40 protein-coding genes and 1 riboswitch (2 of these 41 only partly in view) are annotated in these 57,671 nt (G+C 34.4%); of the genes, 25 read left to right on the top strand and 15 right to left on the bottom strand.

The features are described from left to right. The 7 genes in view from speB to rimK are tightly spaced (at most 11 nt apart) and all read left to right on the top strand, a layout consistent with a single transcriptional unit that may run on beyond the window. Positions 1–682: the 3' portion of an agmatinase gene (gene speB / locus HHX25_RS00840; RefSeq protein ID WP_169669111.1), read on the top strand. Its footprint begins 257 nt before the window's first position; 682 of the gene's 939 nt are visible here — the last part of the coding sequence; its start codon lies off the left edge, out of view; it ends in the stop codon at positions 680–682. Next, positions 672–1,646 (top strand): deoxyhypusine synthase family protein, encoded by a 975-nt coding sequence (locus tag HHX25_RS00835; protein WP_169669109.1) that lies wholly within the window; start codon positions 672–674, stop codon positions 1,644–1,646. The genes speB and HHX25_RS00835 overlap by 11 nt, the downstream gene beginning before the upstream one ends. 11 nt (positions 1,647–1,657) lie before the next feature. Then, on the top strand, positions 1,658–1,936 hold the full coding sequence (locus HHX25_RS00830) for a hypothetical protein (RefSeq protein ID WP_169669107.1): 279 nt from the start codon (positions 1,658–1,660) through the stop codon (positions 1,934–1,936). Positions 1,937–1,938: 2 nt separating this feature from the next. Continuing rightward, a complete protein-coding gene (locus tag HHX25_RS00825) occupies positions 1,939–2,352 on the top strand; it encodes an NUDIX hydrolase (protein ID WP_169669104.1) in 414 nt (137 codons plus the stop codon). Between the two features lie 10 nt (positions 2,353–2,362). Continuing rightward, positions 2,363–2,776 (top strand): VOC family protein, encoded by a 414-nt coding sequence (locus tag HHX25_RS00820; RefSeq protein WP_169669102.1) that lies wholly within the window; start codon positions 2,363–2,365, stop codon positions 2,774–2,776. A 4-nt stretch (positions 2,777–2,780) separates the two neighbouring features. Further along, a complete protein-coding gene (locus HHX25_RS00815) occupies positions 2,781–3,569 on the top strand; it encodes an RMD1 family protein (RefSeq protein ID WP_169669100.1) in 789 nt (262 codons plus the stop codon). Between the two features lie 5 nt (positions 3,570–3,574). After that, complete coding sequence (gene rimK / locus HHX25_RS00810) at positions 3,575–4,945, top strand: 30S ribosomal protein S6--L-glutamate ligase (protein WP_169669098.1); 1,371 nt, start codon at positions 3,575–3,577, stop codon at positions 4,943–4,945. A gap of 530 nt (positions 4,946–5,475) precedes the next feature. Here the strand turns inward: rimK and HHX25_RS21510 are convergent. Next, entirely contained in the window at positions 5,476–5,682 is a 207-nt protein-coding gene (locus HHX25_RS21510; RefSeq protein ID WP_394352851.1) for a BfmA/BtgA family mobilization protein, read from the bottom strand. A gap of 177 nt (positions 5,683–5,859) precedes the next feature. Between HHX25_RS21510 and HHX25_RS00805 the strand changes: the two genes are divergently transcribed. From HHX25_RS00805 to HHX25_RS00790, 4 genes are all read left to right on the top strand, one after another. Continuing rightward, entirely contained in the window at positions 5,860–6,279 is a 420-nt protein-coding gene (locus HHX25_RS00805; RefSeq protein ID WP_169669096.1) for a hypothetical protein, read from the top strand. Between the two features lie 335 nt (positions 6,280–6,614). Continuing rightward, a complete protein-coding gene (locus tag HHX25_RS00800) occupies positions 6,615–9,059 on the top strand; it encodes a DUF4982 domain-containing protein (protein ID WP_394352850.1) in 2,445 nt (814 codons plus the stop codon). Between the two features lie 314 nt (positions 9,060–9,373). Beyond that, positions 9,374–11,839, top strand: a complete 2,466-nt coding sequence (gene galB / locus HHX25_RS00795; protein WP_169669093.1) for a beta-galactosidase GalB — start codon at positions 9,374–9,376, stop codon at positions 11,837–11,839. 55 nt (positions 11,840–11,894) lie between these two features. After that, positions 11,895–14,057 (top strand): glycoside hydrolase family 3 C-terminal domain-containing protein, encoded by a 2,163-nt coding sequence (locus HHX25_RS00790; RefSeq protein ID WP_240964193.1) that lies wholly within the window; start codon positions 11,895–11,897, stop codon positions 14,055–14,057. Between the two features lie 111 nt (positions 14,058–14,168). On the opposite strand, the gene HHX25_RS00785 is transcribed toward HHX25_RS00790, so the two are convergent. Continuing rightward, a complete protein-coding gene (locus HHX25_RS00785; RefSeq protein WP_169669089.1) occupies positions 14,169–15,665 on the bottom strand; it encodes a sulfatase-like hydrolase/transferase in 1,497 nt (498 codons plus the stop codon). Positions 15,666–16,182: 517 nt separating this feature from the next. Here HHX25_RS00785 and HHX25_RS00780 point away from each other — a divergent pair. Together HHX25_RS00780 and HHX25_RS00775 are read left to right on the top strand one after the other, a co-directional pair. Further along, positions 16,183–19,272, top strand: a complete 3,090-nt coding sequence (locus HHX25_RS00780) for a SusC/RagA family TonB-linked outer membrane protein (RefSeq protein WP_169669087.1) — start codon at positions 16,183–16,185, stop codon at positions 19,270–19,272. 16 nt (positions 19,273–19,288) lie between these two features. Further along, positions 19,289–20,800, top strand: a complete 1,512-nt coding sequence (locus HHX25_RS00775; RefSeq protein WP_169669085.1) for a RagB/SusD family nutrient uptake outer membrane protein — start codon at positions 19,289–19,291, stop codon at positions 20,798–20,800. Positions 20,801–21,201: 401 nt separating this feature from the next. Here the strand turns inward: HHX25_RS00775 and HHX25_RS00770 are convergent, their stop codons facing one another. The 5 genes from HHX25_RS00770 to HHX25_RS00750 form a co-directional block, all read right to left on the bottom strand. Continuing rightward, entirely contained in the window at positions 21,202–25,470 is a 4,269-nt protein-coding gene (locus HHX25_RS00770) for a hybrid sensor histidine kinase/response regulator transcription factor (RefSeq protein WP_169669083.1), read from the bottom strand. A gap of 185 nt (positions 25,471–25,655) precedes the next feature. Next, positions 25,656–27,041, bottom strand: a complete 1,386-nt coding sequence (locus tag HHX25_RS00765; protein WP_169669081.1) for a DUF2231 domain-containing protein — start codon at positions 27,039–27,041, stop codon at positions 25,656–25,658. 19 nt (positions 27,042–27,060) lie between these two features. Beyond that, positions 27,061–28,170 carry a twin-arginine translocation signal domain-containing protein gene (locus HHX25_RS00760; RefSeq protein WP_205957965.1) on the bottom strand — a complete coding sequence of 370 codons (1,110 nt, stop codon included), beginning with the start codon at positions 28,168–28,170 and terminating at the stop codon, positions 27,061–27,063. Between the two features lie 11 nt (positions 28,171–28,181). Beyond that, entirely contained in the window at positions 28,182–29,693 is a 1,512-nt protein-coding gene (locus HHX25_RS00755) for a DUF1501 domain-containing protein (RefSeq protein ID WP_169669079.1), read from the bottom strand. A 25-nt stretch (positions 29,694–29,718) separates the two neighbouring features. After that, positions 29,719–32,958, bottom strand: a complete 3,240-nt coding sequence (locus HHX25_RS00750) for a DUF1553 domain-containing protein (RefSeq protein ID WP_169669077.1) — start codon at positions 32,956–32,958, stop codon at positions 29,719–29,721. A gap of 180 nt (positions 32,959–33,138) precedes the next feature. Between HHX25_RS00750 and HHX25_RS00745 the strand changes: the two genes are divergently transcribed. From HHX25_RS00745 to HHX25_RS00725, 5 genes are all read left to right on the top strand, one after another. Beyond that, the gene (locus tag HHX25_RS00745; RefSeq protein ID WP_169669075.1) at positions 33,139–34,002 is read left to right on the top strand and encodes a helix-turn-helix domain-containing protein; all 864 of its coding nucleotides are present in this window, start codon (positions 33,139–33,141) and stop codon (positions 34,000–34,002) included. A 4-nt stretch (positions 34,003–34,006) separates the two neighbouring features. Beyond that, positions 34,007–34,870, top strand: coding sequence for a helix-turn-helix domain-containing protein (locus HHX25_RS00740; RefSeq protein ID WP_169669073.1), 864 nt, complete (start codon positions 34,007–34,009; stop codon positions 34,868–34,870). A 696-nt stretch (positions 34,871–35,566) separates the two neighbouring features. Beyond that, the gene (locus HHX25_RS00735; protein ID WP_240964192.1) at positions 35,567–38,947 is read left to right on the top strand and encodes a SusC/RagA family TonB-linked outer membrane protein; all 3,381 of its coding nucleotides are present in this window, start codon (positions 35,567–35,569) and stop codon (positions 38,945–38,947) included. Positions 38,948–38,957: 10 nt separating this feature from the next. After that, on the top strand, positions 38,958–40,883 hold the full coding sequence (locus HHX25_RS00730; protein WP_169669071.1) for a RagB/SusD family nutrient uptake outer membrane protein: 1,926 nt from the start codon (positions 38,958–38,960) through the stop codon (positions 40,881–40,883). A 12-nt stretch (positions 40,884–40,895) separates the two neighbouring features. Further along, positions 40,896–42,557, top strand: coding sequence for a hypothetical protein (locus HHX25_RS00725; protein ID WP_169669069.1), 1,662 nt, complete (start codon positions 40,896–40,898; stop codon positions 42,555–42,557). A gap of 159 nt (positions 42,558–42,716) precedes the next feature. Here HHX25_RS00725 and HHX25_RS00720 read toward each other — a convergent pair whose 3' ends face one another. After that, positions 42,717–43,754 carry a LacI family DNA-binding transcriptional regulator gene (locus HHX25_RS00720; RefSeq protein WP_169669067.1) on the bottom strand — a complete coding sequence of 346 codons (1,038 nt, stop codon included), beginning with the start codon at positions 43,752–43,754 and terminating at the stop codon, positions 42,717–42,719. Positions 43,755–43,994: 240 nt separating this feature from the next. On the opposite strand from HHX25_RS00720, the gene HHX25_RS00715 reads away from it, so the two are divergent. The 6 genes from HHX25_RS00715 to HHX25_RS00690 are packed head-to-tail and all read left to right on the top strand — an operon-like array spanning position 43,995 to position 50,215. Beyond that, complete coding sequence (locus HHX25_RS00715; RefSeq protein ID WP_169669065.1) at positions 43,995–44,810, top strand: SDR family NAD(P)-dependent oxidoreductase; 816 nt, start codon at positions 43,995–43,997, stop codon at positions 44,808–44,810. 18 nt (positions 44,811–44,828) lie between these two features. After that, the gene (uxuA, locus tag HHX25_RS00710) at positions 44,829–46,010 is read left to right on the top strand and encodes a mannonate dehydratase (RefSeq protein WP_169669063.1); all 1,182 of its coding nucleotides are present in this window, start codon (positions 44,829–44,831) and stop codon (positions 46,008–46,010) included. After that, the gene (gene uxaC / locus HHX25_RS00705) at positions 46,007–47,428 is read left to right on the top strand and encodes a glucuronate isomerase (RefSeq protein WP_169669060.1); all 1,422 of its coding nucleotides are present in this window, start codon (positions 46,007–46,009) and stop codon (positions 47,426–47,428) included. Before uxuA ends, uxaC begins: the two co-directional genes overlap by 4 nt. A gap of 9 nt (positions 47,429–47,437) precedes the next feature. Beyond that, the gene (locus tag HHX25_RS00700; protein WP_169669058.1) at positions 47,438–48,436 is read left to right on the top strand and encodes a TRAP transporter substrate-binding protein; all 999 of its coding nucleotides are present in this window, start codon (positions 47,438–47,440) and stop codon (positions 48,434–48,436) included. Positions 48,437–48,452: 16 nt separating this feature from the next. Beyond that, a complete protein-coding gene (locus HHX25_RS00695; RefSeq protein WP_169669056.1) occupies positions 48,453–48,920 on the top strand; it encodes a TRAP transporter small permease in 468 nt (155 codons plus the stop codon). Continuing rightward, entirely contained in the window at positions 48,920–50,215 is a 1,296-nt protein-coding gene (locus tag HHX25_RS00690; protein WP_169669054.1) for a TRAP transporter large permease, read from the top strand. Before HHX25_RS00695 ends, HHX25_RS00690 begins: the two co-directional genes overlap by 1 nt. A gap of 19 nt (positions 50,216–50,234) precedes the next feature. Here the strand turns inward: HHX25_RS00690 and thiH are convergent, their stop codons facing one another. Genes thiH through thiS form a run of 7 tightly spaced genes read right to left on the bottom strand, consistent with a single transcriptional unit; the run spans position 50,235 to position 56,283 of the window. Then, a complete protein-coding gene (gene thiH / locus HHX25_RS00685) occupies positions 50,235–51,353 on the bottom strand; it encodes a 2-iminoacetate synthase ThiH (protein WP_169669052.1) in 1,119 nt (372 codons plus the stop codon). A gap of 4 nt (positions 51,354–51,357) precedes the next feature. Then, on the bottom strand, positions 51,358–52,140 hold the full coding sequence (locus HHX25_RS00680) for a thiazole synthase (RefSeq protein WP_169669050.1): 783 nt from the start codon (positions 52,138–52,140) through the stop codon (positions 51,358–51,360). Between the two features lies 1 nt (position 52,141). Continuing rightward, positions 52,142–52,792: a thiamine phosphate synthase gene (gene thiE, locus HHX25_RS00675; RefSeq protein WP_169669048.1), complete on the bottom strand. Its 651-nt coding sequence runs from the start codon at positions 52,790–52,792 to the stop codon at positions 52,142–52,144. Between the two features lie 8 nt (positions 52,793–52,800). Continuing rightward, positions 52,801–53,595 carry a hydroxymethylpyrimidine/phosphomethylpyrimidine kinase gene (locus HHX25_RS00670; protein ID WP_169669046.1) on the bottom strand — a complete coding sequence of 265 codons (795 nt, stop codon included), beginning with the start codon at positions 53,593–53,595 and terminating at the stop codon, positions 52,801–52,803. Then, positions 53,596–54,186 carry a thiamine phosphate synthase gene (locus HHX25_RS00665; protein ID WP_169669044.1) on the bottom strand — a complete coding sequence of 197 codons (591 nt, stop codon included), beginning with the start codon at positions 54,184–54,186 and terminating at the stop codon, positions 53,596–53,598. 3 nt (positions 54,187–54,189) lie between these two features. Next, positions 54,190–56,049, bottom strand: a complete 1,860-nt coding sequence (gene thiC / locus HHX25_RS00660; RefSeq protein WP_169669042.1) for a phosphomethylpyrimidine synthase ThiC — start codon at positions 56,047–56,049, stop codon at positions 54,190–54,192. Positions 56,050–56,079: 30 nt separating this feature from the next. Beyond that, positions 56,080–56,283, bottom strand: a complete 204-nt coding sequence (thiS, locus tag HHX25_RS00655; protein ID WP_169669040.1) for a sulfur carrier protein ThiS — start codon at positions 56,281–56,283, stop codon at positions 56,080–56,082. Between the two features lie 116 nt (positions 56,284–56,399). Then, positions 56,400–56,495: riboswitch (TPP riboswitch) on the bottom strand. Positions 56,496–56,783: 288 nt separating this feature from the next. On the opposite strand from thiS, the gene HHX25_RS00650 reads away from it, so the two are divergent. Beyond that, a protein-coding gene (locus tag HHX25_RS00650) for a T9SS type A sorting domain-containing protein (RefSeq protein ID WP_169669038.1) crosses the window boundary here: on the top strand, positions 56,784–57,671 show its 5' portion. 1,752 nt of this gene lie beyond the right edge of the window; 888 of the gene's 2,640 nt are visible here — the first part of the coding sequence; it begins with the start codon at positions 56,784–56,786; its stop codon lies off the right edge, out of view.

The raw sequence follows: 57,671 nt of genomic DNA, 5'->3' as shown, positions 1-57,671 counted from the left end.
AGTACATGAGGTAACGAAAAAATACATTAACAAAAATAAATTTGTGACTGTTTTTGGCGGTGAACATTCTATATCTATTGGAACAATTAGAGCATTTAACGAAATGTTTCCAAGCTTAACGGTTTTGCATATTGATGCACATGCAGACTTACGGAAAAGTTATGAGGGTAGTTCTTGTAATCATGCTTGTGCAGTTTATGAAGCGAGTCAAAACACCAATTTAATTCAAGTAGGTATTCGTTCTATGGACATAAAAGAGAAATCTATTATGAATTTGGATAAAACTTATTTTGCTCACGATATGGCAATAGACGATTCTTGGATGGATTCTGCCATAGATCAAATGACAGAGAATGTATTTATAACATTCGATTTAGATGCCTTCGACCCTTCTGTTTTACCAAGTACAGGTACACCAGAACCAGGGGGATTGCTTTGGTATGAAACCATGGATTTTCTAAAGCAAGTATTTACAGAAAAAAATGTTGTTGGGTTTGATATTGTTGAATTATGCCCTAATGAAATAGATAAGTCTTCAGACTTTCTTGCTGCTAAATTGTATTACAAAATGTTAAGCTATAAGTTTCAAAACGATACAATAGAAGACGATTACGACAGTGCTTATAATGATAGATCATTAACTAATAATTTATCAAAATTCAAAGAAGAAGATGACTACTAAAGGTGCAATTTCAAATTTTATAGAAACATATTATTTACATTTCAATGCTGCTACTGTTGTTGATGCAGCAAAATCTTATGAAGAGCAATTAAATAAAGGCTCAAAGATGTTAGTGTCTTTGGCAGGAGCAATGAGTACAGCAGAAATAGGAAAGATTTTTGCAGAAATGATACGACAAGACAAGGTGCAAATCATTTCTTGTACAGGAGCAAATTTAGAAGAAGACATTATGAATTTAGTGGCACATTCTCATTATAAACGTATTCCTGACTACAGAGACTTAACACCAGAAGAAGAATGGGATTTATTGGAACAAGGACTTAACCGTGTTACAGATACTTGCATTCCAGAAGAAGAAGCATTTAGAAGATTGCAAATACACATTTATGCCATCTGGAAAGAGGCTAATGATAAAGGCGAACGATACTTGCCTCATGAATATATGTATAAGTTACTTTTATCTGGAGTATTAGAAGCTTACTATGAAATTGATTTAAAAGATTCTTGGATGTATGCAGCAGCAGAAAAGAATCTACCTATAATTTGTCCAGGATGGGAAGATAGTACTATGGGGAATATCTTTGCAAGTTATGTTCTTAAAAGAGAGCTTAAAGCCAGTACGATGAAATCTGGAATCGAGTATATGACCTTTCTTGCAGATTGGTACAGTGATAACTCTGAAAAAGGAATAGGTTTCTTTCAAATTGGAGGGGGGATTGCTGGAGATTTTCCTATATGTGTAGTACCAATGCTATATCAAGATATGGAGCGCACAGATACACCTTTTTGGAGTTATTTCTGCCAAATAAGTGATTCTACTACAAGTTATGGTTCGTATTCAGGAGCTGTGCCAAATGAAAAGATTACGTGGGGAAAATTAGATATTAATACACCAAAATTTATAATAGAGAGTGATGCTACCATTGTTGCTCCATTAATCTTTGCCTATCTGTTAGGCATGTAACACTAAAAGAAATGATACGCAAAATTGTAGATTACCAAAAACTGAATGAAGATATTTTAAATTTATTAGTTGAGAAATTTCCAGATGGATACGATGATGACGATATTATTTCATTCAGAAATGCTAATAATGAACTTATTGAAGCGGTAGAGGTTAGAACTGATGATACTATTTATCTTGTAAAAATTGGTACGAAATTAGTGAAAGCGATGGAAGAATATGAAGAAGATGATAATTCTACTAATGAAAGTTTAGATATTGATGCTTTAAATGAAGAGGGTTTAGATTAATCATGTTAAACAAAATTGATAAATCTAGACTTATTGCAGTTAAAAAGGACAAGATTCTTGTTCTTGAAAAGATAGGTGTTAAGAAAAAATACTCTCTTGCTGGTGGAGTGAAGAAGAAAAATGAAACAGACTATCAATCATTAATAAGAGAAACTTTTGAAGAAATAGGATTAAAGTTAAAAAAGAAAGATTTGACTTATTTTCTGTCAAGAAAGAACACCAACAAGGAACGACAAGAAATATATAAGCATTACTTTATCATAATAAAACCTCTTAAAAATATTGAAGTATTAGAGCTTCATAAGTTTAAAAAAGTATTATGGATTCCTTGGTATGATGCACTTGAATATCTAGATAAAGACGACCGAAGTGCAATAACATTATATTTTGACCAGTTTAGGAAACAAATAAATTAAAACAGAAATTATGAAAGCACAATTTCACTTAGCATTGCCTTGTGAGAGTATAGAAGTTACAAAAACTTTTTATATAGATACTTTAGGTGCTACTCAAGGTAGACAAACAGATAAATGGATTGATATAAATTTATACAACAATCAGCTTACTTTTACCGAATCAGGAACTTTTAACTTTAAATTTAAAAACTACAAACTTGATGATAACGTTCTACCTTCCTTTCACTTTGGTGTTATTATCGGTATAGAAACCTGGGGTACATTATATAGAAAACTATTACGGTCTAACCAAGAAGTAACTACTGAGTCTACTTTTATGGAAAATAAAGTTGGAGAACATCTTTCCTTTTTTATCACAGATCCTAATGGGTATATGATTGAGTTTAAAAGTTTTAAAGACAAGACTGAGGTTTTTACCTCATAAAACAATGAAAACAACAGCTATTGCTATTCAAGTAGCAGAATATATTGATATTAAATCATTAAAAACGATTTTTAATCAACGCCCTTTATTTTCAGATAACGACGAAATATTTTTTTGTTTAGACCAAGGCAAATATTTATATGCATTTAAATATGGGATTATCTGTGTTTATAATTTTACTTCAACTGAAATTAGTGTTCTAAAAAAGAAAATTAATATAACCCTAAAAGGAGATGTTGTTATTAATTCAGTAATCTCTGAAACACTTGAAATAGTTACAGGGGGAGACTGTTTTAGTACAGATTTTGATAACGTAACCTTACCAGACAATGATGCAGAAAAGCTTCGTTTAGTGATGCTTAATCTATCGCATTCTTTGGCACTAGATTATTACGCTAGTATTGCAGAACAGTTATTAGAAGATACTAGAAGACATACAAGTTATCTAGAGAATCATGGTAAGTTAAATATTGGTGGAAAAAAATTAAAATGCTATATAGGCAAAGTGTTAAATGTGAAAAATAAGATTTCTGAAAACCTATATATTTTCGACTCCCATGATGCCGCTTGGGATGATAAAAACCTCAATAAGCTTAATTCAGAATTAAAGAAAAAATTCGATTTAAAAGATAGATACCAAATTATCAATCAACAGGTAAATATTGTAAAAGAAAACCTTGACCTATTTAAAGACATAATGTTCCATAAAGAAAGTAGTAGGTTAGAATGGATTATTATCATTTTAATAGTTATAGAGGTAATAGATTTAGTCATTTTAAAAATTATAAAATAAATACATTGAACGATTTAAAAATAATTGGAAGTGAAGAATGGTGTTCATTTGAAGCCTTTGGTATTTCTGCAATAAAAGCACGTGTAGATTCAGGTGCCAAAACATCATCTATACAAGCAAATAAGATTAAAGTTTTCTATAAAGATACTGAAGAGTGGGTGCGCTTTCATGTCAATCCTCTTCAAGACAATAGAAGTATAGATATAATTTGTGAGGCAAAGATTCATGCAAAACGTTCTGTAAAGAGTTCAATGGGTATATCTGAAGAACGTCTTGTTATAAAAGCCCCAATAACTTTGGAAGACGATATTTTTGATATTGAATTAACACTAGCTAACCGAGATTCTATGGAATTTAGAATGTTACTAGGTAGAGAAGCATTACACAATCGCTATTTGGTAAATCCATCGACAACTTACCTTTTGCCTGAATTCTCACAAGAAGATTTAGATGAAAAGTATGTGGCTTTTCGAAAAGAAAAGACTGGATTAAAGATTGCCTTATTGGCAAGCAATCCAGAGTTGTTTAGTAATAAACGTCTCATTGAAGCAGGACAAGCAAGAGGACATGAAATGATTTTTCTTAATGTGCAACAAGCTTATATGAAATTTGATGCTAAAGAGCCTCAAATACGCTATCGTGGTGGCAATGTTATTGATGAATTTGATGCAATTATACCAAGAATAAAACCATCTGTAACCTTTTATGCATGTGCATTGTTAAGGCAGTTTGACGCTATGAATACCTATTGTTTAAATTCGGCAGATGCTATTACACAATCTAGAGATAAGTTATTAGCAACCCAGCTATTTGCTAAAAACGATATGCATATACCAATTACTGGATTTGCGAATTCTCCGTTAGACACAAAAGACTTAATAAAGATGGTTAATGGTGCTCCACTTATTATTAAATTATTGGAAAGCACCCAAGGAAAGGGCGTTGTGTTAGCCGAAACTACAAAAGCAGCAGAAAGCGTAATAAATGCGTTTAAGAGTGTAAAAACTAATATTTTGGTTCAAGAATATATTAAAGAAGCAAATGGACAAGATATACGTTGTTTTGTAGTTAATGGCAAAGTGGTTGCATCAATGCAGCGGCAAGCTGCTAAAGGAGAATTTAGAGCAAATATCCATCAAGGTGGTTCTGCATCTAAAATTAAGATTACTTCAGAAGAACGTAAGCTAGCTATTAAGGCAGCTAAGATTTTAGATTTGCCAGTCGCTGGTGTAGATATTATTCGATCTAATAAGGGGCCTTTGTTATTAGAGGTTAATTCCTCTCCTGGGCTTGAAGGTATTGAAAGTGCAACTGGACTAGATATTGCCAATGTAATGATTGAAGCTATTGAAAAGAAGCTCAAGTTCAAGTCTTAATGTGGTATTAAAATAAGAATCATGAGACCTCAGGAAACTTGAATAAATTAGATATATTATGAACCATCATCCATATAGGGCAAATCTGAAAGTTCCTTTTTTTTAATGTTACGAAGCAAACCGCTAATTAGTTTAATGACCCAAGTTCCAATTAACCTAATGAAATACAATGTTTCTGGGATATTTTACATAATACTACACTATAGCTATCATTTTTTATAAATGGATCTTAGTCGTAATATCATAATTTCGCCAACGCTCCATCTGTGTTATAAATAGCTTCATCCACTGGGTAAACCTATTTGTAAAATGTACTATAATTTATCTTATGCTGCGTAAGGCTCATTAATATTTATATAATTTGTACCTTTATGACACTAAAGAAGACCAAATTATATCTTCAAAGTTCTTTTTATGGTTTTAGTGTACAAATAGGTGTGCATATTTTAAAATAATGAAATAAAGTGCTGAAAAACAGTGTGATATAAAGAGGTGGTTAAGTCTGCCACCCCGACGAACCTAGAAATAGGTTACAACAAAACACTGTTAATCATATGATTTTCAGTGTTTTTTGTTTTTGTACATTTATTTGATGTCAAATGAATCCATAAGTCGTACGAAAGTACAGTGTCTTCAAAAAAAGTATTTATACAGTCAAGTGTTTCAAAATAATTTAGACTTGTCTTTTTTGAATATTCTTTGAATTTTTCAATAACTTTTTTCTTTAACCGAATCATATTATTTTAAGTCAGATTGAATTAAAAAGGAAAACTATAAAAAGAATCCTATTGGTATACGTAAGGAGTTGATAGCAAATCATAAAATAATAGAACTAAAATATTACTCTCAATAGTTTGATTACAAATTTTATTCTATTTATAGATTTCATATTTTTACATATCCAAACCCAAACCTTGATTAAAATTAGCTTGAATATGTTGTCTTTTGAATCTTCACTTTATAGGATTTCTTTTGTTTTTTTTGTTTTCATTTTTAGTTGTTCCCAGGAAAAAAACACAACTATCTGTAGTTATACAAACAATGGGTATATCGTTTCTGTTTTAGAAATAAATAAAACTTCTGCAGCCGCTTTCGCGCCACAATATATTCAAGTTAAAATTGAATCTCTCAAAAGTGGTCAAGACTATTTTTTATCGGAAGAAATAGAGATTCATAATGATGGTGTTAATTTATTCTGTGAAAAAAACTTTCAGCTCCAATGGGTTTCCGAGGAACAATTTTATTTAAGCATAAATGGAGAAGAACAGTCATTGGAAAAATATCTGTTTCAAATCAAATCACCTTTGTCTAAAAGTGAAGTAAAAGAATTTTGAATTGAAAAATGTATTAGAGGTTTGATTACCATTTAATTATCTGTTTTTTTGTTTCAAATTCAGTTTTAAAACGAAGATGTATAAAAACTTCTTGTTTTATTAAGCGAAAATAATTTACTATGAGAGATATCCAAGTTACCCATAGAAACAACTTTATGTCTTATTCTATAGATATTTGGAGGTATAAATAACTCATATGATTCAAAAAATAAAAGTTCCAAAATATAGTACTAAAAGCTATGCTGTGGTCAATATTTTTATAGAAAAGTTTGGTAATAATAACCAAGAAAATCTTGTGGCAAATTCGGATTAAAAAAATAAATGAAACAATGAAAATGAATAGTAAAGTAGTATGCGCTTTAATGATTGCAATTACAATATTGAGTCAATTAACATATGCTCAAGCTAGGTTTGTTAAAAATTTAGAAGGGCATTGGAAATTTCAAAAAGGAAATATAAGTGATGCTCATCAGGTTGATTTTAATGATAGGAACTGGGAAACCGTAACAGTGCCACATGATTGGGCTATTTATGGACCTTTTAATAAGGATGTAGATAAACAAACAGTGGCTATATTTCAAAATGGGGAAAAAGTAGCTACAGAAAAAACAGGCAGAACAGGGGCTTTGCCGCATATTGGTACAGCATGGTATAGAAAAACCTTTAGTGTGCCTGAGTTTGAAAAAGATAAAAAAGCGATCCTCCTTTTTGAAGGTGTTATGAGCGAACCAGAAGTGTTTCTAAACGGTCATAAAATTGGAGAGTGGAAATATGGCTACGGTTATTTCTATTTTGATATTTCAGATAAGATTCTGGACGGAAAAAATATATTGGCAGTTAAAGCATCGAATAAAGCCTTTGCATCACGTTGGTATCCAGGAGCTGGTATTTACAGAAAGGTTAGTCTAATTGTTAAGAACAGGGAAAGTATTGACCAATGGGGAACTTTTATTGAGACACCTTATATTTCTGAAAAAGAAGCAAAAGTAACTATTAAAACTAAAGTTACTGGAGATCAAATTAAATTGGTAACCACCATATTTGATGCTAAAGGAAGTAAAGTTAATTCGAATAGTACCACAGAACATTTTGGTAATGAGTTTGAGCAAAATATAAAAATTGAGCACCCTAACCTCTGGAGTCCTACCAGCCCATATTTATATACAGCAGTGTCTCAGGTTTTTGTAGATAACCAATTAAAAGATGAACAATCAACACGCTTTGGAGTTAGAAGTATCAAATTTGATTCTAAAACGGGTTTTAGTTTAAATGGAAAAGTAACAAAGTTTAAAGGTGTCTGTCTTCACCATGATTTAGGGCCTTTGGGAGCAGCGATAAATAAGGCTGCATTAAAAAGGCAATTAACCATTCTTAAAGATATGGGGTGTAATGCTATAAGAAGCTCACATAATATGCCTTCTTTGGAGCAATTAGAACTTTGTGATGAAATGGGCTTTATGTTTTTGGCAGAAAGCTTTGATGAATGGGCAAAACCAAAAGTAAAAAATGGATATAACAGATTTTTTGAAGCATATGCCGAAAAAGATGTGGTAAACCTTGTTCAGGCAACCAGAAATCATCCCTGCATTGTCATGTGGAGTTCTGGAAACGAGGTGCCTGATCAGGCTGGTTCGGAAGGTGTAAAGCGTGCAAAATATTTACAAGATATTTTTCATAGAGAAGATCCAACAAGACCTGTGACTGTTGGAATGGATCAAGTGAAATCGGTTATGGAATCTGGTTTTGGTTCTATTTTAGATGTTCCAGGTCTTAATTACAGAGTACATTTATATGAAGAAGCTTATGAAAAATTTCCTCAGGGATTCATTCTGGGATCTGAAACAGCTTCAACTATAAGTTCAAGAGGCATTTATAAGTTTCCTGTGGTGCAAGGAAAAATGACGCAACACGATGATTTGCAATGCTCTTCGTACGATTTAGAATCATGTAATTGGTCTAATGTACCAGATGAAGATTTTGTCTTGCAAGATGACAAACCATGGGTAATAGGTGAGTTTGTTTGGACTGGTTTTGACTATTTAGGTGAACCAACGCCTTATGATAAAAAATGGCCTTCAAGAAGTTCGTATTTTGGAATATCAGATTTAGCAGGTTTACCTAAAGATAGGTATTATCTATATAGAAGCAGGTGGAATACGACAAGTGAGACACTTCATGTTTTGCCACATTGGAATTGGAATGGTAGAGAAGGAAAAATAACACCTGTTTTCGTATACACCAACTATAATAGTGCAGAGCTTTTTATTAATGGAAAAAGTATGGGCATTCAAAAAAAGAACACTTCCACACCGCAAAATAGATACCGATTAATGTGGATGGATGTAAAATACGAACCAGGAACTCTAAAAATCGTGGCTTATGATGATGACGGAAATCAAAAAGCTGTTAAAGAAATTATAACTGCCGAGAAACCATATAGATTAGTTTTAAGCCCAGATAGAAAAACCATTAAAGCAGATGGTAAAGATATTTCATACGTGGAAGTGTCTGTATTGGATAAAAAAGGGAATCCTTGTCCTACTGCAACAAATCAACTAAAATTTAAAGTGAAAGGCGATGGAATTTTTAGAGCCGCATGTAATGGCGATGCAACATCATTAGAAATGTTTCATAAACCAACTATGAAATTATTCAGTGGTAAATTGGTTGTATTGGTTCAGTCCACAAAAAGATCGGGTGATATATCTTTGACCGTTACAGGTAATGGATTAAAACCAGCCAGAACACAAATTAAAACTGAAAATTTAACTTTAGAGTAATTATTTAATAACGTGGTTAGCGTATTTCGAATAATTTCTACTCCTCCAAAAAATATAAAAGTCGATTAATGGTACAAATTGAAACATTTGTGTTACTATTTGTAACAAGAGGTATAATAACTAGCTGGAATTTTAAATATTTTTGTGGTAAATAAATACGCAAATTTAGGTTTGCGAAGTACGCCCTTCAATTTTTTTCATAAAAATTATTTAGTTTCATAGAATTCAGAATATTAGGTATATATAAGTATACCAGCATCATATTTTATTGGGTTTATGAGAAGAGGTTAAGAAGAAATAAAAATGATTAACAAATGAATAAAACCAAAAAGCTTTTCCTATCATGTATATTGATTTTAGGAATTTTTAATAGTGGGGCACGGGCTCAAGATATTAATTTCAATGATGCCTGGAAGTTCTACAATGCAGAAGTTGAAGATGCAGAAAAAGTAGCATTTAACGATACTGAATGGAGACATTTAGACCTACCTCATGATTGGGCTATAGAAGGTCCTTTTGATGTCAAGTACAATGCCCGCGCTGGTGGGCTTCCGTTTCATGGAACAGGCTGGTATCGTAAGCATTTTAAAATAGATCCAAACACTAAAGGAAAAGTAGTAAGAATTGAGTTCGAAGGGGCTATGTATGATGCTCATGTATGGATAAATGGCCAATTTATAGGAAACCGCCCTTATGGATATATTGGTTTTGAATTTGATATTAGTAAATACTTGAAGTACGATGGCTCTGATAATGTTATAGCTGTTCGTTTGAAACCAGAAGACTTGTCGTCACGCTGGTATCCTGGAGCTGGTTTATACCGTTCAGTATGGTTAAAGATTGATAACCCTGTCCATGTTAGGCAATGGGGGACTTATATTACAACACCTACTGTCACGAAAACATTAGCAGTGGTTCAAAATGAAACGGTAATAGAAAACAAAGGTAATAATGACATTAAAGTAAATGTAAAACAAGAATATTTTTCACCAGAAGGCAAATTGGTAACATCTGTTGACGAAACCATTTCTGTTTCTGCTAACGCTTCGAGTACTTCTGCATTATTTTGCAATATTGACAATCCACAACGTTGGGATACGGATACCCCCAATTTATATGATGTTGTGACCACAGTGACACAAAATGGAAACGTTGTAGATACCTATAAAAGTAGGATAGGATTAAGGTCTATAAGATATACTAAAGATGGATTTTTCTTAAATGGTAAGTTGGTACGTTTTAATGGTGTGTGTTTGCATCATGACAATGGTGCTTTGGGGGCTGCTGTTTATCGAAGAGCAGACGAAAGAAAGTTACAAATTATGAAGCGCATGGGTGTAAACGCCATTCGCACGAGCCATAATCCTCCCTCAAGAGAACTTTTGGAACTTTGTGATGAATTGGGGCTTATGGTACAGGATGAAGCGTTTGATGTTTGGAAAATGCAAAAAGTGCCTAACGGTTACAATAAATATTTTGATGCGTGGGGGGAGAGAGATTTAAAAGATATGATTTTAAGAGATCGTAATCATCCATCCATAGTCATGTGGAGTATTGGTAACGAAATTATTGAGCAAAAAGATAAAAGAAATGGTTGGAAGGTTGCGAAGCGACTAAATGATTACTGTAAAGAAATAGACCCTACAAGGCCAACTTCTGCAGGGTTTAATCATTATTCAGGACCGTACGATAATAATATGGCACAACAAGTTGATATAGCTGGTGTCAACTACAAACCAACAAGATATAGTAATATTCGAAATAAATATCCAGAATTGGCTATAGTTGGTTCTGAAACTTCCAGTTGTACCAGTAGCCGTGGCGTTTACCACCTACCAATTGAAAAATATAAAACGCATGCATCCAAGCATGTTACAAGTTATGATTTAATAGGCCCGGTTTGGGCGTATCCACCAGATATTGAGTTTCATTTTCAAGAACAAAACCCGCACGTCATGGGAGAGTTTGTTTGGACTGGATTCGACTATTTAGGAGAACCAACACCTTACGGAGGAAGGGACAATTCTACCAATGGGTATTGGAATGATGATTGGCCATCCCATAGTTCTTACTTTGGTACTGTAGATTTGTGTGGATTTCCTAAAGATAGATTTTACTTGTATCAAAGTCAGTGGACTACTAAACCTATGATTCACTTATTACCTCACTGGAATTGGAAAGGTATGGAAGGGAAAAACATCCCTGTGTATTGTTATACCAATTGTGATAGTGCTGAACTTTTTGTTAATGGAAAATCAATGGGTAGAAGGGTGAAAGGTAAAGATTTAACAGAATTGAAAGTTGATTTCTTAAGATACGAGCCTAAAACTTTTAAATCTAAATATAGATTGTCTTGGGAGGTGCCTTATGAATCAGGAAATATTAAAGTTGTTGGTTACAAAGACGGTAAGGCAATTCAAGAAAAGCAAATTTTTACAGCAGGCAAACCAGCTAAAATAAACTTATCTGTTGATAGAAGTATGATAAAATCAGATGGAGAAGATTTGGCTTATGTCACAGTAAGAATAGAAGATAAAAACGGAAACTTATGCCCAGACGCAGACAATCTTGTAAGTTTCTCAGTAAAGGGTGTTGGCGAATTACTTGCGGTTGATAATGGCAATCAAACTAGTTTGGAGTCATTTCAAGCAGATCATAGAAAAGCTTTCAGCGGGATGTGCTTAGCTATTTTAAAGTCATCTGAAAAAAGTGGAGAAATAAAATTAATAGCAAAATCAAAAAAATTAAAATCGAGTCAGATTACCATCCAAACAAAATAAAATTTAAATCTCAATTAAAATTAATAATTTATAACCTATAAAAAATTATATGCAAATGTATAAGTTTATCATGCTAGCACTTTTGTTAGTACCTATTTCTATCAACAGTCAAACATCCAATCAAAAATGGTTTGATACGACATTAAGCCATGAGGAACGAATAGATCATTTAATTAAGTCTATGACTTTAGAGGAAAAAACATCCCAGCTATTGGATGTTTGCCCGCCCATTGAACGCTTAAATATACCCGAATACAATTGGTGGAATGAGGCATTACACGGTGTAGCAAGAAATGGTCGAGCAACAGTTTTTCCTCAAGCCATTGCATTTGGAGCTACTTTCGACGAAGATTTAATTTATCGCGTAGGAACGGCTATTTCAGATGAAGCTAGAGCAAAATATAACGAAGCAATTAAGATCAATAACAGAGGTAGATATGCTGGTTTGACATTTTGGTCTCCTAATGTCAATATTTTTAGAGATGCTCGATGGGGGCGTGGCCAAGAAACTTATGGAGAAGATCCGTTTTTAACGAGTAGAATAGGCGTGAATTTTGTTAAAGGTTTACAAGGTGATCATCCAGAGTATATGAAAGCTGCCGCTTGTGCCAAGCACTATGCGGTTCATTCTGGTCCAGAAGAATTAAGGCATGAGTTTGATGCAATAGTTAATAAGAAAGACCTGTTTGAAACCTATTTGCCAGCTTTTAAAGCTCTGGTACAGGAAGCTAAAGTGGAAGGTGTTATGGGCGCTTATAACCGTACGTTGGGAGAGCCATGTACAGGAAGTCCTTATCTATTGCAGGATATTTTGAGAGATCAATGGGGTTTTAAAGGATATATTGTTTCAGATTGCGGGGCCATAAGTGACTTTCATAAGTTTCATAAAGTAACAAAAACGCCAGAAGAATCAGCTGCATTAGCTTTAATAAACGGTACGACTATTAACTGTGGAAATGTTTATAAAGTTTTAAAATCTGCCCTAGAACAAAAGTTAATCACTGAAAAATTAATCGATAAACGATTAAAGGAGAGTTTTTTAACACGTTTCAAATTAGGTATGTTCGACCCAATTGGAACAAATCCTTATGATCAAATAACTTCGGAGGTTGTTAATTCGGAAAAACATCGTGCTCTAGCTAGGGAGGTAGCCGAAAAATCTGTAGTACTTTTAAAGAATAAAAATAATATTCTTCCCTTAAAAAAAGATGCTAGAACAGTCTATGTATTAGGACCCAATGCATCAAGTGAAGAAGTTTTATTAGGGAACTATTATGGGTTAACGGGCAGTTCTCAAACCATTTTAGATGGTATTGTAAACAAAGTGAGTGTAGGTACAAGTATTAATTATAAATATGGTATTCTACCATTTAGAGATAATTTAAACCCAATAGATTGGGCAACAGGTGATGCAGCAAAATCAGATGTGACTATAGCTGTGATGGGGATTTCTGGATTATTTGAAGGTGAAGAGGGCGAAGCGCTAGCGTCTACTTTTAAAGGTGATAAAAAAGATTTAAAACTTCCTGAAAATCAAATTAATTTCATAAAAAAGATTAGGAAGAAATCTAAAAAACCATTGGTTTTGGTGTTAACAGGAGGAAGTCCAATAGCAATTCCAGAACTTCATGACTTGGTTGATGCTGTTGTGTTTGCTTGGTATCCTGGCGAAGAGGGCGGTAATGCTGTCGCTAACATTCTGTTCGGTGATGTTGCTCCTTCGGGAAAATTACCTATAACGTTTCCAAAATCCATTGACCAATTACCTGCTTACGATGATTATAATATGACAGGCAGGACTTATAAATACATGGAAAAAGAACCGCTGTATCCGTTTGGGTTTGGGCTGTCTTACACAACCTTTACATATAAGAACTTAACAATTGATCGTAAATATAATGTCTCGGTTGCCGTTACTAATACTGGGGGTTATGACGCTCAGGAAGTGGTACAGCTCTATATAAGTTCTCCTTTAGCAGGAAAAGAAGATCCAATTTACGATTTAAAAGCATTTAAAAGAGTGCAACTAAAATCTGGCGAGACAAAAACAATATCTTTTAATTTATCTAAAGAAACGTTTAACCAATTTAATCAAGAAGGGAAGGAAGTTTTAAGAAAAGGAGATTATACAATCTATATAGGAGGTTCGTTGCCTTCTCAGCGTAGTTTAGATTTGGGAGCATCTAAACCTGTTTTAACAACGTTCAAGGTTAAGTAGTTTGACAAAAAGCTACCAACCATTAGCTTTACATTTGAGTAAAAAAATAACAGCTATTTACTTTTGTTAAAAAGAAAGTAAATAGCTGTTTTTATATCTATCACATTAATTTTACAGTTTCTTGGACGACTTCCCTTGGGCTTCATCCTTAGTCAAGGAAGCATTCGATAAATTAGGGTCTGTATCTCCCGAATCTTTAAACACATCTTCGGCCCATTTGTTGTGAAGTTTCTTCAGTTTTTTAACGACCCTCGGATATTTCTTGGCATAATTGATTTCTTCTGGATTTTCATCATCTAAATTTGCTAAATAGTATTCTGGCATTTCAAATTCTTTTTCAGGATGATTGGAGTATTTGCCAGTAGTATCATATCCTTTGTAAATAAGTTTCCAAGGTCCTTCTTTTACAGCCCACATATGCTGCCACATCCAATGAAGCGCTTTATGTTCTGTAGGTGCCTCTTTATGGAGAATGATGGGCAATGCACTTTTGCCATCAAGTTTGTTTTTTGGAGTAGGAATATCCAATATATCACAAATTGTAGGAAGAATATCTAAATTAATAATAGTCTGGTCTCTAACTTCTCCTTTTGGAAACTTTTTTGGGTAGCTTATTATTGCAGGAACCCGTATGCCTCCTTCAAAAAAACTTCCTTTGGCGCCACGCCATTTACCAGTATAACCGCCACCGCCATTGCCGCCATAGCTTACATCCCAATTATAGTAATCTTCGGTGGAATGTCCATTATCACTCATATAAATAACGATGGTGTTATCCTTTATCCCGGTTTTTTCAATTTTATCCAAAACCTCTCCAATTTTTTTATCCATTGTAGAAATCATGGGGGCGTAGGAGCTTCTTGGCCATTTTAAATGCTTGTACTGCTCTGTAAAGATAGAATCTGCTTGTTCTGGGTAATGCGGTAAATTAAAAGGCAGATATAAAAAGAATGGTTCATTAGCATTTTTTTCTATGAACTTTTTGGCTTCTGCTACTTGAAGATCTGGGAAATATTCACCATCTCTAAAAATTTCTTTTTTACCATCATAGAGATCATGAAATTGAGGGCGTTGCCATTTCGCATGAAGAAAGCGATGGGTATAATAATCAATAAAACCACCTCTGAAGCCAAAAAATGTATCGAATCCTTGATCCAATGGACCATGATCCATCAGGGCTCCTAAATGCCATTTACCAATAATCCCTGTTTTATAGCCATAATTTTTGAGATGTTCAGCAATAGTGATTTCCTTTAGATTCATAACCCGGCCTACCTTGTCGTTAGGTGAACATGATGTCCAGTTGTTAACACCACTTCGTTGTGGAGCCCTTCCAGTAAGCAAGGAAGCTCTTGAGGGACAGCAAACTGTATGTGCATAGGCATGCGTAAACTTGACGCCTTCTTGTGCTAAATTATCTAAAACGGGCGTTTTTATATCTGTCGCTCCATAGGTGCCTAAATCTAAAGTACCTTGGTCATCAACATAAATCAGCACAATGTTGGGGTATGCCTCGGATACTTTGTTTTTGTGATTTTTAATATTATTTACAGATTGAGAATAACTTGAAGTAATCGTGAATAAAAAAAGAATAATAATTTTTTTCATGTGATAATTTATAATGGCTTTTGTTGGAACAAATTTCTTACATCGATCTATATTTCGTTATCACAATTCTTGCGAATAATAACATTTTTATCACAGGTTGAATTTTTATATCTCCTTTTTTTGTGCATTTAAACTGTTTTTTGAATGAAAAGGGGAGGTTGGATTACTCAATAATATATTGAATTTTACTTGGTACAAATTGGGTTGTCGATTAACACAAATGTTACATTTGTTAACTTGAAAACGATATAAAAGTATATAACATTTTATAAATATTTATCGGATTAACTTGTTTGTTTTTAGGTGTTTATTTGGTTTTTTAATGGTGAAACTGTATTGTGGTTTTTCGATATATTAACACAATTCTTACAGGAAAACCTCACTTACTTACTCTTTTGGTCATTATGAAAAATTTAAAACTTGAGTGCTAAAATTTTTAAATTTTGAAATATCTGTGTCAATAAATGAGGTTTATTGAAAATACATTTGTCCATAGAATAAACTAAATAATGACCGTATGAAACAAACTAAAAACAAATTACTATTTAAACCATTACAATTAGTGCTTTTTTGCTTTTTTGCTATGGCATTTTGCAATATTTCTAATGCGCAAAGTGTAAACGTAAAAGGAACAATAACAGACAACCAGGGGGTACCATTAACTGGGGCGTCAATAATTGTAAAAGGAACCTCAAAAGGTGCTACAGCCGATTTTGATGGTAGTTATACTCTGACCGATGTAGATACAAATGGTATAATTATTATATCTTATGTGGGGTATAAGACTAAAGAAATACCTGTTAATGGTCAAACGACTTTAAGTGTACAACTAGAAGAGGATCTAGCAACCTTAGATCAAGTTGTCGTAGTAGGTTATGGATCTCAAAAGCGTTCTCAGATTACGGGAGCAGTTGAAACGATCGATACAGAGGCACTTACAAGAACCAATACTGCTTCAATTGATAATGCCCTTCAAGGATTAGCTGCTGGGGTTTCTGTAACGTCTAATAATGCGACGCCTGGAGGAGGTGTATCTGTTCGTATTAGAGGTGCTGGAGGTGTAAATGGAAGTGAACCTTTATATGTTATAGATGGATTTCCCATCTCTGTAGGGGGGAATGAAAACAGTAGTCCTTTATCATCTATCAATCCGCAAGATATTAAATCGATAACGGTTTTAAAGGATGCTGCATCAGCCGCCATTTATGGAACTAGAGCGGCTAATGGTGTTGTTTTGATTACAACAAAACGAGGACGTACAAGTCAAAAAGGTGTTGTAAGTATAAATACAAGAACAGGTTTTCAAAGAGTGGCAAATACACTGGATTTGATGGATGCACAAACTTTTGTGAGAACAACAAATTTAGCTTATCAAAATGCAGGAAGAGCTATTGCTCCAGGTTTTGACAATCCTGAATCTTTTGGAGTTGGTACCGATTGGATCGATACCATTACACAAACAGCACAAATGTCTGATATTCAGGCGTCATTTTCTGGAGGGTCTGAAACTAGTAACTTCTTTTTGTCTTTAGGGCGCTTTAAACAAGAAGGTATTGTTAAAGGCTCTTCTTTCGAAAGAATTTCAACACGTATAAATGCTGATAAAAGAATTTCTGAAAAATTAAAAGTAGGAGCTAGCATTGGTTTCACAAGGTCAAAACAAGATGGTCTGGGAGCTTCTAGAGGGACTAACACAGTACTGTCTTTGGCGACCTTGTTTTACCCGACAATTCCTGTTTATGATGCTAATGGAAATTATGCTCCAACGCCTGCTAATGGTTTTTATAAACCACAGGTAAATCCTTTATTTACGGCTGAAGGACCAACAACACCGCCAATTAGAAATAATTTCCAAGGAAATATTTATGCGCAATATAAAATTATACCAAATTTGGAGTTTAAAACCTCTGGCTTCTATACTTTCAATAATACAGTATCTGAAAATTACGGAAGAATATTTGATTTAGGGGCTGCTGCTTCTACTGAGCAATCAATAGCTAAATCTCAAGTAACAAGCAGTACCTTCTTGATTGAAAATACTTTAAACTATACTATAAATGCTAACAGTCATTCAATTGGACTTTTAGCAGGCCATAGTTTACAACGTAGTAGGTTTCAAAGACTAGCAGTTTCTGGCGAAAATGCTAATGAAGGTGAACCATTAGTTGTTACAAATTTGACTCAAAATTTACAAATCACTGATTTCATTTCAGAGGAGAGCCTGTTATCTTATTTTGGAAAAGTAAATTATAGCTATATGGGTAAATATTTAATGACAGCTATTGTAAGACGTGATGCATCATCAAAATTTGGACGAAATAATAGATGGGGTACTTTTCCTTCGCTATCATTGGGATGGAGAATTTCAGATGAAAACTTCATGCCTAAAGAAACAGCATTATCTGGTTTAAAACTAAGAGCTGGTTGGGGGCAGGTAGGCGCTGATAATATTCAGAATTATCTATTCTCTCCTGTTGTTGTACAAGGGTTTAATTATCCGTTTGGTAACCAAGATGGGGTCGTGCTCTCAGGTTCTGCTACACAAGGTATCGCAAATCCAGATTTAAAATGGGAAACCGTTACACAATACAGTGTAGGTATTGATGCAGATTTTTTTGATAATAGATTAAATCTTGTAGCCGAGTATTATAACAAGACACAGGAAGATGTATTGGTAGGGGTGCCGCAGTCTGCAGTAACTGGTATTTCGAATGGTAAAAATCAAGGGAGTCAAAGACAAAACATAGGAGAGTTGGTAAATAAAGGTTTTGAATTTTCTGCAAATTATGCAGGAAAGGTTGGTGAATTGGAATTTAGTGTAGGTGCTAATTTAACCACTATTCAAAATGAGATACTCAATGTTCCAGCAGCCATTAATAACTACAATTTTAGAGGTGGAAATTTAACACGTACTGAGAATGGAAGAAGCATAGGGGAATTTTATGGACTGGTAGCCGATGGTATTTTTCAAACGCAAGCAGAAGTAACAGCGCATGCTACCCAAAATGTAAATAATGCACCTGGTGATATAAGATATAAAGATATATCTGGACCAGATGGAACCCCAGATGGCATTATTGATGACAATGATAGAACATTTATTGGAAGTCCGATACCAGATTTTATCTATGGTTTTAACTTAAACTTGCAATACAAAAACTTTGATTTTTCTTTACAAGGAACAGGTATGTCTGGTAATGATGTATACAATATTTCAAAAGTTTTGCTAACAGATTATACTAGAAGTGAAAATAAGTTGAATATCACACCGTGGTCTACTAGTAACTCTAACGCCTCTTATCCCAGAGCTATTGCACAAGACGTAGGGAATAGTCAAAATTCTAGTTTTTATGTTGAAGATGGTTCTTTCACGAGGATAAAAGTGATTGAATTAGGATATTCATTACCAACCAACTTGTTGGATAAACTTGGTATTTCACAAGTAAGGTTATATGGTAATGTATTGAACCCATTTACATTTACCAATTATTCAGGAACAGATCCAGAAGTTGGAAATGCTAACGGAAGTAACCTGGCTGCAGGAATAGACAATTTTGTTTATCCAATAGCTAGAGTGTTTTCGGTAGGCTTAAATGCTAAATTTTAATTGTTAAAAAAAGATTATGAAAAAAATTAAATACCTATTCATTTTAATGTTCGTCACTTTTTTATCCTGTGATGAGGACATTTTAGAATTGACTGACAAGAATGGTCTGAATTCCGATAATTTTATGCAGACCGAAAGCCAAGCCATTGATGCTACAACAGCTGCTTATGATCCTTTGAATCATTTGGGGATGTACAAATTAACATTTTTAACTTTAGGAGAAATACCTACTGATAATATTATTAATGAAAATGGAGATGGAAATTTTGGACCCGATATGATCAAATTAAACAGTTATAATTGGGACTCTAATAATTTATATTTTAATGTTAGATGGAATGCAGGTTATAAAGGTATAGCACGCGCTAATTTTGTACTTGGAAATTTAGATAAAGTAACTAATTTCTCTAGTGGAAAAAGAGATGAATTAGAAGGTCAGGCCTTATTTTTAAGAGCATTATATTATTACAATCTTGTGGCTGGTTTTGGAGATATTCCTTTGGTTACAACTTTGTTGACCCCAGCTGAGTTAAATACTATCGAAAAATCGCCTGAGGCTGATGTTTGGGCTCAAATGGAAGAAGATCTTACACGTGCAGCACAACTGTTACCAGCATCTTATCCGAGTGACCAGGTAGGTAGAGCTACTAGTGGGGCAGCTTATGGACTTTTATCTCGTGTTAAATTGTGGACACAGGATTACCAAGGTGCAGAAAATGCAGCGTCTCAAGTGGAAAGCTTGGGGTACCAATTAGTGGCAGCTGAGGATTTTGTTAAGCTTTTTGATGGAAGAATGGAAAACAGCTCGGAATCTGTTTTTGAGGTACAATTAATACCAGGAAGAGGCAATTTTTGGAATGATGAAAAAGCTGAAACTTCACTAATCATGCATATATTTCCAAGAATCTCATGGGCCGTTTATATGATACCAAGGCAAACTGCTACTTATGATGTCGTTGCTGAAGCTTTTGAACCTAATGATATAAGAAGAGAGGCTTCAATTCTTATATCTGGTCAAGATCAAATTTATTATGCTTCTGTCGATCAAACTAGCGTATTCCCAGATTTATCAATACATAATGATTTTAGGCTGGATTTACAGGTAGATGGAGCTTACCAAATGCGTAAATTTTTACCATACGATACAACAAATTGGCAAAGAGGTGGCGCATTTTTTAATCAAGGGACTTCTATAAATATCCCTGTTATTCGTTATTCTGAAGTTATTCTGAATAAAGCAGAAGCACTAGTATTACAGGGTAAAACAGCCGAGGCATGGAATGAGCTTGAAAAAATTAGATTAAGAGCAGGATTATCGATGGCAGGAATTAGTAATAGTGACCAAGCAGCGTTACTTGAGCAGATAAAAAAGGATAGAAGATCTGAACTCATGTTTGAAGGACACAGGTGGTTTGACCTAAAACGTTGGGGGGATCTTGGAGATTTAACTTCAGCTGGATTGAATTATGGTGGACAAACCAATTGGCTAATACCACAACCAGAAAAGGATGTGAATCCAAATTTATAACAGAAGTTAGTTTAGTTTTTTAATTAGTTGTTGAAGCGGGAGAGATCCCGCTTTTTCTTTGGCTTATATTAAGTAACCTGATTTCAAATCAAATACAGAAGTTGTGTGCCGAATAAAATTGTATTTAGTGGACATATTATAAGCGTAAAAACAAGATACACAATGTGTATTCTTGAGATAAAAGGGTATATAACAAAAACCTGTCTTCTTTTGATCTTATAGTTAAAATTATGGTCAAAATTAAAAATAGAATATGACTAACGAATCAGAATCGAACCTGTTTCTCTATTTTTGAAAGGGAGTATAAAGGTGGATAAACTTAAACATTGTAGCTCTCTTTCGCTAAGATGCACTACATTGTTGTTCTTATTCATTTGTTTTTAATTTAGTTTATGTCTAAATCAGGTTGGCCTATTTTCTTTTAAATATTCAGAAGGGGATATGTTATAAACTTTTTTAAAGCATTTTGTGAAATATGATAAGTTGTTAAATCCAACATCAAAAGCAATCTGAGAAATGTTTAAGTCCTTTTCAATCATATATTGCGCTGCTTTTTTGATTCGATATTCACGAATAAACTCGTTTGCAGACATTCCACTAATTGATTTTAGTTTCCTGTAAAGTTGCATTCTACTAAAGTTTAAACTATGCCCTAACTCTTCAACACCAAATTGAGGGTTTTGTAAATTCTCTGATATGATGGCTTCAATTTTACTTAAAAATTCATGCTCAAACTTACTAACTTGAGGGTTGGACTCTTTATTTTGTATTATAGAAACCGAGAATTTTTCTTTTAAAAGGCGTCTCTGTTCTAATAGGTTGTTTAGTGTAACCAGCAAATGTTTTACATGAAATGGTTTTGCAATGTATGCATCTGCACCTACTTCCAAACCTTCGATTCGATGTTCTATAGATGCTCTGGCAGTTAGTAAAACAATAGGAATGTGATTGGTAACATGATTTCTTTTAATGTCATCACAAAATTGAATACCATCTTTAACAGGCATCATTACATCGCTTAAAATAATATCTGGCACATGATCCAACGCTTTTTTTAAGCCTTCATTTCCATCATAAGCTTGTAAAATTTTAAAATCTTTTCCCAATGATTGTTTTATAAAATTCTGCAATTCTAAATTATCTTCAACTACCAATAAAACAGAGGTGTTTGAGTGCTTTATTTTTGAGTTTTCTTTTGTTGTTTCTTTTCCTTTTTCTAAAACAGGCGGTTGTTTATATTTAGGTTCAGGAATATCTATAAAGTCATTTTTAACAGGGTTTGGAGTTGATCTGGATTTGGAATAACTTTTAACCAAAGGAAGCGTAACGATAAATTCACTTCCCACATGTTCTTTACTTTTAACACGTATGTTACCGTTGTGAAGTTCTACTAAGGCCTTCGTATAGGCTAAACCAATACCAGACCCCATAGAACTTGATCGGTTGGAACTGTCAATTTGATAAAATCTGTTAAAAATAAAGGCTACCTGGTTTTTGGGAATTCCAACCCCTGTGTCTTTAACCACAATTTTAATAGAATTATCATTTTTGTTTTTAGTAGTTTCAACTTGAAGGTTTACGTCAACATTTCCTCCTTCAGGAGTATATTTAATACAGTTTGAAATCAAATTATTAATAATTTTTTCCAGCTTGTCCCAATCAAAAAATGACTCCAGATCGGACGCATCACTTTGGAATGTCAATTTAATATTCTGGTTTTCTGCCAAAAAATAAAAAGAATTTACTATTTCTTTTATAAAGCTTATGAGGTCTCCCTTTGTTGCATTTATCTTGACTTCATTGGTGTCAATTTTTCTAAATTCCAGTACTTGATTAATAAGGTTGTATAGGTTATTGGCATTTCGTTCTATAGATACTAGCATGTTTTTTACCTTACCATCAACTCGCTTTGAGGAAATTAAATGTTGTAGAGGCCCTAAAATAAGGGTGAGAGGTGTTTTAAATTCATGAGAAATATTGGTGAAGAATTCTAATTTTACCGTATTAATTCTTTTTATGTTTTCTTGCTCTAATTTTTCAATTTTTAACTTATTTTGATAATCCTGATTGACAACTATGAAATGTCTGAAGAGTAACATAAGTCCAATAGTCATAAGTCCGTATATAGTATACGCCCACCAAGTTTTCCACCAGAGAGGAAGTACTTTTATTTTTAACTCTTTGATTGTTTCATTCCAAATATTGTCATTATTTGAAGCTTTGACTTTAAAGATATAATTACCAGGGTCTAAATTAGAATATGCTGCATAACGTCTTTTTGAATCTGTCTTGTTCCAGGTTTTGTCGAACCCTTCGAGCTTATAGAGGTATTTATTTTGATCTGGGGAGGCATAATGCAGTCCAGAAAATTCAAAAGAAAAGGCATTAAGGCTATAGTTTAAAACAATTTCACTAGTTTCCGAAATAGATTTATTAAGGATTAAATGTCCCTCAATCTCTTCTCCTGCTTTTATGGATTCGTTAAAGATTTTAAAATCTACTATTTCTACTTTTGGAAGAAATCTATTAGGGCTAAAACTACTTGGGTCGAAAGCATTAAAGCCGTTTATACCTCCAAAATACATAAGGCCATTACTTCCTTTACAAAATGCAAACTTTCTATAATTGAAGGCTTGAAGCCCATCATAAGTATTATAGTTTATGAAAGTTTCCTTTTCTGGATTAAATCTATAAATACCATTATTGGAACTAATCCATAAATCCCCTTTTTTATCATCCAAAATACCATATAGTTCGTCATTTGTCAATCCGTGTTTGCTATTAAATCTAACTATTTTTGGATGTTCTTGTTTTAGTTCTTTACTTGGAATTTTGTTTAGCCCACCACCAAAAGTTGCGACCCATATATTTCCTTTTATATCTTCATGTATTGAAAAGACATTATTATTGCTAAGGCTATTGATGTCTTTGGGTTTGTTTTTTATGGTGATGTATTTTATGGGTGAGTTGTTTGAATTTCTAATAATTCTTATCAAGCCGCCTCCATAAGTCCCTACCCATAAATTTCCTTTACTGTCTTCAAATAAATATGAGATATTATTGGAACTTAATCCTTTGCTGCTGGTTGGATTGGTTTCAAAATGTTCTATTTTGGGAAGTTTTGCCCCAAACTCCTTAGGTGAAAACTTCATAAGCCCATCTCCATCAAATGAGCCCATCCAAATGTCTCCAGTTTTATCTTTTAGCATGATAGAAATATTGTTACTGGGTAAATCGCTGGTCTCTTTTGCATAGCTAATAACTTCTATAGCTTCTGAGTTTTTTTGATGTTTAATTTGGTTTAGGCCGTTATCTTCTGTTCCTACCCATAAATTACCGTGATTATCTTCGCAGATAGAAAAAACATTATCACCACTAATACTATTTTTATTATTGTTATCATGTTTGTATCTCACAAATGAGACATTCCCGCCTTTAAGTATTAGCTTATTTAAACCACCATTGTGAGTTCCAATCCAAATGGAGCCAAAGCGATCTTCATAAATATTATTAATAATATTATCACTTAAACTCTTATTGTCTGCAGCATTAAATTTAAAATGGGCTATATTTTTTTTAGTTAATATAACTTTATTGAGCGCACCAGATATAGCCCCAATCCATAGTGTGCCAGAATGATCTTCAAAAATACTTGATACTTCATTGCTGCTTAAACTATTTTCATCCCTTAAGTTCTTTTTATAATTGGTAAAAGTATTTTCCGACTTGTCTAATTTGCTTAAACCTCCATACCTGGTACCAATCCAAAGGTTACCATTGCTGTCTTCAGATAAGGCCGTGATATAATTGTCTGGTAAGCTATTTTGATTATTGTCTTTGTGAAAATATTTTATGAATTTAGAGGTATTCGTTTCATCAATAGTAAGTTTGTTCAAACCATTTTTAGTGCCTATCCATATATTATCATTACTGTCTGTAAACAATTTGGTTACATAATTATTACTTATAGCCTCCTTTTGATTATTGTTTTTCTTAAAATGTTCAAAATGTAATTTCCCCTGTCTATTTATCGATACTTTGTTTAATCCGTTTTTAGTCGCTATCCAGAGATTATTATTTTTATCTTCCGTTATGGACTTAACAACATTGTGCGATAAGCTCCCTTTCTTATCATTATTCTTATAATGTGCAATATTATATCCTTTTCCATTTTTAATTAGTTGGTATAGCCCAGTGTTGGTACCAACCCATAGTGTTTTATAACTATCTTCGTAGATACAATTTGGGACATTGCTTATGGAAAAGAAATTAGAAGCATCTGTAAGTGGGATGTTGGTGAAAAAATTATCTGTGTTTCTATCATACCAGCATAGTCCATTTTTAGTGCCGATCCAAAGTTTGCCATTATGGTCTTCATGTATGCTTAGAATATCGTTGCCTATTAATGAAGAATCATCATCGATGTTTTTTTTGTATAGCTGAAAACGATATCCGTCATATTTATAAAGGCCATTAAAAGACCCAAACCACATATAGCCTTTAGAATCTTGAAAAATGGTCGTTACAGAATTATGAAACAAACCTTCTTTTGGTTTTAATTTTTCAAATTTTAATGTATTATTTTCTAATATAGAAAATTGGCTTTGGGCATGAGGTATAAAATTAAATAGAAAAAAAAAGACGGAAATTATAACAAACTTTATTCTCATTAAATGTATGTGAAGTTAGAGGGGAAAAAGTTACGATTTTATTGTGACTAAATGAAAACCAAAACCCTATATTTGATAGGGTAGATAGGCCAAAACCTCTTTCATCAAAAATGAAAAAGGTATTTTGTGTAGGTTTTCAATTTAAAAGTATGCACCCACTAAATAATAGAGATAAAAATTTAAACCTAAGGCTTAACAATCACTTCAAAAAAGCGTTCAGATTTAGATGTTTCCAGGTCTTTTTCTGAAATATTAGTTTGCCAAGCATAAACCTTTTTTAGGTTTTTCATTTTTGAAAAATAGTCTAAACTCTTTTTTGAGATAGCCGTTTTATAAAGATTGATACTACTAAGGTTTGAAAGATTTTTAATCTCTGAAATACCTGCATCTGTTATATGATTTTTGCTAATAACGATTTTTTGTAAATTTTGAAACTGATTTATAACTTTCATATGTGAGTCATTCAACAGGTTATCTTCTATATACAACCAGAGGATATGATCTTTAATTTTTGATAGTTTTTGAAGTTTCACGTCAAGTTGATTAGTATTTGACTCAATAATTGTATTTGGGGGTAACAGAACTTCATATAAGTTAGATTCGTATACCAGCTCTCGAAGATTAAAGCCTTCAGATAAAATATCGTTTAAAACGACATCATCAATAGCACCCATGGTTGGTAAATCGATTTCCCCTTTTTCCTTTTCACCAAGGCCTAACATATTTGATGCAATTTCCAGTACAGTTTCTGGGGTTTTAACAGTACCAACGTTACTATTAAAATCGGCATTGGCATTGTCAATCCAATAAGATAAGATGGTAATCTCTTCTTCTGTTAATGGTGTTTTTCCCTCTGGGGGCATAAAATCGTCATGATGGGGTTCCAACAAAACGCGACGTATAAGTTCCGATTTAGAGGCATTTCCAGCTATTAAGACTTCTCCATTTTTACCACCTTTTAATATGGATATACTATCGTGCAGCATCAAACCACCTTTCTTTTTATCGGTATTGTGACAACTTGTGCATTTGTTTTCTAAAATAGGGTTGACCAAATAGCTATAAATGTTTGCGTCTTCAACTTTAGCTAGAGGTGCTAGAGCCTGTTTTTTTACTTTACCAAAAGGCGCGTATTTTGTTAAATAATCACTGCCATGGGTAAGATTTCCTCCGTAATGTCCCGTAATACTTAGTAAAACAACAATTAGAGTCAATAAAGAAATATTAGATTTTATACTATTTGGTTTCGAAATATTTATTTTTTCAACACGGATTAACCAGGCTAAAAATGTGATAATTGTAGTAGCAATGCCAAACCAGAAGTGAATGTCTAATGTACTTTCGGAATAGTCTCCACCTAAGGATAGCATATATCCTAAAATACATGCCACTGCAGCACTTATTACTCCACTTAACAAAGCTAAAGGAATAGCTGCTGTTAGTGCAGGGGTGTTTTTCCACTTGCCATAAAGCTCGAGAAGAAAAGCAAAAAATAAAAAACCGATGGGTAAGTGAACTACAAGTGGGTGAAACCTTCCTAAAAATAGGATAAAGTCTGTCGTTTCATTCATAAAATAAATTGTAAATAATTTATACGCGTTCTAATTTTATAGGTGCCGTTTTATTAGCATTCCATTGGCAGATATATAAGTTTTTATCCTCATCAACGCACACATCATGCCCATGTAAAATGGGTTTGTTAGGTAACTGATAAGATTTTTGAAGCTCATCACCTTTATATTCAGGTGCTGTACCTCCAGGATTTGAAACGACTTTATCACCATCTAAAACCGTTACAAAGCCAGTATGTTCTTTCCAGGTCGTTTTACCAATTTTTGGTTGCGACCAGCACACACCTGCATATAAATTATTATCATCTAAAACAGGGCGACAAACTTGCATATTGGGAAGATGTAGCGTTTTTACATACTTTCCATCCAGGGTATACCATTTAAAAGACTGTTCATTTCTAGATGTACAAACGACTAAAGGATTGTTTTTATCTCGATAATCTATAGCAACACCATGGGCATTAGATAATTTATAATTTTCATTAGGATTATCTTTACCGCCCCAATGTCTTATATATTGACCTTTTGAATCGTATTGAATAATATAATCCATACCATAACCATCAGCAACATATATATCGCCATTAGGTCCTATGGCTGTTTCGGTAGGGCAAAAATGATCGCCTGGTTTGTAAACACCTATAGTTTGTGGATGACCTATATCAAAAACAACACGGCCGTCTGTAGTGGTTTTAGAGATACGGCCATTATGTTTGGTCCATTTTCCAGCTTTATTTAAATACCATCCAGAATCTGCTAAAAATAAATAATCTTCACCACCTTCATTCGAAATGGTCAAGCCATGTCCACCAGGATACGCAGTACCCCAATAGTCTAATAATTTTCCAGATTTATCAAAAATTAACACGTTGTTTTGAGGGTGGTCTCCAATCATTATTAAGCGCCCTTTACTGTCCATTTGCATTTCATGGCAGTTTAATAATGGCGTTCTAACAGAACTTAATTGTGCCCAATCGTTTACAACTTTATATGTGTAGTCTCCATGTCCCAATATGACATCTTTTGCGGGTTTACTTTTTTTCAAGATATTAATGGCAAATGAAGGCGTAGAGGCTAGAGCAGCACTAGCTAAGCCAGTTTTTTTTATAAAATTTCTTCTTGACGACATAATTTAAAAGGTTAGGTTAATAAATCTTTGACTACATGGCCGTGAACGTCGGTTAGTCGGTAACGACGTCCCTGGTGCTTAAAAGTGAGTCTTTCATGGTCTATTCCAAAAAGGTGTAACAACGTTGCATGAAAATCATGTACATGAAGCGGATCTTTGGTTACGTTATAGCTAAAATCGTCTGTTTCACCATAAGAAAAACCAGGTTTAACACCAGCTCCTGCCATCCACATGGTAAATGCTTTTGGATGGTGGTCTCTACCATAATTTTGATCAGTTAATTGTCCTTGGGAATATACGGTTCTTCCAAATTCACCACCCCAAATAACGAGCGTGTCATCTAACATACCGCGTTGTTTCAAATCTTTAATTAGTGCAGCAGTACCTTGATCGGTCTTTTGGCACTGGTTTCTTAAACCACCAGGGCAGAAAATATGTTGATCCCATCCTTGATGGTATAATTGTACAAATTTTACCCCCTTTTCTAATAGCTTTCTAGCCATAAGGCAATTGGCAGCATATGTTCCGGGGTCTCTACTGTCTTTTCCATACATTTCAAAAATATGATCAGGTTCGTCCGATGTATCGGTAACTTCAGGAACAGAGGTCTGCATTTTGTATGCCATTTCATATTGTGCCATTCTTGCTTGAATTTCCGGATCGCCATAAGCATCATGCTGAATGGTATTTAGTTTGTCTAAATAATCCAGCATTTTTTTACGGTCGTTACCATCATAATTATCAGGATTATTCAAATATAAAACAGGGTCTTTTCCAGATCTAAATTGTACGCCTTGATGTTCTGTAGGTAAAAAACCATTGCCCCATAAACTTGCTTTTAAAGGTTGCCCTTTTCCATTTTTTGAAACCAAGGTAATGAAAGTAGGTAAGTTTTCATTATCGGAGCCTAAACCATAACTTAACCAAGAACCTATAGAAGGTCTGCCTGGTAATTGATGTCCTGTTTGGAAAAAGGTAATTGCTGGAGTGTGATTTATTTGATCGGTTTGCATGCCTTTCATAAAACATAAATCATCAACGACTTCAGACAAGTGTGGCATAAGCTCACTTACCCAGGTCCTCGATTCGCCATATTGTTTGAATTTGAACAACGAAGGCGCAATAGGCAATGTAGATTGGCTCCCACTCATTCCCGTAAGTCTTTGTCCGCCAATAACAGATTTAGGCAAATCCTGCCCAAACATATCTACCAACTTAGGTTTATAATCAAATAAATCCATTTGTGAAGGTCCACCACTTTGAAATAAGTAAATAATACGTTTTGCTTTTGGCAAATGATGTGGTAATCCTAAGCGGTTTTTATTATAATTAGCTAAAATAGCTTCAGTGCTTTCTGGGGTACCTATAGAACTCCAGGCCTTTTCGGTATTTAATAAACTTCCCAATGCCAATGCACCTAAACCCAAAGATGTTTTCTTTAAAAAATACCTTCGGTCTATTTGTTTTTCAACACTTTGTAAATCTTTGTTATTAGATTTTAATATATCATGATGATCACACATGGCTCAATGTTTTTTGAATTCAATATTATCGTTTTGTTATAAAAGCATCCGAGTTTATAATCGTTGATGCTATAACTGCATTTGCAGCCACTAAGGCTTTATCGTCATTTTGTGCTAGTTTGTGCTCGCCAAGACTGATCCAACCTTCTGCTTTTGCTCCATTTTTTCTGAATTTTTCTAACTCAGATTTCTGTAAACTCTTTAGGATTTCAAGTTCATTAGCATTTATGGTTCTTCCTGTAAGCTTTCTAAATGCTTTAGAGATCCCTTCATCTAAATCTTTATACGTTGTCATTTTTTTACCTAAAACCCTTGCGGCTTCAATGAAAGTAGGGTCATTCAATAATACCAATGCTTGAAGTGGTGTATTGGTTTCTTGCCTTCTCGTGGTACACAAATCTCTTGTAGGAGCATCAAAAGTTGCAATAGTGGGGTGTGGTACGGTACGTTTCCAAACAGTATACATACTTCTTCTGTACAATTCTTCACCTGCTCCTACATGATAAGTATCTCCATTTACTTTCCACAGACCAGGAGGTTGGTAAGGGCTCACACTTTTTCCACCAATTTTTTCACTTAGCAGTCCTGATGCAAATAACGCATTATCTCGAAGCATTTCACCCGACAAACGTTTAGAAGGTCCTCGAGCTAAAAATTTATTTTCCTTATCAAAGCTTAATAGTGATTCATTGGCAATACTGCTTTGTTGATATGTGTTGGACATCATAATTAATTTATGCAGTTTTTTTACGTCCCATCCAGATTCTATAAACTCAATAGCTAACCAATCTAATAACTTGGGGTGACTAGGTAGTTCCCCTTGGTTTCCAAAATCTTCAGAAGTTTTTACAATACCTCTACCAAAAATATTTTGCCAATAACGGTTAACGGTTACTCTGGCTGTAAGCGGGTTGTCTGGGTGTGTTAACCATTTAGATAAACCAATTCTGTTTTTAGGCAAACTGTCTGGAAATGCAAAAATACGCTCTGGTGTATCTGGGAAAACCGAATCGGTAGGCGAATCGTATTGCCCTCTATCCAGAACATAAGCTTGTCTTGGTTTTTCCATTTCCTTCATCACCATAATTTCTTTAATAGGCTCTATGCTATCTACATATTGCGCTCTGCTTTTTTGTAGCTTTTTTAAAGAGTCTTTATAGTTTGAAGATTTTGTTTCAACAAAAAATTCTTCGAGAAGCTTTTTTTCTGAATTGGAAAGCTCACTACTAGACTTCGAGGTTAATTGCTTTAACTGCCCCTTGTCGGTAATTTGAAGCACTTCAAGCGCGGTTAATTCACGATTAAAAACTAATAAATCATCTACAATACCATTTCTTAAACCTTTCCCTCTCCAAATAGCTCCAATTCTTAAACCTGGCTCTGTTTTTCCTGCATAAATCCCAATTGATTGATTATTAAATACGATGTCTTTATAAAGATTATCTACGACGGTTTCGGTTTTTAACTTTTTTCCATCAAGATAAATATTAACACCACTTGCTTTGCTGGATCCATCGTAAGTCATGGTTAATTGAACCCATCTTTCTTTTGGAACATCTATTAAAGACTGTGTAACAATTGCATTATCTGGCCATACATGGGCTAAAAGGGCTTCAATTTTATTGTCTTTAATATTTAAATGATAACCACGATAACTGTGTAGTTCGGGACCCTGCATTTTATGGAAAATCACACCATTTTCAAGATCTTTAGGTATAAATACACGAATGCCAATACTAAAAGCTTCGTTTCTTTTGTAGATACCAATTTTATCCATGTCCATCCAGGTATCACCATCCATATAAAGACCATGACCAGAAGCACCTTCTTTAAAAATTTGCTTTTGGTTATCGGCAAACTGTAGACGCATTCTAATGTTTTTATTCGATGTATTCGGAATTTTATTTATTAAGTTTTTTTGATTAAAGTCAAAATCAGCGACCAAACCGGAAGGCTTTCTATTTGTATTGATACTTTTATAGCCCTCTTTTGAAATCCAATTTGAAGCTTTTTCAGATTCTGAAATAACCACTTTTTCGACTACTTTTTCTTTATCGTCAACTAATTTCTCTAAATAAGTGATAAGTTTTTCTTCTTCTTCGGTAGGCAATAGCATGGTAGGAACAGGTGTAGCTAAATCCCAAGGAATAAGTCCCGTTTCATTTACATTATTAAAGAAACTATACATTTCAAAATGATCTTTTTGAGAGATAGGATCATATTTATGGTCATGGCATTTGGCGCAAGCGACTGTTAGGCCCAAAAATGCTTGGCCTACTGTTGCTGTTCTATCTGAAACATATTCTGAACGGAATTCTTCATCTATAATACCACCTTCAAGATTTTGTGGGTGTAGCCTGTTAAAAGTTGTTGCTAACCTTTGCTCCCTGGTCGCATTAGGAAGCATGTCTCCTGCCATTTGCCATAAAACGAATTGGTCGTAGGGCATATTTTCATTAAAGGATTTTATAACCCAATCTCTCCATGGGGATACGTCTCTAAACCAATCCACGCTATAACCATGAGTATCTGCATAACGTGCTAAGTCCATCCAGTCTAACGTGCGTTGTTCTCCATAAGCGGTAGATGCTAGAAGTCTGTCGATTTGTTTTTCATAAGCATTCTCAGAGGTGTCATTTAAAAAAGCATCCAGTTCTTCAATGGTAGGAGGCAGACCTGTTAAGTCAAGAGAAGCCCTACGTAGTAATAATTCCTTATCTGCTTTTTGGGATAGTTTTAAATCTATTTGCTCTAATTCCTCTAAAACGAAATTATCTATAGGATTAGCGATTTGATTTTCATTTTTGACCTTCGGTATTTCATACTTTTCAGGTTTTATAAATGCCCAATGGTCTTTGTATTCTGCACCATCTTCGATCCATTTTACAAGTACCGCTTTTTCATAATCGGTTAATGTTAAATGTGAGCTAGGTTCAGGCATAACAAGTTTAGGGTCATCGGTCATGATACGATGGAAAAACTCGCTTTTTTCTAGGTTTTTGGGTTTTATAGCATATTTACCTGGACTTTCTGAGAGTTCAGAATAGGCTAAATCTGCGGTATGTAACTGTAAGCCACCTTCAATATTGTCCTTGTCTGGACCATGGCATAAAAAACACTTATCCGATAAAATGGGCTTTACATGTTGATTAAAATCTATTTTTTTAGGAAGTTTTTCATATTCTATATAAACGCTTTTTGGTAAATCTGGTCCACCACAAGCATAGAAAAGTACCATTCCAATTAAAAGGAAACAATATCTCATACCTTATTTTGACTCTGTTTTGTTGCTATGACTACAAAATTAGTGGTAATCGATATAAACTTACCTATTGAAATCAGACTAAAAAATGTACATTTCCGATATTTTATGTTTCATGTGAACATATAAAAGCCTAATTTTATTGCAGTCAATATAAAATTTAAAAATAATTATCGTGTTTGTATGAATGAGTTGTTGCCGTTTCTAAAGCTAAGTATGTTGCATGCTGGGTATGCTAAACTTGATGATAATTGGTGCTATAAAAATGTAATAAGTCCTTTTGTAAGATTATTTTTAGTAACTAAAGGGGGGGCGAAGGCGTATTATACAAATCAGTCTTTTGATTTAAAAAAAGGGTATATGTATTTAATTCCTAGCTTTACCTATAATAGTTATAGTTGTGATATGTATCATGAACAATATTACACTGGTTTTTTTGAAGAAATAAAGTTGGGTATGTCTGTTTTTAATATAAAAAGGTTTGAATATGAAGTTGAGGCGAGTGCGGCTGATTATGATTTGTTTAAACGTTTAATAGAAATTAATCCCAATAAATCTGTTTTAGAAAGCAACCCTCAAGCTCATATAAATAATACCTTATCTAATTATAATAATCCTGAGTCAATCGCTTTAAGCCACGATATAGAAACTCAGGGTATACTATCAATATTATTATCCAGATTTATTAAGTCGTCTGATGTTTTTTCCAATAAAGGTAGCTTTAAAGGGGATCTAAATAAGGTGTTAGTGTACATTGCCAAGCATCTTGATGAAGAAATTACAGTATCACATCTGGCTGAGTATTGTAATTTGAGTTCAGATCATTTTTCAAGAAGTTTTTATGCCAAGTTTAATATAAAGCCTAGCAAGTATATTCAATTAAAGCGTGTTGAACGTGCTCAATTTTTGTTGCTTTCCACCAGTGATTCTTTAAAGCAGATAGCAGAAAAGGTTGGGTTGAATAACTTGTCTTATTTCTCAAGAAAGTTCACGGAAATAACAGGTGTAAGTCCAGCAAAATTTAGGAAGCAACAACTTAATTTGTAAGGTAATGTCAAACCAATTTCAATCTTTAAAATTAAAATTAATTAATGTCGGTTATAACAAACTTGATCATAATTGGAATTTTGATAATGTTATTAGCCCCTTTACGCGGCTTTATTTAATAACCAAAGGTGATGCCTATGTTTATCACAATAAAAGAAAGTTTCATTTGCGGCCTAATAATATGTATCTCATCCCCAGCTACACCTATAGCAGTTATAAATGCCATTTAAAACATGAACAATACTATATAAGTTTTTTTGAGGAATTAGGTAGTGGATTATCTATTTATAATTTCATGAATTTTAAATATGAAGTTAAAGCATCTGAACTTGATAAAGTTTGTTTTGAAAGGCTTGTGGCCTTAAATTCAAATAGGCATTTAATTAATTATGATCCCGAACATTATGATAATTACCCCGTACTTTTGAGTTTTGAGAAAAAGAATACCGAATTGTCTGCCAGTAATTATTTAGAGACACATGGTATTATAAAATTATTAATGTCTAAGTTTATTGATACAAATACATTATCAGGTAAACTGAATAATGCTAATCTAGATCGCGTATTATATTATATTTCAGAGAATTTACATGAAAACTTAACTTTAACAATTTTGGCTGATTATTGCAATATGAGCAAGGACCATTTTTCTAGGAGCTTTAAAAAATATTATGGTTTAAGGCCAACCAAATATATTCAGAATAGACGTTTAGAAAGATTCTTACTCTTGTTAATAACTACAAATTATTCGGTTAGAGAGATAGCTCATAAAATAGGGTTTGAAAACTACACATATTTTTTAAGATACTTTAAGGAACGTATCGGAAAAACCCCTGCTGAATTTAGGAAGGAGCGTATGATTGTTTAAATGTTTCTTTTTAATTTTTTGAAATTATTAATTATAACAGCAGCAAATATTTACTTATCTAAAAATATCTAGGAATAAGTTAACTAATTCTACTACTAACGGTGTTGTTGTAATAACACTTTGTCTTACAATTTTAATTTAAAATCAACCTAAATTATAAATAATGTACGACTAGGTTTACTTTATATTAAGGAAAAATATTATTTTTATAGAGTTTTGCAGCATAAAAAATGAGGTGAGCTAAAAAATATTAAGATTTCAGGCATTTAACAAGGGACCAAATGTAAAACGTCACCTTCAAAATGATATAGTTGTGTGTATTAGCTTGGTTGATATTTAGTCGTGATAGTATCTATTTTGATGCTAAAAGAAAACTACAAACATTATGAAAATTTTTAACATGAATATCAAGTCAAAGTTAAAAATGGTAAATAGTGAAAATACTGTTGATATGAAGCAAATCAATTTTTAGTCAAGTAAATCAAGTTCCAATTCTTAAATATTCAATCTATGAGTGCTATTCGAAAAGTTAATCTAGTAGAAAGTAAAGTTTTTGTCAAGTTATATTTAAGGACTGTAAACATCAAATCTTCTAATTTTACTCTGTTGTGATATCTAATTCTCAAAATAGTGTTACATATTTTGTGATATTGATATTTCAAACTAAACTTTAAATAATTTAAAACTAACTTTTTTATGAAAAAAATGAAAAACTCTTGGTGGAAAATATTAACGCTCTCGTTAATTTTTCTGAGCCTTTGTTTGTCAAAAACACATGCACAAAGTAGCAATGTTAGAGGTATAGTCAAGGACAACTTGGGGGTACCATTGCCTGGTGTGACTGTACTTATAGAGGGAACCACAACTGGCGCAACAACTAACTTTGATGGGAATTTTAATATTAGAGCATCTACAGGAGATGTTTTGGTTTTGTCCTATATAGGTTTCAAGACGGTTAAAAAAACGATAGCTTCTACATCTGAAGTATTGTCGATTACATTACAAGAAGATACAGAAGAATTAGATGAAGTCGTAGTTGTTGGTTACGGTACTTTAGAGAAAAAAGAGCTTACAGGATCTCAGGTTTCTTTAAAGTCGGATGATATTAATAAAATACAGGCTGTTTCCTTTGAGGAGGCATTGCAGGGTAAAGCAGCAGGTGTATTAATTACAAGCACTCAGGGCGGACCTGGTGATGCAGCTTCAATTCAAATTAGGGGAGCTACTTCTATTAATGCAAGTAGTGCGCCTTTATATGTTATAGATGGTGTTGAAATAGATGGAGATGCTGTTGGTACTAGTGGAGCAACAGAAACAGGATCGGTTGCTTCATCCAGCCCATTATCTTTAATAGACCCTAATAATATCGAATCTATTGACATTTTAAAAGATGCGAATGCCACATCTATTTACGGTTCTCGTGGTGCTAATGGTGTAGTCATTATTAAAACCAAAAGTGGTAGAGGAAAAGAGGGGAAATTAACGTTGGATTTAGATGTCTCTACAGGCGTTCAGACAATTTCTAATCAGATAGACATCTTAGGACCTCAAGAATATGTTGATTTCATGAGAGATGCTTTTCCTTGGGATCCTACACAAACCACTACGCGTTTTTCGCAGTTGGCTTTTAGAGATAATAACGGTAACAATTTGCCTTTAAATGATATCACGCCAGATGGCAACCCTCGTTTTCCTATTAGAGATTTTAGAGATGAGATTTTTAGGTCGGCCATTATTAATAAATATAGTTTAGGGCTAAGGTCGGGTAACGATAATTCTTGGTTTAGTGGGAATATGAGTTATACGAACCAAGAAGGTATTGTAACAAATACAGATTATGAAAGAGTCCAGGCATCTATAAATGTAGGAGGAAATGTTTCTTCGCGTCTACAAGTAGGTGTTCAAGCAAGTGGAGGTAGAAGTGATCGTTCTGGTATTATATCAGCGGCTCCAGATGCTGGAGGTAGAGGTGGTTTTGGTGTCATTACCAATTTGGCTTTAGCACCGCCCGTACAAGGTCGTATTGATTCGGGAAGAAACGGTCTTGCTGGAAACAATATTGTAAGAGATGAAACGGGCTTTGTAACTGAGATTAATGGTAGATTTATTATAAACCCTGTGACTCAGGTTAATGAGACAGTAAGTAAAAGTAGTGAGCTTTTTGGATTTATTTCTGCTTATCTCGAATATAAGCTAACTGATGACCTGAAATTTAGAAGTTCCGTATCATTTAACTCTTATACTAATACTGGACAAGTGTATTTACCAAGTACATTTGGTTTTGGTCGAATACAACGAGGTATTGCAACGTTGAGTTCTTTTAGTACATCTAGGTTTCAAACCAATAACACATTAACATTTGATAAATTACTCGCAGAAAAGCATAAATTCAATGTGGTATTAGGGACTAGTTTATTGTCTAATGAAACTAGAACACAAGTAACCCGTGCTACAGAATTCCAAAGTGATTTGGTAAATCTTGATGATATCGGTTCTGGAACGAATATAGATATAGATTCGGGAAGACAAGAAAATGGTCTTTTAGGTATTTTTGGGCGTATCAATTATTCATATGATGGCAGATATGTTTTGAATGTAACTGCCAGAACAGATAAATCTTCTAGATTTTTCCCTGGTTCTACACAATGGGGCTTTTTCCCTTCGGTAGGTGTTACCTGGAATGCAAGTGAAGAAGCATTCCTTAAAGATTCTGATTTTTTGAGCAATCTTAGGTTCAAAGCAAGTGTTGGACAAACTGGAAACGATAAAATAGGGGTTTTTCAGTCGCAACTAGCATTTAATAGTACAAGATTTATTGATTTTAGAAATGCAGGTAATACCTTAAATGCAGCTACAGTTAGAAATGGTTCTAGAAATAATGGTTTCTTTTTGTCTAGAGTATCCAACCCAGATTTAACATGGGAGACGACCACTCAATATGATGTTGGTACAGAAATAGGACTTTTTAAAAATAGAATAAACATAGCGGCAGATTGGTTTAATAAAGTTACCGACGATTTATTATTAGAACGACCAATAGCCAGTCAGGCAGGTTTTCCATTTGTCTTAGAGAACACTGGACAGGTTGAAAATAAAGGGGTCGAACTTTCATTTAGAAGTGTTAATATAAACAAAGGGGACTTTACTTGGACTACTAATTTTAACATTAGTTTTGTGGAAAATGAGGTTGTTTCTTTAGGAGGTGTTCAGGAAGAGTTTACTGTTACTGCATCTGCTGGTTCTAGTGTTTCTAATGATTTTATTGTAAGAGAAGGAGCTCCTATAGGATCAATTTATGGTTTTGTTAGTGATGGCGTATATCAATTTTCTGATTTTGAGGAATTTGATGGGCTTACTAATGCAGAAGCCGTTGAATTATATAGAGTTAATCCGAATACTGGCAGATTAAGAGCTTCTGGAGGAGATAGTAATGCTAGTGTCTTTACGTTAAAAGATGGTGTACCAAGTACAGGTGCAGGTGGAAACAGACCAGGGCAGCAAAAACTGGCTGATTTGAATGGTGATGGTGTCGTAGATACAGGCGATTTGACAATTATTGGTGACCCTAATCCAGATCATTTTGGAGGTATGACCAATACTTTTAAATATAAGGCTTGGGATTTATCTGTTTCTTTAAACTGGAGATATGGTGGAGATGTATACAATAAAAATAACTTCCCAGGATTTAATGTTACCAACTTCGCCAATAAATATGGTGTGGCGAGAGATCGTTGGTCACCAAACAATCAAGATACCCGTGTTCATAGTCTTTATGGACGTGTTTTAGAAACTGGTTTTGCCAACGTTTCTGATTTTATTGAAGATGGTTCATTTCTACGATTACAAAACATAAGTGTTGGTTATAATTTTCCATCAGATGTAACCAAAAGATTAGGTTTGGCTCAATTACGTATGTATGGGGCTGCAGACAATGTTTATGTTTGGACAAACTATTCAGGGTATGATCCAGAAGTTAGTGTGGCTGGAGGGGCGAATTCAGCATTGACTCCCGCAGTCGATTTTGATGCCTACCCAAAGGCAATCACAGTTAGATTTGGAGTAAAAGCAACTTTTTAAAAAAAAAATTATGAAAATATTAAATAGACCTTTATTATTTTTGATGCTACTTGGTTTAAGTTTTATCATTACGAATTGTGAAAGGGAAACTACTGAAAATAATACGACCACAGCTTCTTTTAATAGTTTTGAAGAGCTGGTTCAAGGCCGTTTGTCAAGTATTTATGCGACATTACGTTCCAATGCGGTTTACAGACAAGGAGGTATTTTAGGAACTTGGAGTGATGTTGGGATAGATACACATAGTGGAACGCTTTTCCCAGTTGAATATAACCCTTTATATGCTTACACATATAGCTCAGGCTCCTTGCTTATAGGCCAGACTTGGACAGAATATTACATTGCAATAAAGCAGATCAATACTTTTTTAGGGCAGATAAGAACTTTTGAAGGCTCTTCAACTGAAGCAGAAAGAAACCCAGTAATAGCAGAAGCTAGATTTTTAAGAGCGCTCTTTTATTTCGATTTAGTTAAAATATGGGGAAATGTACCATTGGCTGTTGATGAAGGTATTACGTTAGATGTTGTTAGGCAAGATGCGAGTTTACCAAATTCGCCTGCTGATGAAGTTTATTTACAAATTATTGAAGACCTTGAATTTGCCAAAGCGAATGGGCCATCAAGAGTGGGCTCAAATCCAGATGTCGCATCAAGAGAAGCGGCTCAGGCACTTTTAGGTAAAGTATACTTACAAATGACAACCACAAAGGAATTTGGTGGTGTAGAAGGAGGTGTTGATGCCAGTGGAAACCCTGTAAGTGTTACTGAACGTTTTACCCAGGCTGAAAGAGAGTTGCGTGAAGTTATTACATCTGGTGCTTTTACTTTAGAACCAAATTATTCAGATATCTTTTCAAACGAAGGAAATAATGAAGTTATATTCTCTGTTGGCTACGATGGTCCTAATAACCAGGTTGGTGGTGATTTTGGAGATTTCTTAGGCGAAGGAAACATTAGAGATGGAGGTTCTTTTGCAGCTTATAGAGCAAATATAGATTTTGTATTGGAATTTTTGCGACCAGACGGTATCGTAGATCCAGACGGAGACGGGTCGACCATATCGCCTACGAATCTTTTGCCTGCTGGAAACCCAGATTTTATTAATGTTGGTAACCAAAATTTTAGAAATGAGGTGTTATTATTAGGTGCTGATCATTTTGTTGGTGACGAACGTTGGTCTCATAATATCGCACGATTTAATCCTGCAGATTTGGCTTTGATACTTAGAGGTGATAGAGAAGATACAGAATTGAACAGGTTTAACCTAAATCTTAATTGGACAAGATGGAGTCCATACAAATATATTAAGCCTATACCAAATCCGAACAGCCCAGGTGATGGCACGATAGATTTTCCATATTTGCGTTATGCAGATGTATTGCTTATGGAAGCAGAAGCACTAAATGCTTTAGGAAGAACGGATGATGCAAAGGATTATGTAAATATGGTTATAGCAAGATCTATTAAACCGCAAATTCTTACTAGTATCCCAGAATTCGTTGATCCAAATGCCAGTCCTCAGGTTCCAGTAAATTACGTTATACCAACGCAAACAGCGCCTGGTACACCAGCAAGCATTCTTAATGCGGCTATAAATAACAACTTGGAGAGTACCGACCCAGATAACTATTTATTGCCAGATGGTTTATCTCAAGATGAAATGTTGGATGCCATAGTATTAGAGCGAAATAAAGAATTATGTTTTGAAGGCAAACGTAAGGATGATTTAATTAGAACAGGGAGGTTGGATGATATGATCGATGCCTTACATGTAAATTCTATGAATGCAGGTACAGGAAATCAAATTCCGATAAAACAGGCATTTGATTTGGCAAAGCATACGCATTGGCCGATACCGCAAGAAGAAATCATATTGAATCCTAATTTACAACAGAATTGCCAATACGGAAGCTCTCCTGCTGGCTGTTTCGAATAAAAACATGTTATTATGAAAAAAAGTTTAATTTATATAAAAAGTTTAGTTGCACTGGCTGTACTTATGCTTGGTTGTGACGAGACATTAGATAGGAGTTTGACACCAGCAGATCAAATTTCAGCAATCGTTGTTGAGCTTCAAGATGAACAAAGTGTCAATCCAAATGATAATTCAGGTTTGGCATCTGCATATTCAACATTTGTAGGGAATACAGTGACATTATCATCAAGTACACCCGATGAGAATGTTGCAGAAAGAATTTGGAGTATTCCTCAGCTTCTTTCGGTATCTTCATTAGATTTTGAAGACATAGTCGATATGGGGCCAGTTACCACAAGTTTTAGCAGAGCTAATAATACAACGAATCTTGGAGAACAAACTGGTATTCCAATTGTATTAACAGAAACGCTTACCAATGGAGATATTAATAGGTACGAAACTCAAATTCAGGTACGGGAGCAAGTCACTGCAGGTATCATAGCGCCAAGTGTAGCGACCATAAATGTACCAACCACTATTCAAGCATTAAGTGCTGCGGAAATGGGATTGGCTTCTACCGATTTAAATGGAGAAGGACAAGTTGTTTTAGAGTGGGATTTTGGAGCTGGTTTTATTGAAACTCCTGCGGGGCCAGTTAGCACAGTCGTTAGTTCTAATGTAAATCAGAGTTTCAATGTAATTTTTGATACTCCAACAGATATTAATGGAGAGCAGATTACGCTAACCCTTACAAGAAATTACCCTTTACAATCTACCAGCGTCGCACAAAGATCGGTTATAGTTGTATCAGGTCTAACACCTAATAGAGGACCAGGTAAAGACGCTATTAAGTTATCTGCAGATGGCAATAGGATTGTTGTAGGCTATGAGGAGCCTATAGGAGACATTTCTGTAATTAGTGCAGCCGATTTTGAGATTTCGATAGAAACTGATGAAATTACAGATGCTCCTTCAAGAAATATTTTTGATAATATTAGTGTGTCTAGTATTGCAATTGATGCTGGCAACCCTAATAATTTGGTATTGACATTATCTTCAGCGGTACCATCAATATTAATGGATAATGTTAGTTTGTCTTTTATTTCAACATTGTTAACGAGTCAATCGGGAGAAGAAATTTCACTCTTCTTAAATTCAACGGTTTTCCAAACAGGAGAAAACTTACTAGGAACTGCAGCCTATTTCGAAGACCAAAGTACTTGGTCAAGTGGAGGCTTCTTTTTTCCAAATCCAGTAGATACTCCAGAGTTGGAATTTAGTACCGAAGTGAGCTTTGATGGTACAACAAGTATGTTATTTAATTCTATGGGAGCGCTTCTTAGTGGCTTCCCAAATAATTTTGGTATTGGAGCAAATGTTGTTCATAATGGTTTTGGCACACTTCCAACCACTTCTATACCAGGGGAGTATGTGCAGTCTTTTTGGGTATATGTAGAGAGTGCTGCACCTAATACTTTTGTGACGTTTTTCCTGTTGGATTTTGCAGAGTTTAATACAGGGGCACAAGCAGATGTCCTTCCTACGGGAGAATGGGTGAAAATAAGCGGTACAAGAAACATAGCTGCTGGGGGCGATTTACGAGCCCTTGTTAGAGTTGTAAATGGAGCTATTACAGGTAACGGTAAAATCTTCATAGATCAGGTAGAGCTTAGAGCTGTAGATGACGGAAGATGATTATAATTGAGGGGATGATTAAAAAGAGGAGCTGTCAATAGACAGCTCTTTTTTTTGAAATATAGGCGTTTGTTTGTAATGCCATGTAAACCATTTTAAAAAATCTGTTAAGTTCTATAATAGGTTTATATAAAAGAGCTACTATGATACTAATAGAAGCTATAAATACTTAATGTTTTCTTTTGTAAGTAATTTGATGGGTAAATAACTGTTTTTTTCAGGAACAACATCATTTAAAATAAAATTAAATAATGCTTTTGTACCTTCATAACCTTGTATAAAGGGATGCTGATCAATTAGAAAATCAATAGTTTCATTTTCAATAAAAGTAGCATTTTCTTCACTTAAATCGTAGCCAATCAATTTTAGGTGCTTTAATTTGTGCTTTTCGATGTAATTGGCAATAATGGTCACTTTACTCGAGGGAACAAATAAACCTTTGATTTTGTGATTGGTTAGTTGCTTGGAAATAAAACGATCAACAGAAGCTGGGTCTTTAAAGTTTGGTAGTATGATTTCATCCATTTTTATGGATGCATTTTGAGCCTTGAAATAAGATTTAAAGCCAGAAACCCGGTTTTCAATAGAAGAATGGTGATTACTATCCTTTCTAACCTTTACTATAAGAATATCACCTTCATCATTTAAAAGTAAAGACATAAGTTTCGCAGCGAGTGTTCCGCTATCAAAAGAGTGTTCGCCTATATAAGAAATGTTGTTTGCATTTTGCACTTCAACATTTATAAAGATATAAGGAATCTGTCTTTGATCCAGTTGTATAAGCCTTTCTTGGGTTTCATTTAGAAACATAGGGACTATTAATGCGGCGTCAAAAGAATTTTCCAATAACCTATCAAATGCTTTCTTAAAAGAATTAGAATCTAATGGATCATAGTAAAAATAGTTTACCGAGGTTCGATGAATTTCAATTTCTTCAGAAGCCTTTTCAATACCTTTTTTGGGGAGAAACCAAAAATCGGACGAAGATTCAATTCTAGGAAATAAAACTGCAATATCGTATTTCTTGTTTAAAGCAAGTGCTCTGGCTGTTTTATTAATTTGAAAGTTATGTTCTTTTATAATTTTTTCAATACGCTCTTTTGTCTTTTTAGAAACACCAGGCCTATTATGAATCACTCGATCTACAGTTCCAATAGAAACTTTTGCTAAAGCAGCAATGTCTTTAATTGTTTTCAATTCGTGGTTTTAGATAAACGCCCCTTTTTAGTACAGTAATTTGCTTCTTACCCTAAGTTAGTACAAGCAACAATAAACGAAAATATAAAATACTAAGCTATTTTACTTTAATATTTTCTTTGTTTTTTTTAATGAAATCAAATAAAACATTTAAATTTGCGTGTACGCACACGTAATATAAAAATATAATTGTACTTAAAAAAAAGAGGCTAATTATATAGGGAGAATCTAACTAACAATATGAATTTATTTAACATAAAAGACAGAGTAGTACTCGTAACTGGAGGTTGCGGAGTATTGGGTGGAGGTATTGCCGAGTATTTATTAAAGGAAGGTGCCACTGTAATTTTATTGCATTACAAGGAAGCGCCTTTGGCAGAAGCAGTAGCTAAATTTAAAAATATTAGCGAGCAGGTGGATGGCTTTTTCTGTAATGTAACAGAAGAAGAAAGTTTGAAAAAGGTTTCTGATGATATTGTTGAAAAATATGGACGGATAGATATTTTAATAAATGCAGCAGGAGGGAATATGCCAGGGGCTACAATTGGACCAACACAAACTGTTTTTGATGTGAACATGGAACATTTTAAAAAAGTTGTGGACCTGAATCTATTTGGAAGTATTTTACCATCTATTGTATTTGGAAAAGAAATGGCAAAAAATAAGAAAGGCGTTATTTTAAATGTTTCCTCTATGGCTGCCGAAAGAGCTATTACAAGAGTTGTGGGGTATTCTGCTTCAAAAGCGGCTATTGATAATTTTACAAAATGGTTATCTGTTGAATTAGCGCTAAAATATGGTGATGGTCTCAGAGTAAATGCTATAGCACCGGGTTTCTTTATAGGAAATCAAAATCGAGACTTGTTAATTGATAAGGAAACAGGAAATTATACAGATAGGGGAAATACTATTATACAAAATACACCAATGAAAAGATTTGGTAATGCGGACGAATTAAATGGTGCTGTACATTATTTATGTTCAGACGCTTCAAAATTTGTAACAGGCATAGTCGTCCCGATTGATGGTGGATTTAGTGCTTTTAGCGGTGTTTAATAATTAAGAAGGAAGAATATGAAACAAACATGGCGTTGGTATGGACCTGATGATCCCGTAAAATTATCAGATATTAAGCAAGCAGGAGCAACAGGGATTGTTTCGGCGTTGCACCAAATACCAAATGGAAGCGTTTGGACGGTTGAAGCCATTAAAGAAAGAAAACAAATTATTGAAGCTGCTGGTTTAGAATGGACAGTTGTAGAAAGTATTCCAGTACATGAGCATATTAAAACCCGATCAGGAGATTTTAATAAATATATAGCCAACTATAAAAAAAGCATAGAAAACTTAGCTGTTTGTGGTATCAACATCGTTTGTTATAACTTCATGCCAGTTTTAGACTGGACGAGAACGTCTCTGGATTATGAAGTAGCAGATGGTTCTAGAGCTTTGCGTTTTGATGTCATTGCCTTTGCGGCTTTTGAATTGTACTTGTTAAAAAGACCAGGAGCCGAAACCGTGTATTCTAATGAAGAAAAAGCCGAAGCAAAAGCCTATGCAGAAGCTTTGTCTGAAGAAGAAAAGAAAGCATTGGTAAATAATATTATCGCAGGTTTACCTGGAGCAGAAGAGGGATATACTTTAGAACAATTTCAAACGATTTTAGATACTTATACCAATATTGATGCTCAGAAATTAAAAGAAAATCTGGTAGCATTTTTAAAGGAGATCATACCTGTAGCAGCTCAAAACAATGTGCTGATGTGTATTCATCCAGATGATCCGCCTTATGCCATTTTAGGATTGCCAAGAGTAGTAAGTACGGAAGCGGATTATGCATATTTATTTGAGCAAGTTCCCCATATTTCTAACGGTATTACTTTTTGTACGGGATCGTTAGGCGTAAGAGCAGATAACAATTTGGTACAAATATTTAAACGTTTTTCAAATCGCGTACACTTTTTACATTTAAGAAGTACAAAAAGAGACGAAAAAGGAAACTTTTATGAAGCCAATCATTTAGAAGGGGATGTCGATATGTTTCCTATTGTAAAAGAAGTTGTGGCAGAAGAAGCTAAAAGAAAAATAGCAGGGCAGAGAGACGCACAGATTCCTATGCGCCCAGATCATGGACACCAGATGTTGGACGATTTACATAAAAAAACCAATCCAGGGTACTCAGGAATTGGACGGTTACGTGGGCTGGCAGAATTGAGAGGTCTGGAATTAGGAATTTCTAAAAGTTTAAAATTATGAATCTAATAAATTCAAAAATATTTATAACAGACAATTTTTTATTGCAATCGAAAGAAGCTGAAATTTTGTTTCATGAGTATGCAAAGAATATGCCTATCATTGATTATCATAATCATTTATCTGCTAAGCAAATAGCTAAAAATAAACCAGTCGAAAATATAACTAAAGCTTGGTTAAGTGAAGATCATTATAAATGGCGGGGCATGCGGGCTCATGGAATTGACGAAATGTATATTACAGGAGATGCTTCCCTTAAGGATAAGTTTACTAAATGGGCAGCAACAGTGCCTTATACGTTAAGAAATCCATTATTCCATTGGACACAATTAGAATTAAAACGGTATTTCGATATCGATACAATTTTACAGCCTCATACAGCTGACGATATTTATAATCAGGCAAATACTGTTTTAGCTCAAAAGACCCCAGCTGATTTATTGAAACAAATGAAAGTAGAAATCGTTTGTACCACAGATGATCCAACTGATTCTTTGGAATATCATAGACAAATAAAAGAACAAAATTTTTATACCAAAGTATTGCCTACATTCAGATCTGATGCTTTATTTTTTATTGAAAACACATCCGAATTTACCAGTTATATAAACAAATTGGGGGCGTGTGTTAATTTTTCTATTGATAGCATTGAAAACTTATATAAAGCAATTGATGTAAGAATTGATTTTTTCCACGAACATGGATGTAGATTGTCTGATTTTGGAATTACGGGGCCTTTAAATGTGGTAGATTATGCTGAGGATGAGGTTGCAGATATTTTTAAGAAATTTTTAAATAAAGTAACCTTAACAGAAGGTGAAGTAGCAAAATACAGAACGTCCATTTTGTTTTATTTATCCCGTAAATATCATGAAAAAGGTTGGGCGCAACAATTTCATTTGGGGCCTATTAGAAATAATAATAAAAGACTGGTTGAGTTGTGCGGAGCAGATGCAGGGTGTGACTCTATAGGAGATTTTTCTTTTGCAGAATCGATGTCAAAATTATTTGGTCAGCTAGATTATGAAAATAAATTGGCAAAAACCATTTGTTATAACCTAAACCCATCCCATAATGAGGTGTTTGCAAGTATGATGGGTAATTTTAATACAGGAGAATTACCAGGCAAGATGCAATGGGGGTCGGGTTGGTGGTATTTAGACCAGAAAGACGGTATAGAAAAGCAATTGAATGCTTTATCAAATATAAGTTTGTTAAGTCATTTTGTTGGTATGTTAACAGATAGTCGCAGCTTTTTATCGTTCCCAAGACATGAGTATTTTAGACGAATTTTGTGTGATTTAATTGCAGAAGACGTTCGAAAAGGGTTGGTTCCCGATGATTTGGAATTTTTAGGAGGTATGGTACAAGATATATGTTACAATAATGCTTTGAATTATTTTAAATTTAATAATAACTAAAGACGCTTTATGAAGAATCCATATTTAAATTTTTTGTTCGCAAAACCACAGTTTGTCTTAATAGTATTATTTCTTTTCAGTTCGTGTAATACGCTACAGGATAAAAAAGTTATAAAGCTGGCGCATGGGCTAGATATGAGTCATCCAGTGCACAAAGCCATGGTATTTATGGCGCAAGATCTGGAGAAACGCTCAAACGGTACAATGGCTGTTGAAATTTATCCAAACCAACAACTGGGAACCGAACGTCAGGCATTAGAGCTGTTACAGATAGGAAGTTTAGATATGACTAAAGTCTCGGCAGCCGTTATGGAAAATTTCTCTCCAAATATGAAGGTATTTGGGTTGCCATTTTTGTTTAGAGACAGAGCGCATATATTCAATGTTTTAGATGGCGATATCGGGAAGGAGCTTTTGGATGGTGGACAAAAATACTGGCTTAAAGGTTTAGGATATTATGACTCTGGAAGCAGAAGTTTTTATACAAAAGAAAAACCTGTAGAATCGCCAGAAGACTTAAAAGGATTAAAAATTCGTGTGATGGAAAGTATCACGGCCATGAATATGGTGAACAGCTTAGGTGGTTCTCCAACGCCAATTTCTTGGGGAGAACTGTACACATCTTTACAGCAAGGTGTTGTTGATGGTGCCGAGAATAATCCACCTAGCTTTTATTTATCGCGTCATTATGAAGTTTGTAAGTTTTATTCTTTAGACGAACATACATCGGTACCAGATGTGCTTATCATGGGAACACATTTATGGAACGATTTAAACGAACAACAGCAAAAATGGGTTCAAACGTCGGTCGATTTATCTGTAGCGCACCAAAGAGAACTGTGGGCAAAAGCAGAGCAGGAGGCATTAGATGCTGTTAAAAAAGCAGGTGTTCAGGTTATTAATCCCGATAAATCTAAATTTCAGAAAAAAGTAGCAAATATGTACGAAGGCTATAAAGATGAAAATGAGATTTATAATTTAATTAATAGAATTCAAAAAGTAGAATAATATAATCGTTTACAAAATGGAAATAAGAAAGAAAATAGATAAAATTCTAGGTAGTACATTGGCTTTCATTATGGCTGTTATGGTTATAAATGTACTTTGGCAAGTGTTTACCAGATTTATAGTAGGAACACCAAGTTCGTTTACCGATGAGTTGGCCAGGTATTTAATGATCTGGGTTGGTGTCTTGGGAGCAGCTTATATTTCAGGAAAAAGGATGCATGTCGCTATAGATTTAATTCCCAGAAAACTCAGTGAGGCTAAGCAGGCCAAATTAAAAATCTTTGTAAATATTCTTATCATCATTTTTTGTTTAGCAGCATTGGTTATAGGAGGCTTTAGATTAGTCTATATAACTTATGTGTTGGAGCAATATTCTCCCGCACTTCAAATTCCACTAGCATTGGTGTATTTAGTGATTCCAATTAGTGGCCTATTAATTATCTTTTATAAAATTTCAGACATCCTTAATAAACAATTGTTCTAATGGAATATATACCAGTAATTATTTTAGTTTTAAGTTTTGTTAGTTTATTGTTAATAGGGGTTCCCGTAGCCTGGAGTATAGCTATCTCGTCTTTGTTGACTATGATGGTAAGTATCCCAACATTACCAGCATTAACGACCGTTTCTCAAAGAATTGGTACAGGCCTCGACAGTTTTGCGCTCCTGGCCATTCCGTTTTTTGTACTCTCGGGACAGCTCATGAATAAAGGTGGCATTGCCCACCGTTTAATAGCCTTTGCTAAAACTTTAGTAGGGGCGCTTCCTGGAGGATTGGCTTTAATAAATGTTATATCGGCTATGCTTATGGGAGCTATAGCAGGTTCTGCTATGGCATCGGCCTCAGCTATGGGAAGTATTTTAGGTCCCGAAATGGAAAAAGAAGGCTATTCTAAAGAATTTGGAGCTGCAGTAAATATTACGTCCTCTACCATAGGACTTGTAATTCCACCTAGTAACGTATTGATTGTGTATTCTTTAGCTAGTGGCGGGGTGTCTATTGCAGCATTATTTCTTGCAGGGTATATACCTGGAATCTTAACAGGTTTATTTTTAATGATAGTCGCTTCTTTTTGGGCCAAAAAGAAAAAATATAAAGTAGGAAAGCGTAGTTCTATAAAAGACGTTGTTAAAACATTTATAGCAGCTTTTCCCAGTTTAATGCTTTTAGTTGTTGTTATTGGGGGCATAGTCACTGGAATTTTTACTGCTACAGAAGCTTCTGCGATAGCCGTACTTTATACATTGGTGCTGGCATTTTGGTATAAAGAAATTACAGTAAAAAGCCTGCCTCAAATATTTTTAGATTCTTGTGGTACTACAGCGATCGTTATGTTGTTAATAGGAGCGTCTATGAGTATGTCCTGGATTATGAGTTATGAGAATATCCCTCAAGATATTTCTACGTTACTTTTGGGAATTAGTGATAACCCTATTGTCGTTTTATTAATCATCAACCTATTGCTGTTGTTTGTAGGTATATTTATGGATATGACGCCAGCTGTTTTAATTTTTACACCTATATTTTTACCAATCATTACCAAACTGGGTATGGATCCTGTACAGTTTGGAATTGTTATGGTTCTTAATTTGTGCATCGGACTCTGTACGCCGCCTGTAGGCTCCGTCCTGTTTGTTGGTGTAGGTATTGCCAATACAACTATAGAAAAAGTAGTGAAACCTTTATTGCCGCTTTTTGTGTCCATGATTATAGCCTTATTTCTGGTCACTTATTTTCCAGAATTAAGTTTGTGGTTACCACGATTGTTTGATTTGTAATGAGATTTAAAATCCAGGATTAAATAGTCGTGGTATAAGATTTCGACCAGTCTTTCCATACCACCTCATACCCTTGAGATTGAATCATCTGTTTGATTTGCTCGGTAGTACGCTCATCTGAAATCTCAAATTGCTCGAGCGATTCAGGTTCCACACTATAACCACCTGGGTTTGTCTTGGATTCTGCACTAATAGACGTAATGCCTAAGTGAATACAGTGATTTCTAAAGATTTCACTTTCACGAGTGGATAATGACAGTTCTACGTCTTCATCTAATAATCGATATGCACATATTAATTGAACCAAATCGGTGTCGGTCATCTCTACTTTGGGATCTAATTCACCTTGATGTGGTCTAAGCCTGGGAAAAGAGATGGAGTATTTTGTTTTCCAATAGGTTTTTTGCAAATATTTTAAGTGCAATGCGGTATAAAAACTATCCACGCGCCAATCTTCAAGACCGAAAAGGGCACCCAGCCCAATTTTATGAATACCAGCTTTTCCTAATCGATCGGGAGTATCTAGTCGATAGTCAAAATTCGATTTTCTACCTTTAGGGTGATGCATCTTATAGGTGGCTTTATGATAGGTTTCTTGGTATACCAACACAGCATATAATCCAGATTGAATCAAAGTTTCGTAATCCTCTTGACCTAAAGGCTGTACTTCTATACTTATATTTGAAAACCGAGATCGAATGAGGTCTATAGCATGTTTTATGTAGGGAACACCAACTGTTCTATTGGCTTCACCAGTCACCAAAAGTATATGATCGTATCCTAATTTCTTAATATGCTCAACTTCCTTTAAGATTTCCGCATCACTTAATGTTTTTCTTCTAATACCATTATCCATACTAAATCCGCAATAAGTACATATATTTTGGCATTCGTTGGATAGATACATAGGGATATACATTTGGATGATGTTCCCAAAACGCTTTTTGGTAATAACATTGCTTCGTTGTGCCATCTCCTCTATAAAGGGTTTAGCAGCTGGTGAAATTAATTTTTTAAAGTCTTCCAACTCAATTTTGTCCTTATGGAGTACCTTTTCAACCTCTTGGCTAGTTACTTTATAAATCTCTTTTTCTAAAGTGTCCCAATCGTATTTTTCAAATGTGTTTTTAAAAGACATGGTATTAATTTAGATCATTTAAAAAAGAAGTGAGAGGGCTACTAGCTTCTGCTTGATTTTTAATGGGAGCTAGTTTGGCGTTATAAGCCATTCTGCCTGCTTCAACAGCTATTTTAAAAGCCATTCCCATGTCTACTGGATTTTTGGATACCGCAATGGCAGTATTTACGAGAACAGCATCTGCTCCCAATTCCATAGCTAATGCGGCATGAGACGGTGCGCCAATACCAGCGTCAACAATTACGGGAACGTTGCTTTGTTCAATGATGATTTCTAAAAATTCAAGGGTTTTGATGCCTTTGTTACTTCCAATAGGAGCGCCTAATGGCATGACACACTGCGTGCCTACATCTTCTAAACGCTTACATAAAACGGGATCGGCATGAACATAGGGCATCACAACAAATCCAAGTTTTACCAGTACTTCGGCAGCTTTTAAGGTCTCAATAGGATCGGGGAGTAGGTATTTGGGATCAGGGTGGATTTCTAGTTTTACCCAATTGGTTTGAAGTGCTTCTCTTGCTAATTCGGCAGCAAATATAGCTTCTTTTGCAGTTCTGACACCAGAGGTATTTGGAAGTAAATTAATTTGATTGCCTCTTAAATGAAAGAGCATGTCGTCGGATTCGTTCTCTAAATCTACACGTTTTAACGCTACTGTAACCAATTCGCTTTCTGAAGCTATGATAGCCTCACGCATTTTATTGGCACTACTAAATTTACCAGTTCCTGTGAATAATCTCGACTTAAAAGTCTTATCAGCTATTTTAAGTGTATCTGTTCTCATTTTATAATTTTTGATTGGGGTGCCAAACCTGTTCTCGTTCAGAAGGGGTGTTTAAAAGTTTGTTGAATTGACTAATTTTATTAAAATCTTTAGTAATGTCTCCAGAAACCGCAATACCATGAACTCCAGTCTCTAAAATTTCAGGAACATCTTTTATAATGATACCTCCAATGGCAATAATAGGCGTATTGGTTTGTAACGTTTCAAGTATAGTTAGGTATGCGTTTGTACCTAAAATAGGACTTAATTTATCCTTGGTTGTGGTAAAACGAAAAGGTCCCAAACCTATATAATCCACTTTTTTTTCGATTAGTATCTCGCAATCTTCAAGTGTATTGGCAGTACCTCCAATAACTTGCCAAGTTTCTAAATATTTTCTTACTATGATTGGGCAAGCATCATTTTTTCCTAAATGCACGCCATCCGCTTTTATTTTCTTTGCAACTTTATAATAATCATTAATGATTAAACGTGTTTGAAAATGCCCAGTAATTTCTCTGGCTTCTTCAGCGGCTTTTAAAATCTTTTTTTCAGATATATGTTTTAAACGCAGTTGTACCAATTCTGCCCCAGAAGTACATGCTTTTTTAATGTTTTCCAGATGTTCTTTTGTGGTATTACCTTGAGATATATAATGGAGTTTAGGGATCATAATATTTGTTATTGGTTATTTGAGTTTATATCACAAGGGTGTTGAAAGGTGTTGTTGTTATGTGTTCCTAATAAACTATGATTTGAATTCAAAAACAGATCTATATACTGTTTTGCATTTTTAGCAGCGTCTTCTAATTCGATTTTCAAAGCGAGATTACTTGCAAGCGTGGCAGATAACACACAACCACTTCCATGTTTTTCAGAAACCTTATTGGTATTTGGAGGTATGTTTACTTTAACAATTTCACTGTGGTATAAGATATCCCAACCTTTTTTATCGGTTCTGTGCCCGCCTTTTAAATAAATATTGGTGAGCTTAGAAATATGTTCAATCGTATTTTCAATAGTTAAATTTGGATATAAGCTTTTAATTTCGTCATAATTAGGGGTGATGATAAAACACTGTTTCCATATGTTGTCTAATAAACCTTGGTTTTCGGTTTCATGAAAATCAAAACCAGCACTGGCTTTAATAATGGGATCCAAAACAATTTTAATATCAGGATTTAACAAGTGTAATTTGTTTAATATACGTTTTAATATTTTCCAAGATTTTACAATACCAATTTTTACAATATCAATATCAAAACGTTCAAAAAGGACTTCAATTTGAGCAATAATAACATCGGCGTCTGTCCATAAACATTGTTTAAAATCAATATCATTTTGTATAGTAACTGCTGTACAAACAGATAAGCCATAAAGACTATGTGCTTCAAAGGTTTTAATGTCTGATGTTAGGCCAGCACCACCTGAAGGGTCATGACCAGCTATGGTCAATATGTATTTGGTCTCATTCATTTATTGTTCAAAATGACTTTTCATTTTTTTGAAAGCTTTCACAGGTTTGTTATGGTTCCATATACCTCCTAAAACGCCAACACCTTTAAAACCTAGTTTGTCAAATTCAGGGAGATTATCGGTCGTAACACCACCCATTCCAATAATGCGTTTATCAATATAATTGATATCAAAGCCTTTACCTTTATAGCCTTCTTTTGAGATTGAAGAAAAGACAGGACTTAACAAGTGATAATCAAATTCAAATTCGCAATGATCTAAATCATCAGGATCATGGAATGAACTGCTAATAGTTTTACCATACATATTTAATCCTTTAAAATATTGTCCTGGGTTATCTATGTGGTCTCTTCGTTTTTGTTCCTGAAAGTGAATGCCTTTTAAATTGTATTCATTGATTAGTTCATGAAAAAAATGAACCACAATTCGACTATGATATTTAGTGTTGACTTGATCTAAATAATCGCAATGTTCCTGATAGTTTTTTTTAGGTTTTCTTAAGTGGTAGTATTCTAAACCAGCTTCGAAAAGCTGATTTAGAATTACAAGTTCATTGCGAATATCCTCTTCAGGAGCAATTAATACAATCATGGTCTATAAATATACTTCGCTTCCTTTTTCTTTAAATTCTTTCGATTTTTCTTCCATGCCTTTTTGCACGACTTCATCATCAACAACATCATTTTCGGCCGCGAAGTTGCGTACCTCCTGGGAAATTTTCATTGAACAGAACTTTGGACCGCACATAGAACAGAAATGAGCAATTTTAGCACCATCTGCTGGTAAGGTCTCATCATGGTATGCCCTTGCCAGTTCAGGATCGAGTCCGAGGTTAAATTGATCTTCCCAACGAAATTCAAATCGGGCCTTACTTAAAGCATTGTCCCTGTGTTGTGCGCCTGGGTGCCCTTTTGCTAAGTCGGCAGCATGTGCTGCTAATTTATAAGTGACAACACCTGTTCTAACATCCTCTTTGTTTGGTAATCCCAGATGTTCTTTTGGAGTAACATAACAGAGCATGGCACATCCATACCACCCGATCATGGCAGCGCCAATTCCAGAGGTAATATGGTCGTAACCTGGCGCAATATCTGTGGTTAATGGTCCCAGTGTATAAAAAGGTGCTTCATCACAAACTTCTATTTGTTTTTCCATGTTTTCTTTAATCATGTGCATAGGCACATGTCCAGGGCCTTCTATAAAACATTGTACGTCTTGTTCACGTGCAATCTTGGTAAGCTCGCCCAATGTTTCCAATTCGGCAAACTGTGCTTCATCATTGGCATCTGCTATAGAACCAGGGCGTAATCCATCTCCTAAAGAAAAAGCAACGTCATATTGTTTTAAAATAGCACAAATATCCTCAAAATGGGTATAAAGGAAATTCTCTTTATGATGAGCCAGACACCATTTAGCCATAATGGAACCTCCACGAGAAACAATTCCTGTAACACGGTTAGCGGTCATGGGAACATATCTCAATAATACTCCGGCATGGATGGTAAAGTAATCAACCCCCTGTTCTGCTTGTTCAATTATGGTATCTCTAAAAATTTCCCAAGTTAAATCTTCTGCGACTCCATTTACTTTTTCCAAGGCCTGATAAATTGGTACGGTTCCCACAGGGACAGGTGAGTTTCTAATAATCCATTCTCTGGTTTCATGAATGTTTTCTCCAGTTGATAAATCCATGATGTTATCAGCTCCCCATCTACAAGCCCAAACGGCTTTTTCAACCTCTTCTTCAATGGAAGATGTTACAGCAGAATTGCCAATATTGGCATTGATTTTTACCAAAAAATTTCTTCCCAAAATCATGGGTTCCGCTTCGGGATGATTAATATTTGAAGGAATGACCGCACGTCCTCTTGCAACTTCAGAGCGTACAAATTCAGCAGTGATTTTAGAAGGAATGGAAGCTCCAAAGTGCTCACCTTTGTGCTGCTTTCTAATTTCGGTCATTTCGTCAATTCGCTGATTTTCACGAATGGCTATATATTCCATTTCTGGTGTTATAATGCCTTGTTTTGCGTAATGCAATTGGGTGACATTTTTTCCTTCTTTGGCTCGTAATGGTTTTTTGAGTAACGAAAATCGCATATGATCCAATGAAGCATCATTCAAGCGTTCGTTGCTATATTTAGAAGTAAATTGGTCTAATGTTTCAACATCATTACGATCTAAAATCCATGGCTTACGAATGGGATCAATGCCCTTATGAACATCAATATCTTTATTGGGGTCTGTATAAGGTCCCGAAGTATCGTATACGGTTACTGGTTCGTTAGGAGTTAATCTCCCTGTCATGGCATTTTTAGTATCACTAAGAGAAATTTCTCTCATGGCCACTTGTATGCTTGGGTGTATTGTGCCTTGTACATAGATTTTTTTGGAATTAGGAAACGGATTTCTCGAAATTTTCCCTTCTTTTGGAGCTGTGTCTTTTGTTTTCATTTCATAAATACTTTTAGTACTGGCATAGTATTAACCACCTTGTGTTGCTTGAATAATTAAAATTTGATCATTGGAGTTGATGTTATGGGAATCCCATAATTCCTTTGCTATGATTTGATTGTTAATAGCAAAAGCAATGCCTTTAGTCGGTGACTTGATTTTAACAAGTAATTTAGGAATAGTGATCGTTTCTTCAACCTCTAATACTGTCTCGTTTACCGATATTTTAATCATAAATAATACGTTTTTAATGATTTATTTATAACTAAAGGTTGAGACAAAATACTTTGAAATGAAAGCAGATCTATTGAAAATAGAAGATACTTTAATAAGAAGTATGTGATGCAATAAGTTGCATTTTAACTTTTTCCTTCGCTGGTACTAACCATAATCAGGTTCAAAGGGTATGTCTCAGTCCCTGAAAAGGAACACCCCTAAAGTTTTATAATGCAAACTTATTTAAAAATTTGGATTCTGACCACATTTTTAACAAACAATATGGGGTTTCTAGTAACGAGTATTTTACTTAGTAAAATGTTATTTATGAATTGTCTAAGTCTAAAAAACACTATCAAAATCAACTTTTTTTATATAATAAATGGTTAAGTTGTTGATTTATAGTTGTTTATTTTTTAGGTGTTTTGGAAGAAAAGCCTACAGTGTTTAGTTTTAGTCAAGTTGGTTTATTTAGTTCTTTTGTAAATACTGCGATATTTGTTTATAAATATCTAAATATGAGAAATTTATATCTACTCTTTTTTGTATCCCTTTTTATTCTTAATAGTGCATCTTTTGCTCAGGTAAATATAAATGTGAATCTCAATGTTAAACATTCTGTAGAAAACTTTTCTGAATTTGATAGGTCAAAATTTATAACGATCCATTCCAATCAAGGAGAAAATGAATGGAATGGTAATAATTTTACATCAGATTTGAGAGATCATTTTTTGAATGGTTATAATGTATATTTAGGTAGAGAGACTGGACGTATTACTTGGCAGTTAAATCAGATGCAACAAGATCCAGCTAGGCCAGGTTATGTAGATCCTGTGGAAATAGCCTCTAGGGGGCTGTCTTATTCCAATTTATTTGCAGCAAATACAGCTTGGCACCCATATGAAGATAGGAAAAATTTAGTTATTGCAGGGCAGTTACATCCTTTTTGGACTGGAGAGAGTCAACGTGCAACAAGTCAAGGATGGAAACTGGCAAATGCTACTGCTGTAGGGGAGTACATGGGGCGTTATGTAAACGAATTTCATGGAGGAAATAGCGAAGAGACACCTACCTATGTTGAAATAATTAACGAACCTGCTTATGAAGCCTTAGGTGGAAAACTGGATTACACAAATTCGATTCAGGAGATAGCTGACTTTCATGTGGAAGTGGCCGATGCCATTAAAGTACAGGCCCCAAACTTAAAGGTAGGAGGGTATACTACTGCTTTCCCTGATTTTGAAGTTGGCGATTTTCAACGGTGGCATAATCGATGGAAATTGTTTATGGATGTAGCTGGGGATAAAATGGATTTTTGGTCCATACATTTATATGATTTCCCTTCGATACGGAATGGACAGAAAGAATTGCGTTCGGGAAGTAATATAGAAGCTACTTTGGATATG

The organism is Flavivirga algicola (assembly GCF_012910715.1).
Lineage (GTDB): Bacteria > Bacteroidota > Bacteroidia > Flavobacteriales > Flavobacteriaceae > Flavivirga > Flavivirga algicola.
The sequence above is the reverse complement of the archived record's forward strand: the minus strand, read 5'-3'. Positions and strand labels throughout refer to the sequence as shown.

Coding starts and splice junctions, on each gene's coding strand:
- galB (WP_169669093.1), top strand. CDS start 9,374: ATGAATAAAACCAAAAAGCTTTTCCTATCATGTATATTGATTTTAGGA.
- HHX25_RS00745 (WP_169669075.1), top strand. CDS start 33,139: ATGAATGAGTTGTTGCCGTTTCTAAAGCTAAGTATGTTGCATGCTGGG.
- HHX25_RS00800 (WP_394352850.1), top strand. CDS start 6,615: ATGAATAGTAAAGTAGTATGCGCTTTAATGATTGCAATTACAATATTG.
- HHX25_RS00790 (WP_240964193.1), top strand. CDS start 11,895: ATGTATAAGTTTATCATGCTAGCACTTTTGTTAGTACCTATTTCTATC.
- HHX25_RS00735 (WP_240964192.1), top strand. CDS start 35,567: ATGAAAAAAATGAAAAACTCTTGGTGGAAAATATTAACGCTCTCGTTA.
- HHX25_RS00690 (WP_169669054.1), top strand. CDS start 48,920: ATGGAATATATACCAGTAATTATTTTAGTTTTAAGTTTTGTTAGTTTA.
- HHX25_RS00700 (WP_169669058.1), top strand. CDS start 47,438: ATGAAGAATCCATATTTAAATTTTTTGTTCGCAAAACCACAGTTTGTC.
- HHX25_RS00825 (WP_169669104.1), top strand. CDS start 1,939: ATGTTAAACAAAATTGATAAATCTAGACTTATTGCAGTTAAAAAGGAC.
- thiE (WP_169669048.1), bottom strand. CDS start 52,792: ATGATCCCTAAACTCCATTATATATCTCAAGGTAATACCACAAAAGAA.
- uxuA (WP_169669063.1), top strand. CDS start 44,829: ATGAAACAAACATGGCGTTGGTATGGACCTGATGATCCCGTAAAATTA.
- HHX25_RS00835 (WP_169669109.1), top strand. CDS start 672: ATGACTACTAAAGGTGCAATTTCAAATTTTATAGAAACATATTATTTA.
- HHX25_RS00670 (WP_169669046.1), bottom strand. CDS start 53,595: ATGAATGAGACCAAATACATATTGACCATAGCTGGTCATGACCCTTCA.
- thiH (WP_169669052.1), bottom strand. CDS start 51,353: ATGTCTTTTAAAAACACATTTGAAAAATACGATTGGGACACTTTAGAA.
- HHX25_RS00830 (WP_169669107.1), top strand. CDS start 1,658: ATGATACGCAAAATTGTAGATTACCAAAAACTGAATGAAGATATTTTA.
- HHX25_RS00715 (WP_169669065.1), top strand. CDS start 43,995: ATGAATTTATTTAACATAAAAGACAGAGTAGTACTCGTAACTGGAGGT.
- uxaC (WP_169669060.1), top strand. CDS start 46,007: ATGAATCTAATAAATTCAAAAATATTTATAACAGACAATTTTTTATTG.
- HHX25_RS00815 (WP_169669100.1), top strand. CDS start 2,781: ATGAAAACAACAGCTATTGCTATTCAAGTAGCAGAATATATTGATATT.
- HHX25_RS00785 (WP_169669089.1), bottom strand. CDS start 15,665: ATGAAAAAAATTATTATTCTTTTTTTATTCACGATTACTTCAAGTTAT.
- HHX25_RS00770 (WP_169669083.1), bottom strand. CDS start 25,470: ATGAGAATAAAGTTTGTTATAATTTCCGTCTTTTTTTTTCTATTTAAT.
- HHX25_RS00760 (WP_205957965.1), bottom strand. CDS start 28,170: ATGTCGTCAAGAAGAAATTTTATAAAAAAAACTGGCTTAGCTAGTGCT.
- HHX25_RS00740 (WP_169669073.1), top strand. CDS start 34,007: ATGTCAAACCAATTTCAATCTTTAAAATTAAAATTAATTAATGTCGGT.
- HHX25_RS00750 (WP_169669077.1), bottom strand. CDS start 32,958: ATGAGATATTGTTTCCTTTTAATTGGAATGGTACTTTTCTATGCTTGT.
- HHX25_RS00695 (WP_169669056.1), top strand. CDS start 48,453: ATGGAAATAAGAAAGAAAATAGATAAAATTCTAGGTAGTACATTGGCT.
- thiC (WP_169669042.1), bottom strand. CDS start 56,049: ATGAAAACAAAAGACACAGCTCCAAAAGAAGGGAAAATTTCGAGAAAT.
- HHX25_RS00820 (WP_169669102.1), top strand. CDS start 2,363: ATGAAAGCACAATTTCACTTAGCATTGCCTTGTGAGAGTATAGAAGTT.
- HHX25_RS00725 (WP_169669069.1), top strand. CDS start 40,896: ATGAAAAAAAGTTTAATTTATATAAAAAGTTTAGTTGCACTGGCTGTA.
- HHX25_RS21510 (WP_394352851.1), bottom strand. CDS start 5,682: ATGATTCGGTTAAAGAAAAAAGTTATTGAAAAATTCAAAGAATATTCA.
- thiS (WP_169669040.1), bottom strand. CDS start 56,283: ATGATTAAAATATCGGTAAACGAGACAGTATTAGAGGTTGAAGAAACG.
- HHX25_RS00730 (WP_169669071.1), top strand. CDS start 38,958: ATGAAAATATTAAATAGACCTTTATTATTTTTGATGCTACTTGGTTTA.
- HHX25_RS00775 (WP_169669085.1), top strand. CDS start 19,289: ATGAAAAAAATTAAATACCTATTCATTTTAATGTTCGTCACTTTTTTA.
- HHX25_RS00755 (WP_169669079.1), bottom strand. CDS start 29,693: ATGTGTGATCATCATGATATATTAAAATCTAATAACAAAGATTTACAA.
- HHX25_RS00765 (WP_169669081.1), bottom strand. CDS start 27,041: ATGAATGAAACGACAGACTTTATCCTATTTTTAGGAAGGTTTCACCCA.
- HHX25_RS00665 (WP_169669044.1), bottom strand. CDS start 54,186: ATGATTGTATTAATTGCTCCTGAAGAGGATATTCGCAATGAACTTGTA.
- HHX25_RS00780 (WP_169669087.1), top strand. CDS start 16,183: ATGAAACAAACTAAAAACAAATTACTATTTAAACCATTACAATTAGTG.
- HHX25_RS00680 (WP_169669050.1), bottom strand. CDS start 52,140: ATGAGAACAGATACACTTAAAATAGCTGATAAGACTTTTAAGTCGAGA.